Annotated in this window: 53 protein-coding genes, 2 tRNA genes, 2 rRNA genes and 3 pseudogenes (1 of these 60 running past the window's edge); 30 read left to right on the plus strand and 30 right to left on the minus strand. The window is 58.3% G+C overall.

The window, feature by feature from the left end; translation table 11 throughout:
- From TU81_RS28055 to TU81_RS28075, 5 genes are all read left to right on the plus strand, one after another.
- Positions 1-81: ribosomal RNA gene (locus tag TU81_RS28055) — 23S ribosomal RNA — on the plus strand; the annotation flags it as partial.
- A gap of 173 nt (positions 82-254) precedes the next feature.
- Positions 255-370 (plus strand): 5S ribosomal RNA (gene rrf / locus TU81_RS28060).
- Between the two features lie 149 nt (positions 371-519).
- On the plus strand, positions 520-1,179 hold the full coding sequence (locus tag TU81_RS28065; RefSeq protein ID WP_038981549.1) for a paraquat-inducible protein A: 660 nt from the start codon (positions 520-522) through the stop codon (positions 1,177-1,179).
- The gene (locus TU81_RS28070) at positions 1,166-1,789 is read left to right on the plus strand and encodes a paraquat-inducible protein A (RefSeq protein WP_038981550.1); all 624 of its coding nucleotides are present in this window, start codon (positions 1,166-1,168) and stop codon (positions 1,787-1,789) included. The genes TU81_RS28065 and TU81_RS28070 overlap by 14 nt, the downstream gene beginning before the upstream one ends.
- A complete protein-coding gene (locus TU81_RS28075; RefSeq protein WP_048397725.1) occupies positions 1,782-4,085 on the plus strand; it encodes a PqiB family protein in 2,304 nt (767 codons plus the stop codon). The genes TU81_RS28070 and TU81_RS28075 overlap by 8 nt, the downstream gene beginning before the upstream one ends.
- 215 nt (positions 4,086-4,300) lie before the next feature.
- Here the strand turns inward: TU81_RS28075 and mksF are convergent, their stop codons facing one another.
- The 3 genes from mksF to mksB are packed head-to-tail and all read right to left on the minus strand — an operon-like array spanning position 4,301 to position 9,106.
- A complete protein-coding gene (mksF, locus tag TU81_RS28080) occupies positions 4,301-7,141 on the minus strand; it encodes an Mks condensin complex protein MksF (protein WP_048397726.1) in 2,841 nt (946 codons plus the stop codon).
- Complete coding sequence (gene mksE / locus TU81_RS28085; protein WP_048397727.1) at positions 7,138-7,839, minus strand: Mks condensin complex protein MksE; 702 nt, start codon at positions 7,837-7,839, stop codon at positions 7,138-7,140. The genes mksF and mksE overlap by 4 nt, the downstream gene beginning before the upstream one ends.
- Positions 7,829-9,106 carry an Mks condensin complex protein MksB gene (gene mksB, locus TU81_RS28090; protein ID WP_048397728.1) on the minus strand — a complete coding sequence of 426 codons (1,278 nt, stop codon included), beginning with the start codon at positions 9,104-9,106 and terminating at the stop codon, positions 7,829-7,831. Before mksB ends, mksE begins: the two co-directional genes overlap by 11 nt.
- A 238-nt stretch (positions 9,107-9,344) precedes the next feature.
- Between mksB and TU81_RS28095 the strand changes: the two genes are divergently transcribed.
- On the plus strand, positions 9,345-10,085 hold the full coding sequence (locus TU81_RS28095; RefSeq protein WP_048397729.1) for a hypothetical protein: 741 nt from the start codon (positions 9,345-9,347) through the stop codon (positions 10,083-10,085).
- Positions 10,078-10,530, plus strand: coding sequence for a ribosomal protein S18-alanine N-acetyltransferase (gene rimI / locus TU81_RS28100; RefSeq protein ID WP_048397730.1), 453 nt, complete (start codon positions 10,078-10,080; stop codon positions 10,528-10,530). The genes TU81_RS28095 and rimI overlap by 8 nt, the downstream gene beginning before the upstream one ends.
- A gap of 118 nt (positions 10,531-10,648) precedes the next feature.
- On the opposite strand, the gene TU81_RS28105 is transcribed toward rimI, so the two are convergent.
- Complete coding sequence (locus tag TU81_RS28105; RefSeq protein ID WP_048397731.1) at positions 10,649-11,053, minus strand: serine kinase/phosphatase; 405 nt, start codon at positions 11,051-11,053, stop codon at positions 10,649-10,651.
- 174 nt (positions 11,054-11,227) lie between these two features.
- Here TU81_RS28105 and can point away from each other — a divergent pair, with 174 nt between their 5' ends.
- Entirely contained in the window at positions 11,228-11,872 is a 645-nt protein-coding gene (gene can, locus TU81_RS28110; protein ID WP_048397734.1) for a carbonate dehydratase, read from the plus strand.
- 7 nt (positions 11,873-11,879) lie between these two features.
- On the opposite strand, the gene TU81_RS28115 is transcribed toward can, so the two are convergent.
- Positions 11,880-12,404: an SET domain-containing protein gene (locus TU81_RS28115; RefSeq protein ID WP_038981558.1), complete on the minus strand. Its 525-nt coding sequence runs from the start codon at positions 12,402-12,404 to the stop codon at positions 11,880-11,882.
- Positions 12,405-12,584: 180 nt separating this feature from the next.
- Positions 12,585-13,757: a hypothetical protein gene (locus tag TU81_RS28120; protein WP_048397736.1), complete on the minus strand. Its 1,173-nt coding sequence runs from the start codon at positions 13,755-13,757 to the stop codon at positions 12,585-12,587.
- Between the two features lie 614 nt (positions 13,758-14,371).
- On the opposite strand from TU81_RS28120, the gene TU81_RS28125 reads away from it, so the two are divergent.
- From TU81_RS28125 to TU81_RS31250, 3 genes and pseudogenes are all read left to right on the plus strand, one after another.
- A complete protein-coding gene (locus TU81_RS28125) occupies positions 14,372-15,685 on the plus strand; it encodes an MFS transporter (protein WP_038981560.1) in 1,314 nt (437 codons plus the stop codon).
- Between the two features lie 208 nt (positions 15,686-15,893).
- Positions 15,894-16,580 (plus strand): annotated as a pseudogene (locus tag TU81_RS31245) (PAS domain-containing protein); the annotation flags it as partial.
- A 108-nt stretch (positions 16,581-16,688) separates the two neighbouring features.
- Positions 16,689-17,120, plus strand: a pseudogene (locus TU81_RS31250) (methyl-accepting chemotaxis protein); the annotation flags it as partial.
- Between the two features lie 129 nt (positions 17,121-17,249).
- On the opposite strand, the gene ggt reads toward TU81_RS31250, so the two are convergent.
- The 4 genes from ggt to TU81_RS28150 form a co-directional block, all read right to left on the minus strand.
- Positions 17,250-19,094 carry a gamma-glutamyltransferase gene (gene ggt / locus TU81_RS28135; RefSeq protein ID WP_048397738.1) on the minus strand — a complete coding sequence of 615 codons (1,845 nt, stop codon included), beginning with the start codon at positions 19,092-19,094 and terminating at the stop codon, positions 17,250-17,252.
- A 192-nt stretch (positions 19,095-19,286) separates the two neighbouring features.
- The gene (locus tag TU81_RS28140; protein WP_038981563.1) at positions 19,287-20,069 is read right to left on the minus strand and encodes an LPS biosynthesis protein; all 783 of its coding nucleotides are present in this window, start codon (positions 20,067-20,069) and stop codon (positions 19,287-19,289) included.
- 389 nt (positions 20,070-20,458) lie between these two features.
- Positions 20,459-20,535, minus strand: a tRNA-Met gene (locus TU81_RS28145).
- Between the two features lie 116 nt (positions 20,536-20,651).
- Positions 20,652-22,709: a methyl-accepting chemotaxis protein gene (locus TU81_RS28150; RefSeq protein WP_038981564.1), complete on the minus strand. Its 2,058-nt coding sequence runs from the start codon at positions 22,707-22,709 to the stop codon at positions 20,652-20,654.
- Between the two features lie 324 nt (positions 22,710-23,033).
- On the opposite strand from TU81_RS28150, the gene TU81_RS28155 reads away from it, so the two are divergent.
- The 3 genes from TU81_RS28155 to TU81_RS28165 all read left to right on the plus strand — a co-directional run bounded on the left by TU81_RS28155 (position 23,034) and on the right by TU81_RS28165 (position 25,105).
- A complete protein-coding gene (locus TU81_RS28155; protein WP_038981565.1) occupies positions 23,034-24,251 on the plus strand; it encodes an MFS transporter in 1,218 nt (405 codons plus the stop codon).
- A gap of 124 nt (positions 24,252-24,375) precedes the next feature.
- Positions 24,376-24,867 (plus strand): hypothetical protein, encoded by a 492-nt coding sequence (locus TU81_RS28160; RefSeq protein WP_038981566.1) that lies wholly within the window; start codon positions 24,376-24,378, stop codon positions 24,865-24,867.
- 4 nt (positions 24,868-24,871) lie between these two features.
- Positions 24,872-25,105 (plus strand): hypothetical protein, encoded by a 234-nt coding sequence (locus TU81_RS28165; RefSeq protein WP_038981567.1) that lies wholly within the window; start codon positions 24,872-24,874, stop codon positions 25,103-25,105.
- A 121-nt stretch (positions 25,106-25,226) separates the two neighbouring features.
- On the opposite strand, the gene ychF is transcribed toward TU81_RS28165, so the two are convergent.
- The 8 genes from ychF to TU81_RS28205 form a co-directional block, all read right to left on the minus strand.
- Complete coding sequence (gene ychF, locus TU81_RS28170; protein WP_048397740.1) at positions 25,227-26,327, minus strand: redox-regulated ATPase YchF; 1,101 nt, start codon at positions 26,325-26,327, stop codon at positions 25,227-25,229.
- Between the two features lie 23 nt (positions 26,328-26,350).
- On the minus strand, positions 26,351-26,935 hold the full coding sequence (gene pth / locus TU81_RS28175) for an aminoacyl-tRNA hydrolase (protein WP_007905795.1): 585 nt from the start codon (positions 26,933-26,935) through the stop codon (positions 26,351-26,353).
- Positions 26,936-27,104: 169 nt separating this feature from the next.
- Entirely contained in the window at positions 27,105-27,704 is a 600-nt protein-coding gene (locus TU81_RS28180) for a 50S ribosomal protein L25/general stress protein Ctc (RefSeq protein WP_038978385.1), read from the minus strand.
- 142 nt (positions 27,705-27,846) lie between these two features.
- The gene (locus TU81_RS28185) at positions 27,847-28,788 is read right to left on the minus strand and encodes a ribose-phosphate pyrophosphokinase (RefSeq protein WP_003171603.1); all 942 of its coding nucleotides are present in this window, start codon (positions 28,786-28,788) and stop codon (positions 27,847-27,849) included.
- Positions 28,789-28,834: 46 nt separating this feature from the next.
- Positions 28,835-28,909 (minus strand) — tRNA-Gln (locus tag TU81_RS28190).
- 37 nt (positions 28,910-28,946) lie between these two features.
- Positions 28,947-29,798, minus strand: a complete 852-nt coding sequence (ispE, locus tag TU81_RS28195; protein WP_038981569.1) for a 4-(cytidine 5'-diphospho)-2-C-methyl-D-erythritol kinase — start codon at positions 29,796-29,798, stop codon at positions 28,947-28,949.
- 2 nt (positions 29,799-29,800) lie between these two features.
- Positions 29,801-30,418: a lipoprotein insertase outer membrane protein LolB gene (gene lolB, locus TU81_RS28200; RefSeq protein WP_048397742.1), complete on the minus strand. Its 618-nt coding sequence runs from the start codon at positions 30,416-30,418 to the stop codon at positions 29,801-29,803.
- Between the two features lie 3 nt (positions 30,419-30,421).
- The gene (locus TU81_RS28205) at positions 30,422-32,146 is read right to left on the minus strand and encodes a tetratricopeptide repeat protein (protein ID WP_048397744.1); all 1,725 of its coding nucleotides are present in this window, start codon (positions 32,144-32,146) and stop codon (positions 30,422-30,424) included.
- A gap of 235 nt (positions 32,147-32,381) precedes the next feature.
- On the opposite strand from TU81_RS28205, the gene hemA reads away from it, so the two are divergent.
- The 6 genes from hemA (at position 32,382) to TU81_RS28235 (ending at position 37,753) form a co-directional block, all read left to right on the plus strand.
- Positions 32,382-33,671, plus strand: coding sequence for a glutamyl-tRNA reductase (hemA, locus tag TU81_RS28210; protein WP_048397746.1), 1,290 nt, complete (start codon positions 32,382-32,384; stop codon positions 33,669-33,671).
- Positions 33,668-34,750 carry a peptide chain release factor 1 gene (gene prfA, locus TU81_RS28215; protein ID WP_038981576.1) on the plus strand — a complete coding sequence of 361 codons (1,083 nt, stop codon included), beginning with the start codon at positions 33,668-33,670 and terminating at the stop codon, positions 34,748-34,750. The genes hemA and prfA overlap by 4 nt, the downstream gene beginning before the upstream one ends.
- Positions 34,751-35,581: a peptide chain release factor N(5)-glutamine methyltransferase gene (prmC, locus tag TU81_RS28220; RefSeq protein ID WP_038981578.1), complete on the plus strand. Its 831-nt coding sequence runs from the start codon at positions 34,751-34,753 to the stop codon at positions 35,579-35,581.
- Positions 35,575-36,330: a molybdopterin-synthase adenylyltransferase MoeB gene (locus TU81_RS28225; protein ID WP_048397748.1), complete on the plus strand. Its 756-nt coding sequence runs from the start codon at positions 35,575-35,577 to the stop codon at positions 36,328-36,330. Before prmC ends, TU81_RS28225 begins: the two co-directional genes overlap by 7 nt.
- The gene (gene murI / locus TU81_RS28230; RefSeq protein ID WP_048397750.1) at positions 36,323-37,114 is read left to right on the plus strand and encodes a glutamate racemase; all 792 of its coding nucleotides are present in this window, start codon (positions 36,323-36,325) and stop codon (positions 37,112-37,114) included. Before TU81_RS28225 ends, murI begins: the two co-directional genes overlap by 8 nt.
- A 120-nt stretch (positions 37,115-37,234) precedes the next feature.
- Positions 37,235-37,753 carry an acyloxyacyl hydrolase gene (locus TU81_RS28235; protein WP_038981583.1) on the plus strand — a complete coding sequence of 173 codons (519 nt, stop codon included), beginning with the start codon at positions 37,235-37,237 and terminating at the stop codon, positions 37,751-37,753.
- Between the two features lie 104 nt (positions 37,754-37,857).
- Here the strand turns inward: TU81_RS28235 and TU81_RS28240 are convergent, their stop codons facing one another.
- From TU81_RS28240 to TU81_RS28265, 6 genes and pseudogenes are all read right to left on the minus strand, one after another.
- Positions 37,858-38,163 (minus strand): YkgJ family cysteine cluster protein, encoded by a 306-nt coding sequence (locus TU81_RS28240; RefSeq protein WP_007905822.1) that lies wholly within the window; start codon positions 38,161-38,163, stop codon positions 37,858-37,860.
- A gap of 60 nt (positions 38,164-38,223) precedes the next feature.
- Positions 38,224-39,000 carry an SDR family NAD(P)-dependent oxidoreductase gene (locus TU81_RS28245; RefSeq protein WP_048397752.1) on the minus strand — a complete coding sequence of 259 codons (777 nt, stop codon included), beginning with the start codon at positions 38,998-39,000 and terminating at the stop codon, positions 38,224-38,226.
- Between the two features lie 63 nt (positions 39,001-39,063).
- The gene (phrB, locus tag TU81_RS28250) at positions 39,064-40,512 is read right to left on the minus strand and encodes a deoxyribodipyrimidine photo-lyase (protein WP_048397790.1); all 1,449 of its coding nucleotides are present in this window, start codon (positions 40,510-40,512) and stop codon (positions 39,064-39,066) included.
- Between the two features lie 34 nt (positions 40,513-40,546).
- Positions 40,547-41,488 (minus strand): MerR family transcriptional regulator, encoded by a 942-nt coding sequence (locus TU81_RS28255; RefSeq protein ID WP_038981585.1) that lies wholly within the window; start codon positions 41,486-41,488, stop codon positions 40,547-40,549.
- Positions 41,488-42,066 (minus strand): annotated as a pseudogene (locus TU81_RS28260) (YbgA family protein); the annotation flags it as partial. The pseudogene TU81_RS28260 and the gene TU81_RS28255, both read right to left, overlap by 1 nt.
- A 222-nt stretch (positions 42,067-42,288) precedes the next feature.
- A complete protein-coding gene (locus tag TU81_RS28265; RefSeq protein ID WP_048397754.1) occupies positions 42,289-43,275 on the minus strand; it encodes an NAD(P)/FAD-dependent oxidoreductase in 987 nt (328 codons plus the stop codon).
- A 196-nt stretch (positions 43,276-43,471) separates the two neighbouring features.
- Here TU81_RS28265 and TU81_RS28270 point away from each other — a divergent pair, with 196 nt between their 5' ends.
- Positions 43,472-44,380: a TIGR01777 family oxidoreductase gene (locus TU81_RS28270; RefSeq protein ID WP_048397757.1), complete on the plus strand. Its 909-nt coding sequence runs from the start codon at positions 43,472-43,474 to the stop codon at positions 44,378-44,380.
- Between the two features lie 8 nt (positions 44,381-44,388).
- Positions 44,389-45,414, plus strand: coding sequence for a ferrochelatase (hemH, locus tag TU81_RS28275; protein WP_038981589.1), 1,026 nt, complete (start codon positions 44,389-44,391; stop codon positions 45,412-45,414).
- Positions 45,415-45,500: 86 nt separating this feature from the next.
- Here the strand turns inward: hemH and TU81_RS28280 are convergent, their stop codons facing one another.
- Both TU81_RS28280 and upp read right to left on the minus strand, forming a co-directional pair.
- Positions 45,501-46,775: a uracil-xanthine permease family protein gene (locus TU81_RS28280; RefSeq protein WP_038981590.1), complete on the minus strand. Its 1,275-nt coding sequence runs from the start codon at positions 46,773-46,775 to the stop codon at positions 45,501-45,503.
- Positions 46,776-46,777: 2 nt separating this feature from the next.
- A complete protein-coding gene (upp, locus tag TU81_RS28285; protein ID WP_008011992.1) occupies positions 46,778-47,416 on the minus strand; it encodes a uracil phosphoribosyltransferase in 639 nt (212 codons plus the stop codon).
- A gap of 165 nt (positions 47,417-47,581) precedes the next feature.
- Here upp and TU81_RS28290 point away from each other — a divergent pair, with 165 nt between their 5' ends.
- The 3 genes from TU81_RS28290 (at position 47,582) to TU81_RS28300 (ending at position 49,228) form a co-directional block, all read left to right on the plus strand.
- Positions 47,582-48,139: a hypoxanthine-guanine phosphoribosyltransferase gene (locus TU81_RS28290; RefSeq protein ID WP_038981591.1), complete on the plus strand. Its 558-nt coding sequence runs from the start codon at positions 47,582-47,584 to the stop codon at positions 48,137-48,139.
- Between the two features lie 252 nt (positions 48,140-48,391).
- A complete protein-coding gene (locus TU81_RS28295; RefSeq protein WP_048397768.1) occupies positions 48,392-48,877 on the plus strand; it encodes a hypothetical protein in 486 nt (161 codons plus the stop codon).
- Positions 48,878-48,940: 63 nt separating this feature from the next.
- Entirely contained in the window at positions 48,941-49,228 is a 288-nt protein-coding gene (locus tag TU81_RS28300; RefSeq protein WP_038981593.1) for a PA4642 family protein, read from the plus strand.
- Between the two features lie 157 nt (positions 49,229-49,385).
- Here TU81_RS28300 and mqo read toward each other — a convergent pair whose 3' ends face one another.
- Both mqo and TU81_RS28310 read right to left on the minus strand, forming a co-directional pair.
- The gene (gene mqo, locus TU81_RS28305; RefSeq protein WP_048397770.1) at positions 49,386-50,894 is read right to left on the minus strand and encodes a malate dehydrogenase (quinone); all 1,509 of its coding nucleotides are present in this window, start codon (positions 50,892-50,894) and stop codon (positions 49,386-49,388) included.
- Positions 50,895-51,633: 739 nt separating this feature from the next.
- On the minus strand, positions 51,634-51,867 hold the full coding sequence (locus TU81_RS28310; protein WP_038981595.1) for a hypothetical protein: 234 nt from the start codon (positions 51,865-51,867) through the stop codon (positions 51,634-51,636).
- Positions 51,868-52,072: 205 nt separating this feature from the next.
- On the opposite strand from TU81_RS28310, the gene TU81_RS28315 reads away from it, so the two are divergent.
- Positions 52,073-52,657, plus strand: coding sequence for a YajG family lipoprotein (locus TU81_RS28315; protein ID WP_038981596.1), 585 nt, complete (start codon positions 52,073-52,075; stop codon positions 52,655-52,657).
- Positions 52,658-52,926: 269 nt separating this feature from the next.
- Here TU81_RS28315 and TU81_RS28320 read toward each other — a convergent pair whose 3' ends face one another.
- On the minus strand, positions 52,927-53,133 hold the full coding sequence (locus TU81_RS28320) for a hypothetical protein (protein ID WP_038981597.1): 207 nt from the start codon (positions 53,131-53,133) through the stop codon (positions 52,927-52,929).
- 193 nt (positions 53,134-53,326) lie between these two features.
- Here TU81_RS28320 and TU81_RS28325 point away from each other — a divergent pair, with 193 nt between their 5' ends.
- Entirely contained in the window at positions 53,327-53,605 is a 279-nt protein-coding gene (locus TU81_RS28325) for a hypothetical protein (protein WP_038981598.1), read from the plus strand.
- A gap of 165 nt (positions 53,606-53,770) precedes the next feature.
- On the opposite strand, the gene TU81_RS28330 is transcribed toward TU81_RS28325, so the two are convergent.
- Entirely contained in the window at positions 53,771-54,934 is a 1,164-nt protein-coding gene (locus tag TU81_RS28330; RefSeq protein ID WP_173667516.1) for a 1-acyl-sn-glycerol-3-phosphate acyltransferase, read from the minus strand.
- Positions 54,935-55,076: 142 nt separating this feature from the next.
- Between TU81_RS28330 and TU81_RS28335 the strand changes: the two genes are divergently transcribed.
- The 3 genes in view from TU81_RS28335 to TU81_RS28345 are tightly spaced (at most 35 nt apart) and all read left to right on the plus strand, a layout consistent with a single transcriptional unit that may run on beyond the window.
- Entirely contained in the window at positions 55,077-55,259 is a 183-nt protein-coding gene (locus TU81_RS28335) for a CPXCG motif-containing cysteine-rich protein (protein ID WP_007905243.1), read from the plus strand.
- Positions 55,260-55,265: 6 nt separating this feature from the next.
- Complete coding sequence (locus tag TU81_RS28340; RefSeq protein ID WP_038981600.1) at positions 55,266-55,526, plus strand: putative signal transducing protein; 261 nt, start codon at positions 55,266-55,268, stop codon at positions 55,524-55,526.
- 35 nt (positions 55,527-55,561) lie between these two features.
- Positions 55,562-56,027 carry the 5' portion of an SOS response-associated peptidase gene (locus tag TU81_RS28345; protein ID WP_038981601.1) on the plus strand. Its footprint extends 158 nt past the window's final position, so 466 of the gene's 624 nt are visible here — the first part of the coding sequence; the start codon lies at positions 55,562-55,564; its stop codon lies off the right edge, out of view.

Here is a 56,027-nt window from a genome sequence, read left to right on the forward strand (position 1 = left end):
CTACGACGTTGATAGGTTGGGTGTGTAAGCGCTGTGAGGCGTTGAGCTAACCAATACTAATTGCCCGTGAGGCTTGACCATATAACACCCAAGCAATTTGCTGACCCTTCTTTATAAATAAAAAGGGGCACCAGATTGCGGTGTGTGAAGACGAAACGAACCGAAAGTTTGTGACACTCACAAAACACCAGATCTATCACATACCCATTCGCTGGAGCGTAAGCCGCAAGGCAAACGACCTGGCTACCGAATTTCTTGACGACCATAGAGCATTGGAACCACCTGATCCCATCCCGAACTCAGCAGTGAAACGATGCATCGCCGATGGTAGTGTGGGGTTTCCCCATGTGAGAGTAGGTCATCGTCAAGATTAAATTCCGAAACCCCTATCTGCGTATGCAGGTAGGGGTTTTGTTTTGTCCGCAGGAAAAGAGCACTCCAGCGACAACACAAAATTGCACAGTTATTTTTGAGTCAGGACACTAGAATAGGTCCAACTTTTTTGGAGCCAGAGCCTTTATGCCAGATCCAGTTGACGCCCCAGGGCTGTCAGATTTACCGCTGGACGACTTGGTAGCGTGTCATGAGTGCGACTTGCTGATGCGCAAGCCTGAGCTTGCTCATGGTGAGAAAGCCATCTGCGTACGCTGCGGTTATGAACTGTATGCCCATCGACACAATGTCGTGCAGCGCAGTCTCGCCTTGGTCATTGCCGCACTGTTGCTGTATGTCCCTGCGAACTTTTTACCCATCATGCAGCTCCATCTACTCGGACAGTCGTCGCACGATACTGTCTGGAGTGGCGTTGTCGGTCTGTTCGATACCGGTATGCGAGGCGTAGCGGCAGTGGTATTTCTTTGCAGCATGGGGATTCCACTGCTCAAGTTGCTTTGCCAGCTAGTCGTGTTGCTGAGTATTCGCTTCGATATCGGACGCAGCTACGGTTTGCTGCTCTACCGCATTTATCACCATCTACGGGACTGGGGGATGCTCGAGGTTTACCTCATGGGCGTACTGGTTGCGATCGTCAAATTGGCCGATATGGCGGCGGTCACCGTAGGTCTTGGTCTGGCGTGCTTTATCAGTTTGTTGTTGGTTCAGGTCTGGCTGGAAGTAGTGATGTCACCGCACCAGATCTGGCAGGCTTTATCAGGAGAAGATGCCCATGCGGGCGATTGATGCAGGCATTCTGATTTGTGCCGAATGCCACGAGTTGAATAAACAGGAAGCCGATACCGACGAGCAGATTTGCACCCGCTGCGGCGCGCTGGTTCACGCCCGCCGCCCAAATAGCCTGATGCGTACCTGGGCGTTGTTAATCACGGGTGCGATTCTCTACATCCCGGCCAATGTGCTACCGATCATGACCGTCAATTCCCTGGGGCAGGGCGATCCGAGCACCATTATGTCCGGCGTGATCCAACTGGTTCAGCACGGGATGATTCCGATCGCCGCCGTGGTTTTTATCGCGAGCATCCTGGTACCCACGTTCAAGCTGGTGGGCATCGCATTGCTGCTGTTTTCGGTGCAGCGCCGCCAGCCGCTCTCGGCACGCCAGCGCATTCTGATGTACCGCTTTATCGAGTTCATCGGCCGCTGGTCGATGCTGGATATCTTTGTGATCGCTATCCTGGTGGCGGTTGTGAATTTTGGACGGCTTGCCAGCATCGAAGCCAATCTTGGCGCCATCGCCTTCGCCAGTGTGGTGATTCTGACGATGCTTGCCGCAGTAACTTTCGATCCCCGACTGATTTGGGATAACACGGAGTCGGACGACGACCATGACTGATTTGCCTAAAGCGAAAACCCGACCGGCCTCGAACTGGTCAGCCATTTGGGTATTGCCCCTGATCGCCTTGATCATCGGCGGCTGGCTCGGCTGGCGTGCCTACAGCGAGACGGGCATCGAGATTCAGGTGCGCTTCGAAAGCGGTGAAGGCATTCAGGCCAACAAGACCGAAGTCGTCTACAAAGGTATGTCGGTCGGTAAGGTGAAAGCCCTCAAGCTCGATGACGAAGGCAGCTCCAAAGGAGTGATCGCTACCATCGAGATGAACAAGGACGTGGAGCAATACCTCAAGACCAGCACGCGTTTCTGGCTGGTCAAACCAAGCGTGAGCCTGGCCGGTATCACGGGCCTGGAGACGCTGGTCTCGGGTAACTATGTGGCCGTCAGCCCGGGTGAAGGCGAGCCCACCCGCAAGTTCAAGGCCTTGGCCCAAGAGCCTCCGCTATCGGACGCCCAACCCGGTTTGCACCTGACCATCAAGGCAGATCGCCTAGGTTCGCTGAATCGCGGCAGCCCGGTGTTCTACAAACAGATTCAAGTCGGTCAGATCAAAAGCTACGTGCTGTCCGCAGATCAGAGCACTGTCGAACTCAAAGTCTTCATCGAGCCGACCTACGCCAGCCTGGTGCGTAAACATACGCGTTTCTGGAATGCCAGCGGCATCAGTATCGACGCCAACCTCTCTGGTGTGAAAGTGCGCAGCGAGTCCCTCGCCAGCATCGTCGCCGGTGGTATTGCGTTCGCCACTCCGGAGAATCGCAAGGACAGCCCGCCCACCGATCCAAGCCTGCCGTTCCGTCTTTATGAGGATTTCGATGCAGCCGCAGCGGGTATTCGGGTCAAGGTCAAACTCAGCGATTTCGAAGGCCTGCAGGCCGGTCGTACGCCGGTGATGTACAAAGGCATCCAGGTCGGTAATCTGAAAACGCTCAAAATTGACCCGGACCTGTCCAGTGCTAGTGCTGAGTTGACTCTCGACCCACTGGCGGAGGATTACCTGGTCACTGGCACCCAGTTCTGGGTGGTAAAACCATCGATTTCGCTCGCCGGTATTACCGGCCTGGAAGCGCTGGTCAAGGGTAACTACATCGCCGTGCGCCCTGGCGACAAGGGCGGGGCACCGCAGCGCGAGTTCGAAGCCCGGGCCAAGGCGCCGCCGCTGGACCTGCGTTCGCCGGGCCTGCACTTGGTGCTGTTCACCGAAAACCTCGGTTCACTGGAAGTCGGTAGCCCGATTCTCTACAAGCAGGTCAAGGTCGGTTCGGTTCAGAGCTATCAATTCTCCCGCACCAAAAAGCAGCTGGTGATCGGTGTGCATATCGAGAAGGAATACGAAGGGCTGGTCAACGCCTCGACGCGTTTCTGGAATGCCAGCGGCATTACGCTCACCGGTGGGTTGACCGGCGGCATTCAGGTCAAAAGTGAGTCGTTGCAAAGCCTGATGGCCGGTGGCATCGCCTTCGAAACCCCGGAAGCCAAAGCGCCGCTGCAAAAGCGTATTCCGCGTTTCCGCCTGCATGCCAACCATGATGAGGCAACGCAGAAAGGCACTATGGTGACAATCAAGGTCAATCGCGCCGATGGCCTGCGCAGTGGCACGCCGGTTCGATTCAAAGGCCTGGACGTTGGCAAGATTGAGGACGTCGACCTCAGTGATGACCTGCAATCAGTACTGCTGACCGCGCGGATCACAGAAGTGCCGGAGCGTATCGCTCGGGTCGGCAGTCAGTTCTGGGTGGTCAAACCTGAGCTAGGTCTGATTAAAACTTCGAACCTCGAAACTTTGGTCACCGGGCAATACATTGAAGTGCAACCCGCGCCGAAGAACCTCGGCCCGCAGAAAACCTTCGAAGCCTTGACCAATCCTCCGGAAACCGCCAAGGAAGAGGCTGGTTTAAGCCTGGTGTTGAGCGCTGCTCGTCGAGGTTCGCTGAAGACTGGCGTCCCCGTCACCTATCGCGAAATCACGGTAGGCAAGGTGACCGGCTATGAACTGGGCCAGACGGCTGATCGAGTGTTGGTACACATACTGATCGAGCCGAAGTACGCGCCGCTGGTGCGCAGTGGCACGCGGTTCTGGAACACCAGTGGTTTTGGTTTTGACTATGGCTTGTTCAAAGGCGCGACAATACGCACTGAATCGCTGGAGACGCTGGTTCAGGGCGGTATTGCTTTTGCCACGCCGGATGGCGACCGCATGGGTGTCCCGGCGCGGCCTGAACAAACGTTCCCGCTGTTCGATCAGTTCGAAGATGAGTGGCTGACCTGGGCGCCGAAGATTTCGATCGGCAAGTAGTCTGTCGGCGCCTGTGATACCGCCTTCGCGGGCAAGCCCGCTCCCACAAGGATCGGCGTCGTACACAAATATTGTGTACACCACCAAATACTGTGGGAGCGGGCTTGCCCGCGAAGGGGCCGTCAAGTTCACTGAAAGCTTCAGAATGTACCCATAAATAAAAAAGGCCGCGATCCATTGGATCGTGGCCTTTTTTATTACCTTCGATTCAAGCGTCAGACCGCATCCAGCTCCGGTTCGTCCGCCTGCACGTTAACAGTTGCCTTCACTTCATCATGGCGACGGATGTACTTCCAGTCCGCCTCGTCGATGTAAATGCCGTTCGGGCCGCTGCCGCCTTCCAGGTCGATGGCGACACTGGCGCAAACTTGCGGCTTCACACTCGCCAGAATCGGCACGAAGCCCAGTTGCAGGCTGGTTTCCAGCAGTGCTGCCTGGTTCTTCTCGTCGATGTCCGCCGCCTCGTCGAGGTAGTACGGCAGGCGCACGCGACCGGCCTGGTCGCGGTCCATCAAGTGCAGCAACAAGTACATGTTGGTCAGCGCCTTGATGGTCATGGTGGTGCCGTTGGACGCCGCACCGTCGATGTCGGTGTGGATCACCGGTTGGCCGTTGACCTTGGTGATCTCGAACGCCAGCTCGAACAGATCCTTGAGACCGAGTTGGTTGTGGTTCGCCGCCACCAGCCGCGCCAGGTATTCCTTGGCTTCTTCGTTCTTGTTGTCCTGATCGGCGCTTTGACTCAGATCGAAGACGGAAAGGGTTTCGCCTTCTTCGTACTGACCGGCGCTGTGGATGATCTGGTCAATGTGCTTGAGCGCTTCCTTGTTCGGCGCGAGCACGATACGGAAGCTTTGCAGGTTGGAGACCTGACGCTTGTTGATCTCGCGGTTGAACAGGGCCAGTTGATGTTCGAGGCTGTCATAGTCGCTGCGGATGTTACGCAGGGTCCGGGCAATGTCGGTGACCGCGGCACGGCGCGCCTTGCCGAGGGTCAGGGCTTCGTCGGTACGGTGCGCGTAAGCGTTGATCAGCAGTTGCAGGCGACGCTCCATATCGTCTTCGCTGTCGAACTTGGCCACACCCTTGAGGCGCACCTGCGCATACAGCGCTTCGATCTGACCATCGCTGCGCTGCAAACCCTGCCAGCTGTCCTGATAGTCATTGAGCAATGGCAGCAGGTTGTCCATGGAATCGTCGATCGGGTCCATGAACGGCGTGCCGAATGGCAGGTCCGCCGGCAATAGCTGACGGCGGCGCAGGGCGTCATCGAGGGTGCGTTGCTTGGCTTCCATGTCGCCGATCTGCCGGCCGACCAGTTGCAGCTTGGCCGACAGTTGCTGGACGCGCTCGGTGAAGGCATCGCTGGAACGCTTCAATTCGTCCTGAGCGGCTTCCATCTGCGCCAGTTGTTCCAGCTTGTCGCCTTCTTCGGCGCTCAGGGTTTGCGCGCGGCGGAAGTCTTCCAGGGCTTTCTGCGCATCCAGCACTTGCTGGTACAGCGCTTCAGTCTGGGTCTTGCTGGCCGCACGGTCGGCTGCCACGGCAGCTTGAGTTTTCAGCTGCTTGAGTTCTTTTTCCAGGCGGTCTTTCTGATCGCGCAACGCTGCGCGGTCAGCCAAGGCTTGCAGGGCTGGTGGCTCGATGTGCGAGATGTCGATGGACAGGCCCGGCACTTCGAAACGCTCGCCTTTGAAGCCATCAAGGATCAGCTCCATGGATTTGACCCACTGACCATCCTCGTCCAGCGTAATGCCATGCTCGCCCAGCGGGAGGCTGAACAACGCGCTGTTGAACAGGCGCATCAGGCGCTCGACGTCCTGCTGCGAGAATTCTTCGCGCAAACGGGCGTAGCTGTTGTTGTCGGCATGATCGAGTTGTTGCTTGACCGACTTCAGGCGTTTTTCCAGATCCCGCAGGCGCTCTTCCAGGTCTTCGGCGCTGAACTGCCGCGACTGGGCCAGTGCACCGGCCAGTTCGTCGTGCGCGTCCTTGGCGGCCAGCAGTTGCTGCTCGAGGACTTTGACGTCATCGACCAGCGCGAAGCGATGCTTGAGCACCGACAACTCGCCGAGCCATCGCTGGATACCGGTGATTTCCCGCTCCAGACGCATCAGCTCCTGAGTGCCACCACGCTGATCGTTTTGCAGCGCGTCCTGCTCGTTGCGGTAGTGCTCGGCCTGAATCGTCAGTTCTTCCTTGCGCGCACTGGCGTAGTCCGACCAGGTGCCGAGCAAGGAATCGAGCAGCGGCGAGATCCGGTGCAGTTTACCGCGCAGGATATTGCGCTGGGCCACGCCAGCGGCCAGTGCTTCAACCAGCGGGCCAGCGGTGACCAGCGAGTTGTAATCCTGCTCCATGCGACGTACATCGCGGAACGCTTCTTCACACGCTGCGATGTAATCGACGCTACCGGAACGCAGGCTGTGTTCGAAAGCATCGAGGAACAACTGCTTGAGTTTGGCCGCGGTGATTTCGCGCATGTGCAGCAAGTTGATAAACAGGGCCCGGAAGGTCTTCAGGCTCTGCTCGCTGGTGGAGCGCAGCGGGATCAACGTCAGGTCCAGCGGAATCGAAGTGTGGCCGCCAACCAGCAAACGACGCAGTTCATCCGGCTTGAGTTCGTAGGCTTTCAGGCCTTCGCGTTCGAGGTTGTTGAACAGCTCTTTCTGCCGCAGGCAGGTGTCGTCTTTCTGGTAATGGGCCAGATCGAGTTTGCCGGCATAGGCAAAGAACTGGTGACCGAAACCGCCGCCCGGGCCGCGGCCGACCACGCCGATTACGTGCGGGCCGTGGGGCAGGGAGACTTCCACCAGGATGTAACTGGTGTCCGAAGCGAAGTAGAACCGACGGGATTGCTCCAGGCTGTACTTGCCGAAACTCATGTCCGACATGCGCGCCAGAATCGGGAACTGCAAGGCGTTGATCGAAGCGGATTTACCGAGGTTGTTCGCGCCGTAAACCGACAGCGGCTCTTCCAGCGGGAACAGGCCGAGGCTGTAACCGGCGGTGTTCAAAAGGGCAAAGCGGCGAATGCCGTAGCGTTCCTTGCTCATGCGTCGGTCTCCTGTTCTTCGGCAATGGCGCGGGCCATGGCGTCTTCTTCGCTTTCTTCCTCGAAGTCGCTGAGGTCTAGCGGATCATCGGTTTGCAGCAGCTTCTCGTCGCTGTCGTCATCGATCAATACCGGAACTGGCAATGGCAGCACGCTGTGCAGGCTGGCCGCCAGATCGCGGTCCTGCTGAACCGACAGGCAAACATCGAGGAAGCGGTGCATCGGCGGCAGGAAGCGGTAGATGCCAGGCTCTTCGCTGGCGAAACCGAGTTGGGTCATGCGACGCATGATCTTTTCTTCCAGTTCGTCCTGAGTCTGGACCTCGGCCTGGATGAACAGGTCGCGGTACTTTTCCAGCAACGATGGCAGTTCATCTCGGCCGAGACTGCCGCCGTCGAGCACGGAGATCGGGTCGCGGCCCTGGTCGGCCAAGTGCTCGACAAGGATGAAGGTGAACAGCGCCAGACGTTGCGCGGTCTTGTTTACTGCCGCCGCAGCGAGGTCCGGCACAAAGTAGTAGAAACCCCGGGTGTCGCAGACCAGTTCAAAGCCCAGTGCCTTGAACAGCGTGCGGTACTGGTCCTGGAAGTTCGACAGTTGCGCGTACAGCTCCGGATCGCGGCGGCTGACGTGGTAGCCCTTGAACAGCTCGCGAAAGATCGGTGCCAGATGGGACAGTTCGGATAGATCAAGATGCATTTGGAATGCTCGCAGAATTCTCGGCGGCGGTGTCACCGGACGAGAGCAGGGCGAAGGAGCGCAGGCTGACCTGATGCTCGTGAGTGTGGTAATCGCGGCGTTCCAGACGCTCGCGTTTGAAGCGTTTTTCCCGCGACAGACGCGAGAACCAGTAGAGCAATTCGTCGGTGGCGCCGTCCGGCTCCTGCTCCAGCAGCCAGGTCATCAGGTCCGGCATCGGCAGGGCGTCTTCGCAGCGTTCGAGCATTTCCCGAACCGTGCGTGGCGCGCGTGGGGCTTCGCCTTTCTGGGTCTTGTGAGCCTTGGGGAAACGCGCAGGTTTCGGCTCGAAACGGGCCAAGGCGTACACGTAGGCTTCGACCTGACTGGCGCTGCCGAGGAAGGTGCTTTGAGGCCGGGTGAACATCGGCATCGCGGCTTGCGGTACCGCATCGATACCTTTACGACGAATGGCCGACAAGGCCAGCGCCGCGCCACGGGTCACGGCGTTGTGCCGGCGCGCTTCTTCACGCAACGGCAGCAGCAGTTCACGGGCATGACGCAAGGTCAGTTGGGCACTGGTCTGCATTTCGAGAATGCGCGCGTGGGTGCGCAGCAGCATGTCGTCGTCGACCAGATGGCCGAGGCGCTGCTGTTCAGTGAGCATCTTCAGCAGGACGTTTTCGACCTTGCGCACGCCTTGTTCGAAGGCGCCGTCAGCGTTCACCAACTGGATCATCGGCTCGACGTATTCATCCCAGGTCGCCAGTACTTCAGCGTAGCGTTGACGCAATGGGATCTGCCGGTCGCTGGTCTTGGCCCGCTCGGCGACGGCCACCAGGGCCTGTTCGTCGTTGGCAAGCTTCTTCAAAACGTCTCGCACGCGCATGTCGAGCAGACGCAACTGGCGCGCCAGATCGTTGCCGTCGCGAATCTCGAAGGCGTCCTGAATGTAACCGGCCAGGCGCTCGAGATGGCGCAAATAGGCTTCGATTTCCAGACACAGGCCCAGACGGTGCTCACGGCGCAGGTAAGCGAGGAAATCGTGGATCTGCGCATTGAGCTCGAAACGGTTCGGGCTTTTCGCCACGGGAACCAGAATATCGAGGCGGATCCACACGTCCAGAAGGCTGGTGATGTCCTGCGGTGTACTGTCGAGTTGCTGGGCGGCCAGTTGCGTGCGCAGTTCGTTGAGGCTCAGGGTGCCTTGGTCGAAGTGCTCGCACAGTGGCTCCAGAAGTGCCCAGTGTTCAGCGAGGGCGCGCAAGACGCGCTTGGGTTCGATCATCGGAATGGCCGGCTGGTTGGCGATTAAAAGCCGCGATTGTACTGCATCGCAGCCGTGTCGATTCACTCTCGGGATGGGCTGTCGCCATTTTTCATAGGTGGAAAGACTATCGGTGAAGTCTATCGATCAACAGCGCGGGCGATCTTGAGCGAAGGGCGGTAGAATCACTGCACTTTAGTTATCCACAAGTGGCCGACCTTTGCTTATCGAGTCCCGTCGCCGCGCTTATTTGACCGCCATGCAGGTGGTCAACTGGCTGCCGCGCACCGAATTGCCCTTTGCTGCGCCCTCGCGGCCTGAACTGCTGGAGATGCCCGAGCCGTTGGTCATCGCCAAGGTTGTACAGGCTCCTGTGGCTGAGACGCCCGTGGAACCGGTGGTCAAACCTGCTGAACGGGTAAAGATCGAGGTGCCACGGCCATCGTTGGCCAGCACGCGCACGAACGCCAAGGTCGAAGAAGAGGAAGCCCCGGTCGCGGTTAGGGCGCCGGTCGTTCCGCCACCGCGCTTCGCCCTGCAATTACTGCGTGCAGGTCGTTGCCTGTTGCTGGTGGAGTTACCCACAGGCGAAAGCTTCCAGACCCGCGATCCGGCCTATCTGTTGCTCAAAGACATGCTGCGCGCCGCCGGCCTGCCAGACAGCCCGCAAATCATCGGCGAGCCGGTGCGCTGGCCGCTGCTGGCACGCGGCACCATGGATCAAGGGCCGGAAGCGGCTCGGGATTTCGTACAAGGCTTTCTGTCGGCCCGTCTGGAAGACGCTCCATGCGTCTGCCTGTGGCTGATCGGACTGCCGGCGGTGCGTTTTGCCGGTGAGGCCAACGCCGAATCCTTCAACCGTGAACTTCAGGTCGAAGGCCTGGGGTCGGTCTGGGCCCTGCCGGGTCTGGAATTATTAATGGAAGAGCCACAGCGTAAGGCTGATGTCTGGCAAGCCATGCGTCGGCTGATGGCGCGCTGGAAAGAATCGAATGAGTGACGCTGTATCGTTCCGCCCGATGATCGAGGCGGACCTGGACACTGTACTGAAAATTGAATACGCGGCTTACAGCCATCCCTGGACCCGCGGGATTTTTCTCGATGGCCTGGGCAAGTACCAGATCTGGCTGATGTTCGAAGGGCAGCAACAGGTCGGTCATGGCGTGGTGCAGATCATTCTTGATGAGGCGCATCTGCTGAACATCACCGTCAAACCGGAAAATCAGGGCCGAGGCCTGGGTTTGACGCTTCTGGAGCATTTGATGTCGATTGCCTACAAGGCAGAGGCGCGGGAATGTTTTCTGGAAGTGCGCGACAGCAACCGGGCGGCGTTTCGGTTGTATGAGCGGTATGGGTTCAACGAAATCGGACGTCGGCGGGATTACTACCCGGCGGTTGGCGGGCGCGAAGATGCCGTGGTAATGGCCTGCACTTTGGTTGACTGAAACGCCCGTAGGAGCTGCCGAAGGCTGCGATCTTTGATCTTTCTATGTCGCGGCAATAAAAGATCAAAGATCGCAGCCTTCGGCAGCTCCTACGTTGGAATCCGGGCAGACCTGTAGATCAACGCTTGCCATCCATCGGATCGCGTCGCGCCAATTCCTCCTCATCCAGCCCATTGCCCCCGCCGATGTCGTCTTCATCGACAATGCTCAAATCCCAATCCGCCTGGTCGCCTTCACCCTCTTCGCGGCTGTCCCGTGCGCCGTCTTCACGGATCAAGGTTTCCGGGCTCATGTCATCGTCGGTGGACTCATGGTCATCGGTCGAGCCGCCGGTCATGCCAGCCTCACGGATGCGTTCGTCGGGCATCTTCTGCGCACGCTCGTGTTCGGGGATCAAGTCGCCGATTCTGGCGCTTGGTTCTTCCTCGTCGAAATCCAGCTCATGCACTGAGCCCATGCGGTCTTCGTTGTCGTCGATGGGCTCGGGTTGCGCTTCATCGAACGGACGTCGTGAATCAGTCATGGCATTCCCTCATACTGTAGGCCTTACTACAGTGGACCCACTGGGCTTGCGAGAATTCCACCGGCACGGAGCACCGGACAGCCATTTAATGCATCAGGGGAATCTGCATCTCGCGCGTGACCCCGACACAGGGTTGTCTGTCAAAGCAGCAAATCATTCTTGAGGCTTCATTGCATGAACGAATTACAAGATCTGATTGATAACAATGAGCGCTGGGCCGACGCGATCACCCAGGAAGATCCTGATTTCTTCGCCAAGCTGGCCCGTCAACAAACCCCGGAATACCTGTGGATCGGTTGCTCCGATGCCCGCGTGCCGGCCAATGAAATCGTCGGCATGCTGCCGGGTGATCTGTTCGTGCACCGCAACGTGGCCAACGTTGTACTGCACACCGACCTCAACTGCCTGTCGGTGATTCAGTACGCGGTCGACGTACTCAAAGTCAAACACATCCTGGTCACTGGCCACTATGGCTGCGGCGGTGTACGCGCCTCGATGCAGGACCGTCAGTTGGGCCTGATCGACGGCTGGCTGCGCTCGATTCGCGATCTCTATTATGAAAAGCGCGACGAACTGGCCAAGTTACCCACTGAAGAAGAACGGGTCGACCGCCTCTGCGAGCTCAACGTGATCCAGCAAGTGGCCAATGTCGGTCATACCAGCATTGTGCAAAACGCCTGGCACCGTGGGCAGAGTCTGTCGATTCACGGTTGCATCTACGGCATCAAGGATGGTCGCTGGAAAAGCCTGAACGCCACGATCAGCGGTTTTGAACAATTGCCACCGCAGTACCGTTTGCGTCCGGTCGAGGCGTTGTAAAAGCTTTTCAGCTGGGACTTCGTCGACGCCAGTGTTGAAAAAACTGTTCTCCATTGGCATTCGGCGACTCGTCATAGCCGATGACCCAGCCACGGCAGCAGGGACAACCGCAGCGGCAGGCGAACTGCCGCAGCAGCTTGTCTTCTGTCGCGGCGAAATCCATCGTCAGTCGGTCACCCTTTTTGATGTCTTTGAGCGCCCATAGCCACAGCTCGCTCATGTCGAGAAAGACGTTGGGGTCGCAGGAGTGGCTCAGTAAACCGCAGAAGCGCGGATCGTAGACGTGGATTCCTGGCGCCAGCTGCCGGGTGTGTCGACAGCGATAGGGCAACAGATGTCCAGAAACCCTGCAGACTCGACTGATGCGGGGGAATTCGCGCAGCGCCGTGACAGCTATTGCCGATCCCTCAGCGTTGCAGATGATTCCAAAATCGTCTTTGGAGGGGAATCCAAGGCGAAGGGGCAACTCTACAAATGGATAGATGCCATTGGATGAGGGCGGGGTTATTCCTTGCTCGGCATGAGCTCTCATAACAATCCTTGTCAGCTGGGTGCTACGACCTCTGTCTGCTGACATCCTGTCAGCTCTGCAGCACATGGGTATGCCCCAAGCCTCTCGCAAATGAAACAATTGATCTACTGTCAGATATGACAGGCGAAAAAAGCTCTTCCCCGCGTCAGCCATGGCTCACGCGGGAAAGACTTTCATCGTTTACAAGTGTGGGGCAGGAGCAGAAGTCGCAAGAGACGGGCTCTTCAGCTGTTTCAGCTGGGATTTGACCGTCGTTGTTGCGCATTTGGCCACGGCCTGTTCGGGCGTCAGGCTGCGGATCGAGGTGTAGAACAGTTCGCAGGTTTTTTCTTTCTGGGTCACTTGCCAGGTCTGAGTACAGCTTTTCAGCTGAACGGTAGGGTCAGTGCCCGGTTTGCTGCCCATCCCGGCCTGCCAGCACGCGGCGCTCAAATCCTGCCCCATGACTTTCAGCCCCGCGGCGTCAGCCTTGGCCTGGGCATCGCTGCCGCTGTAGGCTTCGGGATCTGCGGCGTACCAGATGTAGCTCGGATGGTTGGAACCCAGTACCGGCACCTTCACACCCTCGCTCGGGGTGATGGTTGCCAGGCCCAACACGTCTACGGTCGGCCCGTATTGTTGCTTGATCCAGTTACGCACTGGCGCGCCGAAGGCAACCATTGGCAACGCAGCGCCACTGGCGTTCTGGCTGACTTCCTTGACCATGGTGGTCTGGTAATCCTTGAAGTAGTTATAGACGCCTTCGAGGTCCTTGCCGGCGCTGGACGGCGCGGCAATCGGTGCGATGTCGATGATGGTCTGATAGCCCGGTGTCTGGTCGTCAGGGATGCCATTGGCGGTCAGCAGCGTGGCCCAGCGATCGGTTGTCTTGGACTCCAGATAGTCCTGAGCCTGGGTCAGCGAGTAATCCGGCGGGAAGTGCAGCAGTTCGACGCTTTTACGGTTTTCCAGTGCCATGCCCAGCGGCAGGAACAGATACCAGTTATAGGTCCATTTACCATCGGCACTCAACTTGCTGGCGCCGTTGTAAGCCAAATCCCCAGCGTTGAGCAATGCGGTCAATGGCTTGTCATAGCCTTTGGGCACACCGCTGATATTGGCGTAGAGCTGCTTATTGTCGGTTTTGACCACCACTTTTGCGGTTTTGTAGCCATCGCGTTGTACGCTTTGGGTCAGGTAGTGCTCGACTGTCTGTTCCAGCGTCCAGTTGCGATAGCAGATGACGTTGCAGTTGTTGGGGTAGGCGAACAGCCGGGTGACACGTTCGGTACTGCCCAGGTTCAGATCGACATCGGCGTGAGCGGCGGCACTCAGGGTGAGGGCTGCGAGGGTGAGTCCTGTGAGTTTTAACATGCTCAGATCCTTTTCAGCGTGGTCCCGATGATGGGATGCATGCCATATTGGATCAGAGGCGTTACATATAAAAGTGGATTCTCATGGTTTTTTTTACAGGACTGCCCCTGCCTATTTACGGGCCTGACGGGGGAGAGTCCGGCCCCCCAAGTAATTTGTCCGGGACCGGGTGAATATAAAGTATTACAACAAGTGCAATGCCAAATGACTGCCAGCGCGCAGGTATTCTATTTGTGCAACAACAGCATCCTTTACGATGGCTTCGCCTGTATCGGTACTAAAGACATCTGACTTGTTCATCCTTGGGTGGTGTTATTTTTACTTTGAAAAAGTAGGTTGTGAGACGCCGAAGTTTAACCCGCTGATTTATATATTTGAGATAGGAAGTGACTGGGTTTAATGTCAGGCGCAATCGAGTCTGTATGTCGGACCAGTCTTGATCGTTGCCGATTAGGCAGATGACGAGCCCCGTCCGGTTGGTGTCAACAGTCAACCAATCGGTCCGTTGCGGTGACGCTGTTTGTGCGTTTGGGACGATGGTCTAACGGGTTGTCCACAAGCGCATTTGCGTAGACCATGGACGCCTTGGTTTTTTGCCTGCCAGAGTTTTTTCCGTGACTACCAATAACGATGCGCGTCCGGCGCCCTTCACCCGCTCGGACTACAAGACACTGGGGCTTGCAGCCCTTGGCGGCGCGCTGGAAATCTACGACTTCATCATTTTCGTATTTTTCGCGCTGACCCTCAGCCAACTGTTCTTTCCGCCAGAAATGCCCGAGTGGCTGCGTCTGCTGCAAAGCTTCGGGATCTTCGTCACCGGCTACCTTGCGCGGCCTCTGGGCGGGATCCTGATGGCGCATTTCGCCGATAAATTGGGACGCAAGAAGGTTTTCAGCCTGAGCATCCTGATGATGGCGTTGCCATGCCTGCTGATCGGGATCATGCCAACCTACGCCCAGATCGGTTATTTCGCTCCAATGCTGTTGTTGGCCCTGAGGGTCCTGCAAGGCGCGGCGGTGGGCGGTGAAGTGCCAAGTGCCTGGGTGTTCGTCGCCGAGCACGCGCCGGTAGGACATCGCGGTTATGCCCTCGGTTTCTTGCAGGCCGGGCTGACCTTCGGTTACCTCATCGGCGCCTTGATCGCGACTTTTCTGGCGCAGGTGTTCACTCCGGCGGAAATCCTTGATTACGCCTGGCGCTACCCGTTTCTCCTGGGCGGTGTGTTTGGCGTCATCGGTGTCTGGCTGCGTCGCTGGCTCAGTGAAACCCCGGTATTCATGGCCATGCAGGCCCAGCGCGAGGCTACTGTCGAACTGCCGCTGTGCACGGTCCTGCGCGAGCACCGCCTGGCGATGCTGCCGGCGATGATTCTCACCTGCGTGCTGACCTCGGCCGTGGTGGTATTCGTGGTCATTACCCCGACCATGATGCAAAAAACCTTCGGCATGACCGCCAGTCATACCTTCGCCCTGAGTGCCTTGGGCATCGTGTTTCTGAACATCGGTTGTGTACTCGCGGGGCTGCTTGTCGATCGCATCGGCGCCTGGCGCACGGTGATGCTGTATAGCCTGCTGCTACCTTTGGGTATCGGCGTGCTCTACACCTGCCTGATCATTGAAGGCCAGTGGATCGGGTTGGCCTATGCAGTGGCAGGCCTCTCTTGCGGGGTAGTCGGCGCGGTGCCGTCGGTGATGGTCAGCCTGTTTCCGGCGCGAATTCGTGTCTCGGGGATTTCCTTTACCTACAACATTGCCTACGCCGCCTGGGCCAGTATCACGCCGCTGTTGTTGATCGGTCTGATGCCGTGGAGTCCATGGATTTGTGTGATTTTCTGCGCAGTGATGGGGGCGGTAGGCGTCAGCAGCGCAGCGTATTTCGGTGCGCGAGTACCGCGAATTGGGCGCCGTTCGGTAGCTGGCGCGGTATAAAGGTGATCGTGTTGCCACTATTTTTGTAGGACAACCCCGAAACACTCTTCAGAAAATATCCCCAAGGCCGATGGTTAGGCGGTATGCAGCTTTTTATCCCTGTCCATCGGTGCTTTCCATGTTCAACAAACGCTTGAAGCAGGAGCTGTCGGCTCTTCGCGAAGAACTCTCCAGCCTTCAGCAAGTCAAGGAGAGCCTGGACAGCGAGATGCTGGCCCTGACTCTTGATTCCGATGGCAAGATTCAATCGGCCAACCAGAACTTCATGAGTGAAATGCTCTACAAGAGCAACGATCTGGTCGGCCGAAACATCGAAGACATCGTCGCGGTTCATGTGAAGTCGGACGAATTTCACCGCCGCTTCAAGACTGCATTGACCCGTGGCGAGCACTTTGCAGGCACGGTTCGTTTACTGCGGGGCAACGGCGCCGAAGCCTGGCTGCGGTCGATCATGCAGCCGGTGCGGTCCTCGGATGGCCGGATCAAAAACTTCTCGATTTACTCCAGCGACCTGACACGCACCATCGAGGCGTCCCGTGAACATGAGAACCTGATCGGCGCACTGGTGCGTTCGACCGCGGTCATCGAGTTCGACCTCAATGGCAATGTGCTGGCGGCTAACGAGCGGTTTCTCAATGGCATGGGTTACAGCCTGGCGCAGATCCAGGGCAAACATCACCGCACCTTCTGTGCGCCAGAGGATTACAACAGCGCCGAGTATCAGAACTTCTGGCGCCGCCTGAACGCTGGCGAGTTCGTGGCTGGTCGCTTCAAGCGCATCGACAGCCACGGTCGCGTGGTCTGGCTGGAGGCTTCCTACAATCCGGTGGTCGATGCCAACAACAAGCTCTACAAAGTGGTGAAATTCGCCACGGTGATTACCGATCAGGTTAATCAGGAGCAGGCCGTCGCCGAAGCGGCCAACATCGCCTACAGCACCTCGTTGCAAACCGACAACAGCGCCCAGCGCGGTACCACGGTTGTGACTCAAGCGGTGGACGTCATGCGAGACTTGGCCAAACACATGCAGACCGCTGGCGAAGGTATCGAAGCGCTGAACGAGCAATCGCTGGTGATCGGTACCATCGTCAAAACCATCAGTGGCATCGCCGAACAAACCAACCTGTTGGCGCTCAACGCGGCCATCGAAGCTGCTCGCGCGGGTGAACAAGGTCGAGGTTTTGCCGTGGTGGCTGATGAAGTCCGGCAACTGGCCTCGCGCACCAGCCAGGCGACCGACGAAATTGTCGGCGTCGTACGCCAGAACCAGGATATGGCGCGTAACGCCGTGGCCCTTATGACCGATGGCAAACTCCAGGCCGAACAAGGTCTGGCGCTGGCGGCGGAGGCGGGTACGGTGATCGTCGAAATCCAGGATGGCGCACAGAAAGTGGTGAACGCGGTTGGGCAGTTTGCCAATCAGTTATCGACTTGATGCTATCTGTGCGGCATGAATAGCGCTAAAAAGGTCAGGCCTGCTTTTGCGGCTTGATCAGACTAGGATTCTTCGCTAACAAAAAAAGGCCTACCTCCCGGTAAGCCTTTTCTTATGCCTGCGTACGACTCAATCCCCCAACGCTTCCCCCTCGCGCCGCGGATCGGCCCCGCCGGCCAACGCCGCTTTACCCTGTGCATCCTTGACCCGAACAATTGCCTGAGTCCCGCTGGTCATGTCGATTTCGTTCACGTTGTGCCCTTTGTCCTTCAGTGCCTGAATCAGCTCTGTACTGAACTGCCCCTGTTCCAGTTCGGTCGGGCCGTTGCGGCTGCCGAAGTTGGGCAGGTTGATGGCCGCTTGCGGGTCGAGGTTCCAGTCGAGCAGGCCGATGGTGGATTTGGCCACGTATTCGATGATCTGCGAGCCGCCGGGGGAGCCGACGGTGGCCAGGAACTCGCCGTTCTGACGGTCGAAGATCAGCGTTGGCGCCATGGACGAACGCGGGCGTTTACCCGGTTCAACGCGGTTGGCGACTTTTTGCCCATTCTCTTCGGGGATGAACGAGAAGTCGGTCATCTGGTTGTTGAGCAGAAAACCCTGGACCATCAGGTGCGAGCCAAACGCTGCTTCCACGGTGGTGGTCATGGACACGGCGCCGCCTTCGTCATCGACCGCCACCACTTGCGAGGTAGAGATGCGCAGTGGCGAGCGGTCTGGCGCATAGGCAACCTGAATCCCCGGCGGGGTGCCGGGTTTGGCCATGCCCATACTGTGGTCGCCAATCAACGCGGCGCGGCTGGCCAGATAAGTCGGGTCGATCAGACCTTTTACCGGCACGGGTACGAAATCGGTGTCGGCGACATACTGTGCTCGGTCGGCGTAAGCCAGTCGCTCGGCTTCGGCGATCAGGTGCACAGCTTTCGGGGTTGGTTCAATGCCCGCCGGTTTGCTGGTTTTGACCGGTTTGAGTGGTGCCAGGGCAAAACGCGGGTCGCGGGATTCCAGCGCCTGCAAGGTGCCGAGAATTTGCGCCACGGCGATCCCGCCCGACGACGGTGGCGGCATGCCGCAGACCTGCCAGCGTTTGTAGTCGGTGCACAGCGGCCCGCGCTCCTTGGCCTTGTAGCCTTGGAGATCGTTCAGCGACAGGCTGCCGGGGTTGGCGTGGCCCTGAACCTTGGCGACGATCTCTTTCGCGATCGGGCCTTTGTACAGCGCGTCGGGACCTTCCTTGGCGATGCGCTTGAACACTGCGGCGAGTGCCGGGTTTTTCAGCTGTGTGCCGATGGCTTTCGGGCTGCCATCGGCGTTCAGGAAGTAGGCGGCCATGTCGGGTGAGCGCGGTATGAACGTGTCTGCCGTGATCAATTGATGCAGTCGTGGCGAGATGGCGAAGCCTTGTTCCGCCAGTTTGATGGCGGGCTCGAACAACTTCGCCCACGGCAGGCGACCATGCTTTTGATGGGCCAGCTCCAGTGCCCGCAACACACCCGGCGTCCCCACTGAGCGTCCGCCGATCTGTGCCTGGGTGAACGGCATCGGTTTGCCGTCGGCTTGCAGGAACAGTTTCTCGGTAGCACCGGCCGGAGCGGTTTCGCGACCATCATAGGTGCGCACAGCCTTGCCATCCCACAGGACAATCAACGCTCCACCGCCGATACCCGACGATTGTGGCTCGACCAGTGTCAACACCGCTTGCATGGCAATGGCCGCATCAATCGCCGAGCCGCCCTCGCGCAGCATCTCCCGTCCGGCTTCGGCTGCCAGCGGGTTGGCGGCTGCAGCCATGTGTTTGGAGGCGTGTCGGGTCTGCAGGTCGGTGCGATAACCAGAGGCGATTTCTGGCGCGACCGGCTGGGTTGAGACGGGTGGCGAAGAGGGCGGGGTATTACACGCGACGAGGGTTAAAGCGGTGGCGATCAGCGAAAAGGCTGACAGGCGATAGCGACTCAAGTGGAAGGCTGAGAACACGCGGAGCACTCCGTCCATGGGATAAAAGGTCCGGGGACTTTATCGAGCGAGGGCATGGTGTGCAAATCAGGGTTCTCTCGCCACATTTCTCATGGCATAAAAAAACGGCCTACCTTTAGGTAAGCCGTTTCAAGCATTGGGTGGTACACCGTCATTTGAGCTCGACCGTTAATCTAAAGACTTGCAAGAGCTTTATTTTTTTGAACAATCCAAGTCATACACGTGGGCATTGAGATCATCCAAATGTATCTGGGGGATAATGTCGGCTGGAATTCTTGAGGAATTGGAAAGGTTGTAGACGTGGAATTGATCACTGATTACTTTTCTCGCCACTATTTTGAATGACGGTAAAATCCTGGTGTGAAAATGTTGATCCAGTCCGCAAGGCGAAACTACGGTGTTTTTCTCCTCATAAAATCGACTGACAGCCTGATTCAGGTCAACCCCCACCATCACCACCTTATTGAAACCAGCGTGATAAGCGATTTGCAGAGCCACATAGGCGACAGTGCGTGCGTCGAAAAAACCGCGTTTCAGATTTTTGCTGAAGCCGATACGCCGATTGCGACGCTTAAGAAAATTACGATTTCTTATCAGGTCTTTATCTACACCAATAAGTTCGCCCCAAGAAAGCTTCGGCGCCTTGCTCAGCAAAAACACTTCCCCTTTTGGCGCAACTGATAGTTGCTGAACCTGGTCCTCCCATAAGGCAACTCGCTCACTAAGAAGCAAGGCTTGGGAGAACAGTTCCGGCTGCTGCTCGGAAAAGTTTTTATCGGTACAGGCATAGAAAAAAGGCTTAACGCCAGTTCCGATAAACTTTGAGATTGCCCCATTCATTGTGATCATGGGGACATCTGCGAATTGTTCAGGATGAAAGTCTTTGGCAGACGCTCCCGAGGCTACAATAAAAACAGCGCCTTTATGAATATTGCGACACTCGTCAAAGTCACGAATATTAATCCTAGCGCTCATTCTTGATTAGTCCTGTTGGATCATTTGATGCGATATCGGCACCAAACAATATTTCTGAAACGTGATTTGTGAAGCGTTAAATTGTATCAAGTTATGTCTTGGATATTTTGCGAATGAGGTTTCATGCTACGGGTGCAAGGTCCAGTGTGCCATTACGGCTTTTCATATGGCAAAAAATCATCCTGATACCGTCGAAACTCCGCGGTGGGAGGATGGTGGTGGATGTCCTGAATTTCGCCTGAAGAAAAAACGACATATCTGCGACGAATATTCATGCGTTCGGGCCATGGGGGAGAAGCAAAACGAATGCCCCAGACACAAGAAAGCCCGCACTAGGCGGGCTTCTTGTGTGGTTTATAGACTTCAGTAGATGTCTGTAAACCGGTACTTGGTGGCTACACAGGGACTTGAACCCCGGACCCCAGCATTATGAATGCTATGCTCTAACCAACTGAGCTATGTAGCCAAGTGGCGCGCATTATTCACCTGGAACGAAGATGCGTCAAGCGTAAATTTAAAATATTTCTCCACACTTTCAACCGCTTATCCCGCTGGCCCGAAAAATCGGGTCAGGAGAGGGCGTCAACCGAGCTGAAATCTCCCGGTATTCTCACTCAAGGCCTTGCTGCCTTGGCTCAAGGTGTCTGCGGCCAGGTTCACCGCCCGTGCGCCTTCAAGTAAGCGTACCGCGGCCTGATCGACTTGCTGGATGTTGCCGCTGACTTCATCAGCGGTGCTCGCTTGCTCTTCGACAGCGGTGGCGATCTGCGCCAGGGTGTCGGTGACACTCTGTACCGCGCTGGCGATTTCCCCCAGGCGCTCGCCAAGACCGGTGACGGCTTGCGCATCCGATTGGGCTTGGCCGCAGGCGGCTTCCATCAGGCTTACCGCTTCATTCACGGTGCTGCGCAAGCTGTCGACGGTGCCGGCGATTTGCGCGGTGGAGGACTGCGTGCGTTGCGACAGACTGCGCACTTCATCGGCCACCACGGCAAAGCCACGACCTTGCTCGCCGGCCCGTGCGGCCTCGATGGCGGCGTTGAGGGCCAGCAGGTTGGTCTGCTCGGCGACGCCGCGAATGGTATCGACCACCAATTGAATCTGCTGCCCCTGCTCGCTGACCCGTCCCAGTGCCGCCGCAGTGTCGTTCAAACGCTGATTGAGCTGCTGAATACTCGCTGTCGTGCGTTGGCTGTCACGGCTGCTGTCGGCGGCGATGCGCTGGGTGTGCTGCGCGCTGCCTGAGGCCTGTTCGCAACTCTGGGCGACCCCTTGAGAGGTCGCGGCTAATTGCGTGGCCGCAGCGGCGATCTGGCTGATTTGCAACTGCTGAGCTTCGACTTCCCCAAGGGCGCCACTCGAGTGATGGTTGAGGGTGCGCACCGCGTTGCTCAGCTGCAAGGTCTCATGATCGACCCCCAGCAGGCTGTTACGCAGTTGCACCACTGCGACATTCAAGGCGGTGCTGATAGCAGCCAGTTCGTCGCGGCCCTGCACCGGTACTTGCAGGCTCAGGTTGCCGTCACGCAACGCTTCGGCCAGTAGCGTGATGCCGCTGGCGCTGCGACGGATCGAGGCCTGCAAGCAGATGAACAGGTACAACGCAGCCAGTAGCAGGCAGCCAAAAACTGTCGCCACCAGGATGAATTGGCGGATGGCCGAGCCGTGGTAATAATCCAGCCGCTGATCCAGCGAAACCAACGATTGCTGGCGCAGCGAGGCGAGGTCGCCGAGGAGGGCGTCGAGACTGCGTTCAAAGTCTTGCGGCTTGAGGTTGATGCTGCCGCCGAAGACACCCTCGTCCAGCACTTTCAAACCGGCGTCCAGGTGCTTGAGACTGTCGTGGTATTGCCCGGCCCAGGTTTTCAGGGCGCTGGGCAGGCGTGCTTCCAGCAGGCCTGCCGTTTTAACAAGCTGCTCCCGGGCATCGCCGATGCGACTGCGCAAGTCCCGCAGTTGCAGGCGGCTTTGCAGGGTGAACTGCCCGGATACTACTGAGGCCTGACCGACGGCGGCGAGACGCCCGACCCGTTCGATCAGATCTGGCGCGTGTTGAGTGGAGATTTGCGTCAGCAGCCAGGTTTCCAGCCACGGGGCGAGGGTCAGGCGACTGTCCATGGCGATTTGTTCGCGCAAGGCTTGCAGAGCACTCAAGGCATTGGTGAAGCGATCGTAACCGTCCGGCCACCAACCGACGCTGCTCAGGCTTTTCGAGTCCAGGCCGGTGAGGGCGCTTTGCAGGGCTTGATAGCGGGTGAGGGTTTGACCCTCGGCGCCTTCGGTTTTCAGGGAATTGCCCAGGTCCGTGGTGGCTTGGGCGACAGCCGGCTGAACTGCGTCGAACGCTGCCATCGCCGCGATGGTTGCGGGTGTCGGCTGGCGATTGGTTTCGGTGGCGCGCCAACGAGCGGCGCGGTCACGTTGGGCGGTGAGCAGATTGTCGAGCGCATCCAGGGCGAGCAATTGACGAACCCCGGCGCGTTCGCCGGAGATCAGGTTCAACTTGTCACGATAATCCTGACCGATCATCCACAGACTGCCCGCCAGTGGCAGGATAAACAGCAGAAACAGCAGCTGAAATTTGCGCGCGAAGCCGAAGCGCCCCAGTAGCCCGATCCCCGGTGATAAAAAAGCCTGCATGCCCCATGACTCCTCTGGACACCACGCACCATTGGCGTGCGTCGAAGTCATTGCGACCGCGACTCGTGCCCTTCTAAAAGGCCTCGAAAGTTCACCCTTGGTCCGCTCTGTAGGCCGACTCTGTAGCGAAACTTCCCATTCTCGGTTCCCTTTGTAAGGGGCCGCGTTGAAGCGGATAAACAAGGCAAGATTCAGACCATGGCTTTGCGCTATCACCTTATTTTTTGAAGTCGTTAGCAGGCTAAGGGGATGGCGCACCTGCACCGAAAAATGGCACATTGACCGACCTGCCAGTGCGCACCCATCCGCAGTACGGAAACTCTCATGGCTATCAGCAATGCTCAGTCCGCCGCCACGTCGGCGCCCGCCACTTCACAAAGCAGTCCGCTGGTTATGCGCATCATCGGCGCGGTGGCGCTGGCGCATTTGATCAACGACCTGATTCAGGCGGTATTGCCATCGATCTATCCGATGCTCAAGGCCAGCTATGGCTTGACCTTCACCCAAATCGGTCTGATCACCCTGACCTTTCAACTGACGGCCTCGCTGTTGCAGCCATGGGTCGGTTATCACACTGATCGTCATCCCAAACCCTGGCTGTTGCCGGCCGGTACCGTCTGTACATTGATCGGCATTCTGATGATGTCTGTGGTCGGAAGTTTTCCGATGATTCTGCTGGCGGCGGGGTTGATCGGTGTCGGCTCATCGACCTTTCACCCGGAAGCTTCTCGTGTGGCGCGACTGGCCTCGGGGGGGCGTTTCGGCTTGGCACAGTCGACGTTTCAGGTCGGCGGTAATGCGGGTTCGGCTTTCGGGCCGTTGCTGGCGGCGGCGATCATCATTCCCTACGGTCAGGGTCATGTGGCCTGGTTCGGATTGTTCGCGCTGTTTGCGCTGTTCGTGCTGTACCGGATCAGTCGTTGGTACGCCAACCACCTGAACCTGTTCAAGCTCAAACAAGGTCAGGCAGCGACTCACGGCTTGTCGAAACGACGGGTGATCAGCGCACTGGTGGTACTCGGGTTGCTGGTGTTCTCCAAGTATTTCTACATGGCCAGCCTCACCAGTTACTTCACGTTCTACCTGATTGAAAAATTCGACCTGTCGGTGGCCAGTTCGCAGTTGCACCTGTTCCTGTTTCTAGGTGCGGTAGCGGCGGGGACCTTCTTCGGCGGGCCGATCGGCGACAAGATCGGGCGCAAGGCGGTGATCTGGTTCTCGATCCTGGGCGTCGCACCGTTCACCCTGATGCTGCCCCACGTCGATCTGTTCTGGACCAGTGTGTTGAGCGTAGTGATCGGTTTCATCCTCGCCTCGGCGTTCTCGGCCATCGTGGTATATGCGCAAGAGCTGGTGCCGGGGAATGTCGGGATGATTGCTGGCGTGTTCTTCGGCCTGATGTTCGGCTTCGGCGGGATTGGCGCGGCGTTGCTCGGGTATCTGGCGGATGTCCACGGCATTGAGTACGTGTACTTCCTTTGTTCGTTCCTGCCGTTGCTTGGTGTGCTGGCGATCTTCCTGCCGCGAACCAAAAAAGTCTGACCCGTACCGAACGGTATAGAGATTTGTAGTATTAAAGCGCGCCTGCAGCCGTGATTGCCGTTTGCGCAAATCACTATCCTGATGGAAACTTCGCGCCTTTCTGGACTCGATAAGGATGCGAGCAGTGGAGTTTGACAGGAATCAATTTATCGCCAATCACGGCATTGTCTTCAGCGTCACCCGTTTCAGCGTCACCCCCAGTGACCGGGGTGGCCTCAGGACGCTCCATTTCGGGGAAGCGAAATCGGCCCATTTTGAGGTCAGCAGTTTGCTGGTCGAGCTGTATGACAAGATGCTCGCCAAAGATCTGCCCTGCGTGATGATGGTAGGTATCTCCAACCCGCTGACCCGCAAGCAGGGTGACCTGCTCAACGACCAGCGCATGAGTATTGCCAACATGACCGCCGGGATCTTTACGGCGGCTGGCTCTAAAGTGCCGGTTATTGGTCTCGCTGCCGGACCGGCGGCAGGCTATTTTGGCCGAGAGTTGGTGAAGAGCAAGTTACCGGCCTATCACGCTGGCGATGTCATCGTCAGTCTGGACGCTCAAGTCAGCGGCGGTATCGGACCGCAGCGCTCGGTGTCTTCCATGATCATCAAGTCCCAAGGGGCATAGGCCCATGAGTCTCTACAGTCAGTATGCGTTGGCCGGTCTGGGGATTGTGCTGCTGTACACTTGCATAAGGAGCTACGTACTCAGGAAATGGCTGGGTGTTGCTCTGGTCGGTTTGGGCTTTGGTGTGATATTTGTGCTGCCGCCCTACATTGGCAGCATCGATGTCGGGATCTTTGCAATCGCGATAGTGGGGGCGGGGGCTTCGATGTTCTTCAATCGGAGTAAGTACCGAGTGTGAACATAACGGTGGCAGCGCCTGAAAAAGGAGCCGCCGTAGCCTTTGTTGTGCTGGTTTTATACGCGAAAAAAGAGGCACAAAAAAGCCGCGTCTAAACGCGGCTTTTTCTTGAGCGGGTGTTTTACACGTTGAAGCGGAAGTGCATCACGTCGCCATCTTTAACGATGTAATCCTTGCCTTCCAGGCGCCACTTACCGGCTTCTTTAGTGCCGGCTTCGCCCTTGTACTGGATGAAGTCGTCATAAGCGATGACTTCGGCGCGGATGAAGCCTTTTTCGAAGTCGGTGTGGATCACGCCAGCAGCTTGCGGTGCGGTAGCACCGACGCGGACGGTCCAGGCGCGGACTTCTTCGACACCGGCGGTGAAGTAGGTCTGCAGGTGCAGCATTTCGTAGCCGGCACGAATCACGCGGTTCAGGCCAGGTTCTTCGAGGCCCAGGGCTTCGAGGAACATGTCTTTCTCTTCACCGTCTTCCAGTTCGGCGATTTCGGCTTCGATCTTGTTGCAGACCGGAACCACCATGGCGCCTTCTTCTTCGGCGATGGCTTTGACGATGTCCAGCAGCGGGTTGTTCTCGAAACCGTCTTCAGCGACGTTGGCGATGTACATGACCGGCTTGGTGGTCAACAGGTGGAAGCCCTTGATCACCGCTTTGTCGTCGGCGCCCATGTTCTTCATCAGCGTGCGCGCTGGCTTGCCGAGGGTGAAGTGGGCGATCAGTTGCTCAAGCAGGGCTTTCTGGACGACGGCGTCCTTGTCACCACCCTTGGCGTTACGGGCGACTTTCTGCAGTTGCTTCTCGCAGCTGTCGAGGTCGGCGAAGATCAGTTCCAGGTCGATGATCTCGATGTCGCGTTTCGGGTCAACGCTGTTGGAGACGTGAATCACGTTCTCGTCTTCGAAGCAGCGGACCACGTGAGCGATGGCATCGGTCTCGCGGATGTTGGCGAGGAATTTGTTGCCCAGGCCTTCACCTTTCGAGGCGCCGGCAACCAGGCCAGCGATGTCGACGAATTCCATGGTGGTCGGCAGGATGCGCTTTGGATTGACGATGGCTGCCAGGGCTTCCAGACGCGGATCCGGCATCGGCACGATACCGGTGTTCGGCTCGATGGTGCAGAAGGGGAAGTTCTCGGCCGCGATCCCGGATTTGGTCAGGGCGTTGAACAGGGTGGACTTGCCGACGTTAGGCAGGCCGACGATGCCGCAATTGAATCCCATGGTGTTTTCCCCGAGGAGTAGAGTCAGGCCTTCTGGCTGTGCAGGTTTTTCATCGCGCGGTTCCATTCACCGGCGAGGATATCCGGCAGCACGCCGAGGGCAAAGTCGATGCTGGCATCGAGTTTTTCCTGTTCGGCGCGTGGCGCACGACCCAGGACGAAATTTGAAACCATACTGGCAACGCCCGGGTGGCCAATGCCAAGCCGCAAGCGGTGAAAGGTATTCTGATTGCCCAGTTGCGCGATGATGTCGCGCAACCCGTTGTGACCGCCATGGCCGCCGCCCTGTTTGAGCTTGGCAACGCCCGGAGGCAGATCGAGTTCGTCATGCGCCACCAGGATTTCTTCAGGCTTGATGCGGAAGAAGCCGGCAAGTGCCGCGACGGCTTGGCCGCTGCGGTTCATGTAGGTGGTGGGAATCAGCAGACGGACATCCTGACCCTGATGCGAATAGCGCCCGGTCAGGCCGAAATACTTGCGATCGGCCACAAGGTTGACACCTTGCGCGTGCGCGATGCGCTCAACAAAAAGGGCCCCTGCGTTATGCCGGGTCTGTTCGTATTCAGCGCCTGGATTTCCCAGGCCAACGATCAGTTTGATGGCGGTCACGATAGGGGCCCTTCCTTGGAGTGGTGGATAACATCGCCGCAATCAGGGTGTGCGGCGAAAGTGGACGACAAGTGCTCATTTACCATTATGTAAACTCCGCGTTCTCGCCCGCTTTCTCGCTACGCTCTAGTCCGCGATGTTTCCGGTCACTCCGGCGAACAGAGTGAAATTACTCTGCTGCGCCTTCAGTAGCTTCTGGAGCAACACGTGGAGCGTGAACGTTGGCAACAGCCAGGTCGTTACCGTGAGCCAGAGCAACAAACTCAACGCCTTTAGGGGCTTTGAGGTCGGACAGGTGAATGATCGAGCCGACTTCGGCGTTAGCCAGGTCAACTTCGATGAATTCAGGCAGGTCTTTCGGCAGGCACGAAACTTCGATTTCAGAAACAACGTGCGAGATTTCGCCGCCTTTCTTGATCGGAGCAGCTTCGCCAACGAAGTGTACAGGCACGATAGCGGTCAGTTTCTGGCCAGCTACTACGCGTACGAAGTCAGCGTGCAGCACGTGGCCTTTGGCCGGGTGACGCTGCAGAGCCTTGATGATTACGTTTTGCTTGGTGCCGCCAACGTTCAGCTCGATGATGTGGCTGTAAGCCGCTTCGTTTTCGAGCAGTTTGGCAACTTCTTTAGCCAGCATGCTGATGGATTCAGGGGCTTTTTCGCCACCGTAAACTACAGCTGGAACCAAGCTTGCGAGACGACGCAGGCGGCGGCTCGCACCTTTCCCCAGGTCGGAACGCACTTCAGCATTCAGAGTAAAATCGTTCATGTTGTATCTCCAAAATAACCACATTCGCCCCAGCGTTTGCGACCAGCGCTAAAGGCGATATGGGCAAAAAAGCCCCGCCCCGACAGGAATGCCGGGGCGGGGCGCTTTTCGTCAACGAGATGTAATGAAAAGGGCAGGGCCCTTAACGGAACATCGCGCTGATCGATTCTTCATTGCTGATGCGGCGAACCGCCTCGGCAACTACCGGTGCGATATCCAGTTGGCGGATACGCGCACAGGCTTGTGCTGCAGCGGACAGCGGGATGGTATTTGTTACCACCAGCTCGTCCAGCACGGAATTTTCAATGTTTTCGATCGCCCGACCCGACAGCACAGGGTGCGTGCAGTAGGCGAAAACCTTGGCAGCGCCATGCTCTTTCAGGGCCTTGGCCGCGTGGCACAGAGTGCCGGCGGTATCGACCATGTCATCGACCAGAATACAGGTACGCCCTTCGACATCACCGATGATATGCATCACTTCAGAGTGATTGGCTTTCTCACGGCGTTTGTCGATGATCCCGAGATCCACGCCCAAGGATTTGGCAACAGCCCGTGCACGCACGACGCCACCAATGTCCGGGGACACGATCATCAGGTTTTCGAAGCGCTGATCTTCAATATCATCCACCAGTACCGGGGAGCCGTAGATGTTATCTACCGGAATATCGAAGAAACCCTGAATCTGGTCAGCATGCAGATCAACCGTGAGAACACGGTCGATGCCGACTACGGTAAGCATGTCAGCAACGACTTTCGCGCTGATAGCCACACGTGCGGAACGCGGACGGCGATCCTGACGGGCATAACCAAAGTAAGGAATAACAGCAGTGATACGAGTAGCCGAGGAGCGGCGGAAGGCATCAGCCATCACTACCAGTTCCATCAGGTTATCGTTGGTCGGAGCGCAAGTCGGCTGAATAATGAAGACGTCTTTACCGCGAACGTTTTCATTGATCTCGGCAGTAATTTCGCCGTCGGAGAACTTACCGACAGAGATGTCACCGAGAGGGATATGCAGCTGACGTACAACACGCCGAGCCAGATCGGGGTTAGCGTTCCCCGTAAAGACCATCATCTTGGACACGCGCAGTACCTGAAGGCTGAGGGTAACCTGGATGAGTATAGGAAAATGGCAGGGGCGGCTGGATTCGAACCAACGCATGGCAGGATCAAAACCTGCTGCCTTACCGCTTGGCGACGCCCCTGTATCTGTTGCAACGAGTACCCAGTACTCGATTCCTTTTAGAGCAGACTTTGCAGCTTGCGATGCAACATCGAAACGTTGCTTCCTTTTGCTACAAACCCTGTAAGGGTCTCTGTCAGAAGGGCCGAGACTTTATCAGCTTCAGCTTTGCTTGGGAAGCCCCCAAACACACAACTTCCAGTTCCGGTGAGTTTTGCTTCGGTAAATTTACCTAACAAATTCAATGCGTTACGTACATCTGGATAACGCCTTGCTACCACCGGCAAGCAGTCATTTCGACTGTTTCCCTTGGGAACGGGGCGCACTTTAATGGGAGGAGTGTTACGTGTCAACAGTGGATCTGAAAAAATTTCTGCTGTACTTACAGATACTTGCGGCACCAGCACGAGATACCACGGTTCTTCGGGCTCTACAGGGGTGAGTTTCTCCCCCACGCCCTCGGCGAAAGCCGCGTGGCCACGCACGAAAACCGGGACGTCGGCGCCAAGCGTGAGGCCCAGCGCGGCCAGTCGATCCTCATCCCAACCCAGTTGCCAAAGATGATTGAGGCCCAGCAATGTGGTCGCCGCATTCGAACTGCCGCCACCGATTCCACCGCCCATGGGCAGGATTTTTTCGATCCAGATGTCGACACCCAGCGAACAACCGGATTGTTCCTGAAGTTTTTTTGCGGCTTTGACGATCAGGTTGCTGTCGTGAGGGACGTCGGCGAATTCGGTGTGTAACCGAATCACGCCATCGTCGCGAACGGCGAAGGTGATTTCGTCGCCGTAATCGAGGAACTGAAAAATCGTCTGCAACTCGTGGTAACCGTCTTCGCGACGACCGAGGATGTGCAGCATCAAATTGAGCTTGGCGGGCGAGGGCAAGGTCAGGCGTGGTGCAGTCATGTTCACTGCCCCAGTTTGCGTGGTTGCCATTCCTTGATCACCAGCGTGACATCAAGGTCGGTGCCGTGCAGTTTGATCCGCTCGGGCAGCCAGTAGCCGTTTTGCTCGGCATAACTGAGGTACTCGACCTGCCAGCCATCCTGTTCGAGATTGGCCAGGCGGCTGTCGACGTCGAGGGTCAGGCGACTTTTGCTGTCCGGGGCCGGGAGCCCGCGAACCCACCACGCCAGATGGGATACCGGCAATTTCCAGCCCAGTTGTTCTTCAACCAGGGCTTCCGGGGTCTGCGCGTCATAGCGGCCCTGATTGGCCACTTCCAGCGAGACTTTGCCCGGGCGACCGGTCAGGCGGGCCGCGCCACGACCCAGTGGGCCGGAGAGACGGATGTCGTAGTAATCCTGGCGTTGCAGCCAGAACAACGTGCCGCTGCCCGAATCTTTTGGCGCGCGGATGCCGATTTTGCCGTTGATCTGCCAGCCGTCGAGGCCGGTCAGTTGCTGTTTGTGCTCGCGCCATTGGGCCTTGTTGCCTTGACCCTGGACCGATTCGCGGGCAACGAAGCCCGCGCAACCGGCGAGCAGGGCGATGAAGCTGAAAATAATGAGGTGGCGCAAAAACATAACTTAAAGAGTCTCTGATCCGGTCAGGCGCTTGATGGTGCCGCGCAGGGTAGGGCTGTCGGGCTGTTCCTTGAGGAACTTGCTCCAGATTTGCTTGGCTTCGCGTTGTTTGCCGTTGGCCCACAGCACTTCGCCCAGGTGAGCGGCGACTTCCTGATCGGGGAAGCGCTCCAGCGCCTGGCGCAAATACCGCTCGGCTTCATCGAGGTTACCCAGGCGGAAATTGACCCATCCGAGGCTGTCGAGGACTGCCGGGTCTTCCGGGTTGATCTGGTGCGCCTGCTCGATCAAGGCTTTGGCTTCGGCGTAGCGTGTGGTGCGGTCGGACAGGGTGTAGCCGAGGGCGTTCAGCGCCATCGCATTGTTCGGGTCGCGCTTGATGATCAGTCGCAGATCTTTTTCCATCTGCGCCAGGTCATTGCGTTTTTCTGCCAGCATGGCCCGGGTATACAGCAGATTCAGATCGTCCGGGTATTGCTGGAGGGCTTGCTGCAAGACATTCCAGGCCTTGTCGCCCTGTTTGTTGGCGGACAAGGTTTCGGCTTCGATCAGATACAGCTGGATCGCGTAATCGGGTTGCTCGCCGCGCTCGGCTGCCAGACGGCTTTGGGCTTCGGCGGTCTTGCCATTGCTCATCAGAATATCGGCCTGACGCAATTGCGCCGGCAGGTAATCGTTGCCCGCCCCGACCTGGGCATACTCGATCAATGCGCCCTGCGGGTCGTTACGCTCTTCAGCGATGCGCCCCAGGTTCAGGTGTGCCGAGTCGACATGGCTTTCCCGAGCGATCAAATCTTCCAGATAACCTTTGGCCTCGTCCCACGCCTTGGCTTCCAGGCAGACCAGGGCCAGGGAATAACGCAGTTCGTCATCTTCGGGGTATTGCTGCACCAGGCTCGAGAACTCGACCTTGGCGTCGTCCATGCGGTCCTGTTCAACCAGCATCCGCGCATAGGTCAGGCGCAGGCGTTTGTCGTCCGGGTATTTCTTGATGCTTTTTTGCAACAGCGGCAGGGCTTCATCGCCACGGTTGAGCCCTTGCAGCAGGCGCGCGCGCAGCAGGATCGGCGCTATTTCGCCCTCGTCCGGCGGGTTGTCTTCGAGCAGGGTCAGGGCACCTTTGGCATCGCCGTCCTGTTGCAGCAACAAGGCCTTGCCGAAAATCAGCTGGTTGTTGTGCGGATGACGCTGCAACAAGCGGTCAAAACCTTTCATCAGACCGTTGCGCGTGTCTTGGTCGGTATCGGCCGCGGACAGGGCGAGGAAGTCGAAATGCGTGTCGCCTTTGCCTTGCAGGACTTTTTCCATATAGACCATGGAGTCGTCATAACGCCCTGCGCGGGCGAGTTGCACGGCAGCCGCCCGTTGCGCCTCGAGATCGTCCGGGGCGTTTTTGGCCCAGACCAGTGCGGTATCGAGGGCAGCCTGATCGGCACCCAGATACTCGGCAATGCGAAATGCCCGCTCGGAGATGCCCGGATCCTGGGTATTGATGGCCTGGGTCACGTAGTTGTCCAGGGCAATGTCGTAACGATTGCGCTGGCCAGCGAGTTCGGCGCTCAACAGACTGAAGACGGTTTCTTCACTGAACGAGCTGTAAACCTTGGGCTTTTCAGGAACCGGAGTGCTGTCTTCGACCGGCGGCGTACCGTCCGACGAAACGGGTGCCAAGGCCTGGCAGCCGCTGAGGAAGACAAAAGCGAGGAGCAACGCGGAAGATCTATTCATATAGGAAAAGGACGACTAACCTGCGGTCGGATCATCATGACACAAGCCTTCAGCCAAACATAACCGCCCGGCCAATTTACCCGCACGGGCAATCCCCGTAGGCCCGGCGCCCTTGTAAACGAGAACGGATCGCAGCCTTTGGCCGTTCTTACAGGAACGATAGAGATCGAGTAGTTGTTCTGGCTCTGTCGAAGTAGGACAATTGTCGGCTTCACGTCACCATCAGCGACCTTGAATGGCCTTCCTTGCACTCGGTATTAACCACAAGACTGCTTCAGTAGACGTCCGCGAGCGCGTGGCCTTTACCCCTGAGCAGCTGGTTGAGGCCTTGCAGCAGCTCTGCCGACTCACCGACAGCCGCGAAGCTGCGATCCTCTCCACCTGCAATCGCAGTGAACTGTATATAGAACAGGATCACCTTTCGGCTGACATCGTGTTGCGCTGGCTGGCCGATTATCATCATTTGAGCCTCGATGAGCTGCGTGCGTGCGCTTATGTGCACGAAGATGATGCGGCAGTTCGTCACATGATGCGGGTTGCCTCCGGGCTCGATTCGCTGGTGTTGGGTGAACCGCAGATTCTTGGTCAGATGAAATCGGCCTACGCTGTCGCTCGCGAGGCCGGCACCATCGGTCCGCTGCTCGGAAGGCTGTTCCAGGCTACATTCAATGCGGCCAAACAGGTACGAACCGACACCGCCATCGGCGAAAATCCGGTATCCGTGGCGTTTGCCGCGGTCAGCCTGGCGAAACAGATTTTCAGTGATTTGCAACGCAGCCAGGCCTTGCTGATCGGCGCTGGCGAGACCATCACTCTGGTCGCCCGCCATCTGCATGAGCTGGGGGTGAAGCGAATCGTGGTCGCCAACCGCACCCTTGAGCGCGCGAGCATTCTGGCCGAGCAGTTCGGCGCCCACGCAGTGCTGCTCTCGGACATCCCGGCAGAACTGGTGCGCAGCGACATCGTCATCAGTTCCACCGCCAGCCAGTTGCCTATTCTCGGTAAAGGGGCGGTGGAAAGTGCCTTGAAATTGCGCAAGCACAAGCCGATTTTCATGGTGGATATCGCCGTTCCTCGGGATATCGAACCGGAAGTCGGCGAGTTGGACGACGTTTACCTGTATAGCGTCGACGATCTCCATGAAGTGGTTGCTGAAAACCTCAAGAGCCGTCAGGGCGCAGCCCAGGCCGCCGAAGAAATGGTGTCGGTCGGTGCCGAAGATTTCATGGTTCGCCTGCGCGAACTGGCGGCGGTGGATGTGCTCAAGGCCTATCGTCAACAAAGCGAGCGCATGCGCGACGAAGAATTGCAGAAAGCCCAGCGCATGCTCGCCAATGGCAGCAGCGCCGAAGACGTGCTGGTGCAACTGGCCCGCGGCCTGACCAACAAACTCTTGCATGCTCCGAGTGTGCAATTGAAAAAGCTCTCTGCCGAAGGCCGCCTCGATGCGCTGGCCATGGCCCAGGAACTCTTTGCCCTCGGTGAGGGCTCATCGGATAGCTTTTCGGATAAAAAACCGCAATGAAAGCGTCACTGCTCAATAAGCTGGACATCCTCCAGGACCGTTTCGAGGAATTGACCGCCCTGCTTGGCGACGGCGAGGTCATTTCCGATCAAAACAAGTTCCGCACCTATTCCAAGGAATATGCGGAAGTCGAGCCGATCGTTGGCACCTATAAACAGCTGCTTAAAGTGCAGGGCGACCTCGAAGGGGCTCAGGCGCTGCTCAAGGACAGCGACCCGGACATGCGCGAAATGGCCGTGGAAGAAGTCCGCGAAGCCAAAGAGCAGCTAATCGAAATCGAAGCCAGCCTGCAGCGCATGCTGCTGCCCAAAGATCCGAATGACGGGCGCAACGTATTCCTCGAAATCCGTGCCGGCACCGGCGGTGACGAAGCAGCGATTTTCTCCGGCGACCTGTTCCGCATGTATTCGCGTTACGCCGAGCGGCGTGGCTGGCGGGTAGAGATTCTCTCGGAGAACGAAGGCGAACACGGCGGCTATAAAGAAGTCATTGCCCGGGTCGAAGGCGAGAACGTTTACGGCAAGCTGAAGTTCGAATCCGGCGCGCACCGCGTGCAGCGGGTTCCGGCCACTGAATCCCAGGGCCGCATCCACACCTCGGCCTGCACCGTGGCGGTGTTGCCCGAGCCGGACGAGCAGGAAGCGATCGAGATCAACCCGGCGGATCTGCGGGTCGACACCTATCGTTCCTCCGGTGCCGGTGGTCAGCACGTCAACAAGACCGACTCGGCGATTCGTATCACGCACTTGCCGTCCGGTATTGTCGTCGAGTGCCAGGAAGAACGTTCCCAGCACAAGAACCGCGCCCGGGCGATGTCCTGGCTGTCGGCCAAACTCAACGACCAGCAGACCAGCGCCGCCGCGAACGCTATCGCTAGCGAGCGTAAATTGCTGGTAGGTTCCGGTGACCGCTCCGAGCGGATCCGCACCTATAATTTTGCCCAGGGCCGGGTCACCGACCACCGGGTCAACCTGACGCTGTATTCGCTTGACGAAATTCTCGCCGGTGGCGTGGATGCGGTGATCGAACCGCTGCTGGCCGAGTTCCAGGCCGACCAATTGGCAGCGATAGGTGAGTAAATGACGATCATTGCCAGCTTGTTGCGCGCCGCCGATTTGCCCGACTCGCCCACTGCGCGTCTGGATGCCGAATTGCTGCTGGCGGCTGCCTTGGGCAAGTCCCGCAGTTTTCTGCACACCTGGCCTGAACGTATCGTGCCGAGCGAAGCGGCCCTGAAGTTTGCCGAGTACCTGCAGCGCCGTCGTAGCGGTGAGCCGGTGGCCTACATTCTGGGGCAGCAAGGCTTCTGGAAACTCGACCTGGAAGTCGCGCCCCACACGCTGATTCCGCGTCCCGACACCGAATTGCTGGTAGAGACCGCGCTGGAACTGTTGCCGGCCACACAGGCCTTGGTGCTCGATTTGGGCACCGGCAGTGGCGCCATCGCCCTGGCCTTGGCCAGCGAACGTCCGGCCTGGAAAGTCACCGCCGTGGATCGCGTGCTGGAAGCCGTCGCCCTGGCCGAACGCAATCGCCAGCGGCTGCACCTGAACAACGCCACAGTGCTGAGTAGCCATTGGTTCAGCGCTTTGGAAGGCCAACGTTTTCAATTGATCATCAGCAATCCGCCCTACATTGCTTCGACCGATCCGCATCTGGCGGAGGGCGACGTGCGCTTCGAACCGGCCAGTGCCCTGGTGGCCGGCGTCGATGGGCTCGACGATTTGCGTCTGATCGTCGATCAGGCACCGGATCATCTTGAGGCGGGTGGCTGGTTGATGCTCGAACATGGTTACGATCAAGCCGAGGCCGTGCGCGATTTGCTGCTGACCCGCGGCTTTGAAGAGGTCCATAGCCGCACCGATCTGGGCGGTCACGAACGCATCAGTCTGGGGCGCTTGCCGTGCTGAATGATCAGGAATTACTACGCTATAGCCGGCAGATTCTGCTGCAACACGTCGACATCGACGGCCAGTTACGGCTCAAAGAAAGCCGCGTGCTGATTGTCGGCCTCGGCGGTCTCGGCTCACCGGTTGCGCTGTACCTGGCGGCGGCCGGTATCGGTGAGTTGCATCTGGCGGACTTCGACACGGTTGACCTGACCAATCTGCAACGCCAGATCGTTCACGACACCGACAGCGTAGGCCTGAGCAAGGTCGATTCGACGATCCGTCGCCTGACCGCAATCAATCCTGAGATTCAGCTGATTGCCCATCGCACCGCCCTGGATGAAGATTCTCTGGCGGCGGCAGTCGCGGCGGTGGATCTGGTGCTGGACTGTTCCGATAATTTTTCCACCCGCGAGGCGGTCAACGCCGCGTGTGTGGCTGCGCGTAAACCGCTGGTCAGCGGTGCGGCGATTCGGCTGGAAGGGCAATTGTCGGTCTTCGACTCCCGTCGTCCGGAAAGCCCGTGCTACCACTGTTTGTACGGGCACGGCAGCGAAGCCGAGCTGACCTGCAGCGAGGCCGGCGTACTCGGTCCGCTGGTGGGCCTGGTCGGCAGTCTGCAAGCCCTCGAAGCGCTGAAATTGCTGGTGGGGTTCGGCGAACCGCTGGTGGGGCGCCTGTTATTGATCGATGCCTTGGGCACGCGCTTCCGTGAGTTGCGGGTCAAGCGTGATCCGGGTTGTAGCGTCTGCGGGTCAAGCCATGCGTGAAGCGCCGATTGCTGTATTCGATTCCGGCGTCGGTGGACTCTCCGTTCTGGCCGAGATCCAGCAGTTGCTGCCCAACGAGTCTCTTTTGTACCTCGGCGATTGCGGGAATATTCCCTACGGTGAGAAATCACCGGCATTCATCAGTCAGCGTTGCAGTGTCATGGCGCAGTTCTTTCAGCAGCAGGGCGCCAAGGCGCTGGTGCTCGCTTGCAACACCGCGACCGTTGCAGGTGTTGCGGATTTGCGGCGCGATTTCCCCGAGTGGCCCATCGTCGGCATGGAGCCGGCGGTCAAACCGGCTGCAGCGGCGACGCGCAGCGGTGTGGTTGGCGTACTCGCCACCACCGGCACTTTACAGAGTGCCAAGTTCGCCGCCTTGCTCGACCGTTTCGCCGCCGATGTGCGAGTCATCACTCAGCCATGCCCCGGGTTGGTGGAGCTGATTGAAAATGGCGATTTGCACAGCGAGACATTGCGTCAGTTGCTGCAAGGGTATGTCGATCCGCTGCTGGCTGAAGGTGCAGACACGATCATTCTTGGCTGCACGCATTATCCCTTTCTAAAGTCGCTGCTTAAACAGATGATCCCCCAGAACATCAGCCTGATCGATACCGGTGCCGCTGTGGCACGGCAGCTTCAACGATTGTTGGCCGAGCGTGAGTTGCTGGCCGAGGGACCTGCTGGTGCTACCCGGTTTTGGACAAGTGCGGACCCTGAGCATTTCAGAAATATCTTGCCGGTTTTGTGGCATTCGACCGGTGTTGTGCAAAGCTTCGACTTGTAGATAAAAAATGTGAAGAAACGAATAATTGGGCTGAACTTCTGATCAAGCGTCTACTTCTATAGCTTTGTCTGTTGGGCAGTATAAAAACCATACGAAATTGTTCGGAAAAGGATGTTTCTAATGAAGCGACTATTCTGCTTGGCCGCGATTGCGACCGCATTGATGGGGCACAGTTTTACCGCACAGGCGGCAGGTGTGGAGTTCGGGGTCGGCCAGACCAGCGATTCGACCATGACCTACCGATTGGGGATGCAATTCGACTGGGACAAGAGCTGGTTGCAGAGTGACATCGGTCGCTTGACCGGCTACTGGAGCGGTGCTTACACCTATTGGGATGGCGATGAAACGTCGAGCAATCACAGTTTGTCGTTCTCGCCGGTGCTGGTGTACGAGTTTGCCGGTCAGACCATCAAACCCTACATTGAAGCGGGTATCGGTATCGCGGTGTTTGCCAACACCGAAGTCGAAGACAACAAACTGGGCAGTGCCTTTCAGTTCGAAGACCGTTTCGGGTTTGGTCTGCGCTTTACCGGCGGACATGAAGTAGGGATTCGCGCCACGCACTATTCCAATGCCGGGATCAGCAGCCCGAACGATGGCGTAGAGAGTTATTCGCTGCATTACACGATGCCGTTGTAACGTCAAAAGCATCGCGGGCAAGCCACGCTCCCACAGGTTTAGTGACCTCCTGTGGGAGCGTGGCTTGCCCGCGATGGCGTCAGTTCTGATGACACATCTCTAAACTACCGATACGCCGTCGCAATCCCCTGGCGTTCGGTGATGCATTCCGGTGCGCCCATTTCGAACTCCCGGCAGATCAGCGGACGTTTTTCGTAGATGGTGCACATCATGCTGTTGCGATCCAGCGCGGCGCACCAGCCGTCATCCAGTCGCAGCATGACTTCCCCACCCCAATCATCGGTATCGATAAAACGCTCGGGCACACCGGTGTCGGTGATCAACATGACTTCTAGCTGACAGCAGCAGGCCGCGCAGGTCGAGCAGGTGACCGCAGGTTCGGCGATTTGCGTGTGGGGAATGGTTTTCATGGCGCGCAGTGTAAGGCAGTAGGCCCATGCTGTGTGAAAGGCCTGACGGACGCTCAGGCTTCACGGCAGATCCTCGACCGGCGGATTGTTTCGCTCCATGCGCTTGTCGATTTCCAGTCCCGTCTGGCCGGGCTTTTGCGGCAGAGGCCAAAGGACAGGCATGAGCAGTTCCGGTAAGGAGAGCTCCAGTGGGCGATGCTTGAGCATGTCGAGAAGGTATCGCGCAGCGTTGTCCGCCGACCAGTCGAGGTGTTGGGGAACGTCATTGCTCAGGGGGATATCGATAAGTCCTGGGCTGACTATGGTCATTTCGATGTTTTCCGGCTCCACGTCGGTGCGCAAGGACTCGAAAAGATGACGCAATCCGGGCTTTGAATCGCCAAAGGCTTCGGCCCGTGGCAGGGGCAGCCAGGTCACCGAGCTGGCCATGCCCACCAGATGCGGCGCAGTGCCCGCCTGCAGCAGGGGCCGGGCTGCTTCGATGCAATAGCTGCTGGCCAGCAGGTTGGTACGCACGATGTGCTCGATGATTGACGAGTCGAACTGGCTGACATCGACATATTCGCAGGTACCTGCGTTGAGGATCATGGTGTCCAGAGAACCCCATTCATTGGCAATCTGCTCGCCGATTTCACGCACCCGTTGGCCATTGGTCAAATCACCCTCGACCACCAGCACTTGTCCGGGATAACGCTGAGACAGGGCTTCCAATGGCGCCAATGAGCGGGAGCTGACAGCCAGGTGGGCACCGGTTTTCAGTATTTCTTCGGCCAAAGCGGCACCAATACCGTTGCTGGCGCCGGTCAACCAGTATCGTCTTGGAGGTGTGCGACTCATCCCAATTCCTTTTTTTTAAACCAGATAATTTCCCGGCTGTGTTCATCACGCAATGCTGCGGCTTCAAATTAATTCAGGTGGTGATAACCCCTGTCGCGACGGCAGGTTCTTGAACGCGGCCAGGGCCCGTTCGCGGGAAGTGCTCAGGTTAACGATCGGCGATGGGTAATCTGTCACACCGAATAATCCGTCGAGTCTCGCGCGATTATGCAGGTCTTTTTTGTTCATTTCATTGATCTGCGGCAACCAATGCTTGATGAAAACCCCTTCGGCATCGAACTTTTCCGACTGGCTCAGGGGGTTGAAAATTCGGAAGTAGGGTGCCGAATCGGTGCCGGTGGACGAACTCCACTGCCAGCCACCGTTGTTCGCCGCCAGATCGCCGTCAATCAGATGCCGCATGAAGAAACGCTCGCCTTCACGCCAGTCGATCAGCAGGTTTTTGGTCAGGAACATTGCCACGACCATGCGCAAACGGTTGTGCATCCAGCCGGTCTCCAGCAATTGGCGCATGGCAGCATCAATGATCGGCAGGCCGGTACGGCCTTGTTGCCAGGCCTTGAGATCTTCCGGGGCGTCACGCCAGGCCAGGGCTTCGGTTTCCGGGCGAAAGGCGCGGTGCCGAGAGACCCGTGGGTAGCCCACCAGAATGTGTTTGTAGAATTCGCGCCACAACAACTCGTTGATCCAGGTGACCGCGCCGACCTTGCCGCTTTCAAACTCCCCCTGATTGCTTCGCAACGCAGCGTGCAGACACTGACGAGGGGAGATGACCCCAGCGGTGAGATAGGCCGAGAGCCGGCTGGTGCCGGGTTTTGCCGGGAAATCGCGCTCGCTGTGGTAATAGTCGATCTGCGCGTCGGTAAAGGTCTCGAGGCGGCGTCGGGCCTCGGCTTCACCGGCCGGCCAGAGAGCACGCAAACTGTCGCTGGGCGTGTCGAAACCCTCGACACGAGAGGGCGGTTCGTCGCTGGCGATACCCAGCGGCGCCTGAATGGCGGGGGCGCTAACCAATCTCGGCAATGATGCATGCAAGCGTTCGTAGCAGACTTTGCGGAACTGGCTGAAGACCTGGAAATAGGTGCCGGTTCTGGTCAGCACGGTGCCAGGCTTGAACAACAGTTGATCGAGGTAGCGGTAAAAGTCGATGCCTTGGGCTTTCAGGGCTTGGGCCACCGCGGCATCACGACGGGTTTCATGAATGCCGTATTCCTCGTTGACGTGCACTGCGTCGATCCTCAATTGCTGGCACAACTCGAGCAGGACCTTCGGTGCCTCATCCCATCGGGACGCCGTGCGAATCAGCAGCGGGATGTTCAGGGCGTCCAGTGCGTGGCGTAATTCGTTCAGGTTGCGCAGCCAGAAATCCACTTTGCACGGCGCATCGTCATGCGCCAGCCATTGCTGCGGACTCAGCAAATACACCGCCACACTCGGACCGCGGGCTGCGGCGGCCGAGAGGGCGGTGTTGTCATGTAGACGCAAGTCGCTGCGCAGCCAGATCAATTGCATGGTGGTATCCGCACGATCCATTAAAAAAGCGTCATTAAATGAGCCCACGCTGAATCAGGCCCTGATGGGCCGACAACGGGTCTTCGGCCAGGGACAAATCAGCAATGGCGGTGGTTTTTGCGGATAACTCGGTGTGGTGAATGCGCACCGTTGATCCGGCAATCATTTTTGGGCAGCTGACGCCACTCAATAGTTTCATCAAATGCGAAAGATTCATGGCTTTGCTGGAATACAGCAGTACGCCGCGGGCTTGCAGGTGATCGACCGCCAGCGCAAGTTCGCCAGCGGGGAGCGGCCAGTCGAAGACTTCCACCGGGCAATCGACGCTGCTGATCAGCCAGGCCGTGAGCCACAGATAAGGCTCCAGTGGCAGGTCCGAATGATTGATCAGCAGCAGCGGCGCGGTGCGTAACTGACGGTTGTTATGGTAGATCCTTGCGCCGAATTTGCTGCGCAACCAGGAATAAACAAATACCCGCTCCATCTGCGCGCCGAACTGGCCTTGCCAGCGTTGTTCCAGTTCCGCCAGCAACGGCATCAACAATCTTTCACACAAGGTGCGTGGCGGATACAGCGCCATCGCCTGATTCACCGTGTCATCGAGGGTACGTTCGGCTAGCTGAGTGACCGCTTGCAGCAATGTCTGGCGCAGCACCAGCCAATCGTTCCCGATGGGGTCGGTAAGCCCTTGAGGCGTGTCGAGCAGTTGTTTGACCTGGCTGACAGCCACGCCGCGATTGAGCCAGGTGAGGATCGTCAGGATCCGTTGAACGTGTTCGGCACAGAACAGCCGATGCCCCTTGGGCGTACGCTGGGGCACGATCAGCCCATAGCGCCGTTCCCAGGCGCGTAAGGTGACGGCATTGACCCCGGTTTGCCGGGCCACTTCACGAATGGGCAGCCAACCAGCGTCCAGGGCCTTCTTGAAGTCACTGCCAAGGTCTTCGCTGGCGCGGGTGTCCGGTGGATTTTTCATTAAATCGCGTTTCGCAGGCTGAGGTTTTCCGGGTGCGGTTGCAGGTAAACCTGTTGCGCAATGTATGGATTCGGGTGTTGGCGAAAGTAGTGTTTGAGCAGCGTCAATGGCACCACCAACGGCACGATTCCCTGGCGATACTGGCTGATGACGTGCCGCACTTTCTGTTTGTCTTCAGGGCTGATGGCTTGTTTGAGATAGCCGCTGAGATGCTGCAGCACGTTGGTGTGGGTGCGGCGTGTGGCGCATTTTTTCAGGGCCGCCATCAGCTCGCTGAAATAGCGCGGGCCGAGTACTTCGAGATCAGTCTGGCCCATGTTGCCCAACAAGTTGCCCAGGGTTTTGTATTGCACCGGGTTGTGGGCCATCAGCAGGTATTTGTAGCGCGAGTGGAAGTCAGTGAGGCCGCGTCGGGTCAGGCCTGTTTGCAGTAACTGCTGCCAGGCGTTGTAGGCGAACACGCGGGTGAGGAAGTTGTCCCGCAGCACCGGGTCGTTGAGGCGGCCTTCTTCTTCCACCGGTAAATCAGGATGCAATGCACAGAAGGCTTGGGTGTAGATACCACGGCTACCGCCGTTGTAGCGCACCTCGGGCCCCATCAGGCAGGCGCTGATGGCGATTTTCGGTTTCATGGCTGTAGGGGGCATCGGAGCGCCTCGAATCCAGACCTGTACAGATTATTAGGTCTGTACAACATGACTTCATCATAGATTCAAAGGTGTACAAGTCAAATTTTTTGTATAGGTTTTGCGGGGCTGCTGCCCATGTCGACAGCAGCGATGGGCTGGGCTTGATTCAATTCACTGCAGGTGTTCGTGCAGCCTGCGGGCTGCTTCCTGACCACTGAGCCAGGCACCTTCGACACGGCCAGACAGGCACCAGTCGCCGCACACATACAGGCCCAGATCGGCATCGGCCAGGACACCCCATTCATGGCTGCTGGCCGGCCGGGCATACAGCCAGCGATGAGCGAGGCTGAAAGTCGGAGCAGGCATGGCGTCGTGCAGCAGTTCGGCAAAGGCACCGTGCAATTGCTCGATCACCGCTTCCTTGGGCAGGTCGATATGCTGCCGGCTCCAGGCACTGGTAGCGTGCAGCACCCAAGTGTCGAGGGTGGTGTCGCGTCCCGGTTTGCTGCGGTTGCGCGCTAGCCAGTCGAGAGGACTGTCCTGCACGAAGCAGCCTTCGATGGCGGTTTCCAGTGGCGTGTCAAAAGCCAGGGCGACGGCCCAGGTCGGCTCCATTTTTACCCCGGCGGCGGCTCCGGCGAGCTTCGGCGCGGCCGCCAGCAGCGCGGTCGCCTGAGGGGCTGGCGTGGCAATAACCACATGGCTGAACGGGCCGTGAGTGAAGCCGTCGGCGTCTTGCAGATGCCAGTGCTCTTCACCTCGATAGACTTCGGTGATGCGGCAGGCGAAATGCACTTCCAGATCCCCGAGCAGGCCGCGTGTGATCGCGCTCATGCGTGGCGTACCGACCCAGCGAGTCTGTTCGTCCGGCGAGGGGCTGAGCTGGCCGCCATGGAAGGTATAGAGCTGTGGCGTCCACACGGCGACCCAGCCGTTGGCTTGCCAGCGCTGGACTTCGGTGACAAAGCGACGGTCGCGGGCAGTGAAATATTGCGCGCCCATGTCCAGAGCACCCGCATCGCTGCGCTTGCTCGACATGCGTCCGCCACTGCCGCGGCTTTTATCGAAAAGTTGAACGACATGCCCGGCCTCCGTAAGGGCCTGGGCGGCTGAGAGTCCGGCGATGCCGGTGCCGATGATTGCGATAGGTACAGTCATAGGGGCCTCGTTTACCTTTCTGTACAGACTACGCCGTGGTTCAAACCTGTACAATATTGTTTTTTGGTATAACTTTTAGCGTCCTCGTTCTGACAGCTTGGCCTATTGTTAAGCTCAGAGCCTGCCCAATACCAAAGATCCCTGCTTATAAAAATAGACTAGTGATCAGGGTTAAACGCCACGCGAGGAAGATGTCATGCACATATTGCTGACCGGCGGTACTGGTTTGATAGGACGTCAGCTCTGCCAGCACTGGTTGAGCCAAGGACATCGCCTGACGGTCTGGAGTCGCACGCCTGCAAAAGTCGCCAAAGTCTGTGGCACTCAGGTTCGTGGAATCGCACGCCTTGAGGACCTGGGTCAAGAACCGGTGGATGCCATTATCAACCTCGCGGGCGCACCGATTGCCGACCGGCTCTGGACTCATAAACGCAAAGCTTTGTTGTGGAGCAGCCGGATCACCCTGACCGAAACCCTGCTGGCCTGGCTCGAAAGCCGCGAGCAGAAACCGCAGGTGCTGATCTCCGGCTCGGCAATCGGTTGGTACGGCGACGGTGGCGAACGGGAGTTGACTGAAGAATCGCCACCGGTCATCGATGATTTCGCCAGCCAGTTGTGCGTCGCCTGGGAGGAAACCGCGCAGCGCGCCGAAGCCTTGGGCATTCGCGTGATCCTCATTCGCACCGGGTTGGTGCTGTCCGCCGAGGGCGGCTTTTTGTCGCGGCTGTTGTTGCCGTTCAAACTGGGGCTGGGCGGGCCGATCGGCAGTGGTCGGCAGTGGATGCCGTGGATTCATATCAAGGATCAAATCGCCCTGATTGATTTTCTTCTGAACCGCAATGAGGCCAGCGGTCCATATAATGCCTGCGCGCCCAAGCCGGTACGCAATCGTGAATTCGCCCAAACGTTGGGTAGCGTGTTGCATCGTCCGGCGTTCATGCCGATGCCAACTCTCGTGTTGAAGGTGGGCCTGGGCGAGTTGTCATTGTTGTTGCTGGGTGGCCAGAAGGCCATGCCGGCTCGCTTGCTGGAAGCGGGCTTCACTTTCCAGTTCACCGATTTGCGCGCGGCGTTGGACGATCTGTCCAGCCGCCTTAAGAAATAGGACGTTGCATGACCGATCACGCGTTGCTTCTGGTCAACCTGGGTTCACCTGCTTCCACCTCGGTGGCAGATGTGCGCAGCTACCTCAATCAATTTCTGATGGACCCGTATGTGATCGACCTGCCGTGGCCGGTGCGGCGTTTGCTGGTGTCGTTGATTCTGATCAAGCGCCCAGAGCAATCGGCCCACGCTTACGCGTCGATCTGGTGGGCGGACGGCTCGCCACTGGTGGTGCTCAGCCGTCGTCTGCAACGGGCCATGACCGCGCAGTGGACCCACGGGCCGGTGGAACTGGCGATGCGCTACGGCGAGCCATCCATTGAGTCGACGCTGGTTCGCCTGGCGGCTCAGGGGCACAAAAAAATCACCCTGGCGCCGCTCTATCCGCAGTTCGCCGACAGCACCGTGACCACGGTGATCGAAGAAGCCAAGCGAGTGGTGCGGGAGAAGAAACTCGACGTGCAGTTCTCGATTCTCCAGCCGTTCTACGATCAGCCGGAATACCTCGATGCCCTGGTGGCCAGCGCTACGCCATATTTGCAGCAGGATTACGATCACCTGCTACTGAGCTTTCATGGTTTGCCGGAGCGGCATCTGACCAAGATCGACCCCACCGGTCACCATTGCTTTAAAAGCGAAAATTGCTGTCAGAACGCTTCACCGGAAGTATTAGCCACTTGCTACCGCGCTCAGTGCCTGCGCACTGCGTCAGAGTTTGCCAAGCGCATGGGCCTGCCGGACGGCAAGTGGTCGGTGTCGTTCCAGTCGCGTCTGGGCCGGGCCAAGTGGATCGAACCCTACACCGAAGCGCGCCTCGATGAGTTGGCCAAAAGCGGCGTGAAGAAAGTCCTGGTGATGTGCCCGGCGTTCGTCGCCGATTGCATCGAAACCCTGGAAGAGATTGGTGATCGCGGGAAGGAGCAGTTCCTCGAAGCGGGAGGGGAGGAGTTGGTGCTGGTGCCATGCCTCAACGATGATCCGCAGTGGGCCAAGGCGTTGAACGCATTGTGTGAACGGGCGCCGTTGGCGCTTTAAAAGCATCGCGGGCAAGCCCGCTCCCACAAGGTCAGCGCAATACCTGTGGGAGCGGGCTTGCCCGCGATGGCGTTCTTGAGACCTGCTTAGATCAGCGGCTCTTCCGCCTGCTTGTGCTTCCAGCTGTCATGGCCCGGCAGCAACAGGTTCAACGCAATCGCCACCACCGCGCACAGCGCGATGCCTTTGAGGCCGAAATCGTCCGGGCCGGTGCCGGTGCCGACCAGCACACCGCCAATCCCGAACACCAGCGTCACCGAGACAATCACCAGATTGCGTGCTTCACCCAGGTCGATCTTGTGGCGAATCATTGTGTTCATCCCCACCGCAGCGATCGAACCGAACAACAGGCAGAGAATCCCGCCCATCACTGGCACAGGGATGCTTTGCAGCAGGGCACCGAACTTGCCGATGAACGCCAGGCTGATCGCAAAGATCGCCGCCCAGGTCATGATTTTCGGGTTGTAGTTTTTGGTCAGCATCACCGCGCCAGTCACTTCAGCGTAGGTGGTGTTGGGTGGGCCGCCGAACAGACCGGCCGCGGTGGTGGCAATGCCATCGCCGAGCAAGGTGCGATGCAGGCCGGGCTTCTTCAAATAATCGCGACCAGTCACGCTACCCACTGCAATCACGCCGCCGATGTGCTCAATGGCCGGGGCCAGGGCTACCGGAACGATGAACAGAATCGCCTGCCAGTTGAATTCCGGCGCCGTGAACTGTGGAATCGCGAACCACGGTGCAGCAGCAATCTTCGCGGTGTCGACCACCCCGAAATAGAACGCCATGGCGAAACCCACCAACACGCCGGAGATGATCGGCACCAGGCGGAAAATACCTTTGCCGAACACCGCGACAATCAAAGTGGTCAGCAGCGCCGGCATCGAGATCAACATCGCCGTCTGGTAAGGAATCAGTTCGGTACCGTCGCCGGCCTTGCCCATCGCCATGTTGGCGGCGATCGGCGCCATGGCCAGGCCGATGGAGATGATCACCGGACCAATCACCACCGGTGGCAACAGGCGATCGATGAACCCGGTGCCTTTGATCTTCACGGCAAGGCCGAGGAAGGTGTAGACGAAACCCGCCGCCATCACACCGCCCATGGTCGCCGCGAGGCCAAACTGGCCCTTGGCGAGAATGATCGGCGTGATGAAGGCAAAGCTCGAGGCGAGGAACACCGGCACCTGACGCCCGGTGACGATCTGGAACAGAATCGTCCCCAAACCCGCGGTGAACAGCGCCACGTTCGGGTCGAGGCCGGTAATCAACGGCATCAACACCAGGGCACCAAAGGCCACGAACAGCATCTGTGCACCCGACAGCACTGTGCGCCAGAGCGGATCGTTGAACTCTTGCTGCATGCTCAAGCGTCCTTCTGCTTGGTGCCGAAGATCTTGTCACCGGCATCGCCCAAGCCTGGGATGATGTAACCGTGTTCGTTGAGTTTTTCGTCAATGGAAGCGGTGTAGATCATCACGTCCGGGTGAGCTTTTCCTACAGCGGCGATGCCTTCAGGAGCAGCCACCAGGACCATCGCACGGATGTCCTTGCAGCCGGCCTTTTTCAGCAAATCAATGGTGGCGACCATGGAGCTGCCGGTGGCGAGCATCGGGTCGATGATCATCGCCAGGCGTTCGTCGATTTCCGGTACCAGTTTTTCCAGGTAGGTGTGGGCCTGCAGGGTTTGTTCGTTGCGGGCCACGCCCACGGCGCTGACTTTGGCGCCTGGGATCAGGCTCAGCACGCCTTCGAGCATGCCGATACCGGCACGCAGGATCGGCACCACGGTAATTTTCTTGCCGGCGATTTTCTCCACCGATACCGTGCCGCACCAGCCTTCGATGTCGTAGCTTTCCAGCGGCAGGTCTTTGGTGGCTTCATAGGTCAGCAAGGCACCGACTTCCTGAGCGAGCTCACGGAAATTCTTCGTGCTAATGTCGGCGCGGCGCATAAGGCCAAGTTTATGGCGGATCAGCGGATGGCGGATCTCGAGGATGGGCATGGGAAAGGCTCCGGGGGCGGGCAAAAAAAACCGGCCCAGATTAATCTATCCGAGGGTGTTGTCCTATAGACATATAGAACGTTAGTCCACAAACGCTTGATCTGGCCGTGCGGGATGCGTACCTTTGCCCGCTTTTCCTTTGTCCGTCCCCCCTTGGAGAGCGCCATGTCCGCTGATCTCGAGCATATCCGTCAAATCATGCGAGAGGCTGACTGCCTGTACACCGAAGCTGAAGTCGAGGCGGCCATCGCCCGCGTCGGTGCACAAATCAACGATCAGCTGGCTGAAAGCAATCCGGTAGTGTTTTGCGTGATGAACGGTGGGCTGATTTTCTCCGGCAAGCTGCTGACCCATCTGAGCTTTCCGCTGGAAGCGTCCTACCTGCACGCCACCCGCTATCGCAACGAAACCAGCGGCGGCGACCTGTTCTGGAAAGCCAAGCCGGAAGTCTCGTTCATCGACCGTGACGTGCTGATCATCGACGACATCCTCGATGAAGGTCACACCCTGGGCGCGATCATCGACTTCTGCAAACACGCTGGCGCCCGCGCCGTGCACACCGCCGTGCTGATCGACAAGGACCACGACCGCAAGGCTCGCCCGGACCTGAAAGCCGATTTCGTCGGTCTGCCGTGCATCGACCGTTACATCTTCGGTTATGGCATGGACTACAAAGGCTACTGGCGTAACGCTAACGGGATTTTTGCTGTTAAAGGCATGTAGCCCGGCTATCCCCTTTCCTGTGGGAGCGGGCTTGTGTGGCGAGGGGGCTTGCCCCCGTTCGGCTGCGAAGCAGTCGTAAACCCGATCAATGCGGTGTGTCTGTCGACATGCGATTGCAGGTTTTGGGGCTGCTTCGCCGCCCAACGGGGGCAAGCCCCCTCGCCACAGCCACGCTCCCACAGGGATCGGTGTCCACAGAAGAGTTTTCGTACACCCATGCTAGAGTGCTCGGCCCCGCCCCCGGAGCCTGTCATGAGCCTTTTGATCCGCAGCTGCGCCACCCTGTTGCTGACCCTCAGCCTGCCCCTGGCCGCCGCCCCGTCGCCGATGCATGCGCAGTTTTTACCCCCGGACGACCTGACCCTGCGTGACGCTGAACCCGAGCAGCAGCAACTGTTGCAGATCACCGAGTATTCGGTGGTGATCGGCAGCCAGCGCCAGTCCAACCAACAGCCGATCCCGGTTACATCGCCATTGCTGATCCGCCTCAAGGGCAAATCCTTGAACAAGGGCGCGACCATCAGCCAGGTGCTAGTCAACTTCGATGGCGAAAGCAAAAGCCTGAAAAAGCCGATCTACGACGAGAAGCGCAAGACTCTGACGCTGTTCTACCCAATGGCCCAATACCGGGTGGTGATCGATTTGTTGCGCAATGACACGGTGTATTGCCAGTTCCTCAGCTACGCCAACGGCCATGTCTGGGCCGATTTGCATACAGGCAGCGTTCGTCCGCGTTGAGCCCGGCGCTAAGGCAGGGGTAAACTGCCCGCCCCGTGAAATGTCTGCGAGCTGGAGTCGGCAATGCGTAAAGATAAGAAGCAAGTGATTGGTGACGAGATCGGCGATGAGCAGATCAAGCTGTTCCTCGATTTTGAGCCGGTCGATGCCACTTCACCGTCGCTGCACAAACTGATCAAGGCGTACCGTGGCCTGCGCATCGATGACTTCGAGCGTTTTCTGACGTTCTTTGTTGAAGCCGGCCTGGACCTGGATGGCAAGGATGAGCACGGCAATGACTTCGTCGCTCTGATCAAGGATCAGCGCAACGCGGCCGAGTACATCGAGCTGATCAGCAAGGCTCGCGGTTAAGATCAAAAGATCGCAGCCTCGCTACGCTCGACAGCTCCTACAAATGGTTCGCTCATACCTGTAGGAGCTGTCGAGCGTAGCGAGGCTGCGATCTTTTCAGCGGCACAAAAAAACGCCCCGCACTCAATGAGGACGGGGCGTTTTTTATGCGGCCGAATCAAGCGTAGCTTTCGGTCTCGTTACTGGCTTCAACCAGTTCCAGCGCGACATTGTTGTGCGCATTGATCTTGCGATACAGCGCAGCGTCGGTTTCCAGAACCTTTTCCCGAGCCGGGAAGATTTCCGCCAGTTTGGCAGCCCATTCGCCTTTGGCTTTGTTCGGGAAGCATTTCTCGATCAGTTCCAGCATGATCGAAACAGTCACCGAAGCGCCTGGCGAAGCGCCAAGCAGGGCGGCAAGGGAACCGTCCTTGGCCGCGACCAGTTCGGTACCGAACTGCAGAACGCCGCCTTTCTTCGGGTCTTTCTTGATGATCTGTACCCGTTGGCCGGCCACTTCCAGGCGCCAGTCTTCGGCTTTCGCTTCAGGGTAGAAACGACGCAGGGATTCCAGGCGCTGTTCCATCGACTGCATCACTTCACTGACCAGGTACTTGGTCAGGTCCATGTTGTTTTTGGCCACCGCCAGCATCGGGCCGATGTTGCCGGCGCGAACCGACATCGGCAGGTCCATGAACGAACCGTGCTTGAGGAACTTGGTGGTGAAACCGGCGTAAGGTCCGAACAGCAGGGACTTCTTGCCATCGACCACGCGGGTGTCCAGGTGCGGCACGGACATCGGTGGCGAACCTACCGCAGCCTGGCTGTAGACCTTGGCCTGGTGGTGCTTGACCACTTCCGGGTTGTCGCAACGCAGCCATTGGCCGCTGATCGGGAAACCGCCGAAGCCTTTGCTTTCTTCGATGCCCGAAGCTTGCAACAGTGGCAGTGCCGCACCGCCGGCGCCAAGGAACACGAACTTCGCATCGACCTCACGGGTATTGCCGCTGTTGACGTCCTTGATGCTGACAGTCCAGCCACCGTTGTTACGCTTCAGGCCAGTCACACGCTTGCAGTACTTGACCTGGGCATCGGGTGCGCTGGTCAGGTGCTGGAGCAGTTGGTTGGTCAGGGCGCCGAAGTTGACGTCGGTGCCGTTCATCACGCGGGTGGCGGCGACAACTTCGTCAGCCGGGCGGCCCGGCATCATCAACGGCATCCACTCGGCCATGGTGGCCTTGTCTTCGGTGTATTCCATGTCCGAGAAGGCGTGGTGTTTGCTCAGTGTCTTGAAACGTTCCTTGAGGAAGGAGACGCCGTCGTCGCCCTGCACGAAGCTCAGGTGCGGCACCGGGCTGATGAACGACTTGCACGAGCCGAACGTGCCTTTCTTGGTCAGGTAGGACCAGAACTGCTTCGACACCTCGAACTGGGTGTTGATGTGCACGGCTTTCTTGATGTCGACGGTGCCGTCGGCGGCCTGTGGCGTGTAGTTCAGCTCACACAGCCCGGCGTGACCGGTACCGGCGTTGTTCCACGGATTGGAACTCTCCGCGGCACCGGAATCCATCAGCTCGACGACTTCCAGCTTGATCGCGGGGTCGAGCTCTTTGAGCAGTACAGCAAGGGTGGCACTCATGATGCCGGCCCCAACCAGTACTACGTCGACTGCTTCGTTATGCGCCATTTAACGCGTCTCCAAAATCTGCAGCACCAAATTGTCGGCATAGCTGCCAGGAGTGACGGGGCGTGTCAGTGATGCCCCAGGTACCCATGGCCAGGATCGCCATGTCCGAATCTTCGCAATTTTTCGCAACTTCGACGGATGCATGCGGCCTGGCCTCAAGAGTCACATGAACTCATTTCGGCACGCGGCTGGCAATTCGACTTATGGTCGAGACATCCGTTTGTGCAACCAAATCCGTAGCGGACAGGCTTCAGGCTCCGGTGTTCGAGGAATACTCGGTCCTGTGTCGTTGGGCTGTTGTAGACGCTAATGGTGCATGTTCAGACGCAAAACTATTCATTGCTCGCCACACTCTTGTGAAGTTGTGAAAACCCGTTTTTTTCACGCTCTTTTGAAGACGTGAACCTCAAAAAAGGGCTGTCCCAGCCTGGCACCGTGCCCGGATGGATTGCCGCCATGGGATACATGACAAGCAAAACGGGCAAACAGCTCAGTGACCGAGCGTAATGACAGCTCTGCAGATTCGCGAAAAGTGGTGTTTTTGCTTAGGGAACAGCAAGCGCGCCAGCTTCACTCGATCTGTGTGGGCGGCTCTCTGTGGGCGGTGCGGGGGTGTCAATACCGAGGCATTAACGATGCTGCGAGGCCCGATCAGGAGACGTCCTTATAATCGGGGGGAGATTGTAACGAAGAAACGCAGGGAAATGGTCGTGTTTAATGACTTTTATTAGGCGTCCGGTCAGGTGGTCAACAGTTGTTGCGCACGCACACGTGGCTGGCGCTGGCTGACACGGGCGCTGGCGGGCAGGGGATGGTGCAGCCAGTTGAGGCGGATTTCTTCGATTTCGACCCAGCCATCGCCCATGGGCTGCAGGCTGCACTGTTTGAACGCCTGGCAGCGACCATTGCGGTCGAGCAGGGCAAAGCAGCGATGCAGTGGGCGTGGCGCGAACATTGAGATGAGAAAACGCATGGCAAAGTACCTTGTGGGGTGACTGCTGTGAAGGTTGCCAGTGAGCCATGACGTGCATGTGTATGGGCGGTGACAGATGTGTGACAGGAACCGCACTGTGCCGGGTTTGTCAGAGATTTCAGTAATCGTTGCTGGACGCTAGTTCGCCGCAGTGGCGCACCGCTATACTGCGGGCCTGTTTGTGCCTGATTCTGGAGAGAAGAGCATGTTGCAACGCCTGTTGTTCGGTTTGATCACTGTGACCAGTTTGACCCTCGTCGGCTGCGCCCACAGCCCGCAACAACTGAACCCGGAACCCAAGCTGACAGCTCAGTTGGCACCGGTCGGCCGTGGTCAGCCGGTGGTGGTGCGTGTGGTGGACGGTCGTCCGTCGCCAACGCTGGGAACTCGTGGTGGTCTGTATCCGGAGACCAGTGCGATCACCGTGCAGGGCGCGCAGATTCTGCCGAAGTTGCAAGCTCAGGCTGAAGCGGCCGTGCGCTTGCTGGGCTTTACCCCGACGGCCAATGCGCTGAATGCACCGCAATTGACAGTGACCCTGGCCGAGCTGAAGTATCAGTCGCCCAAAGAGGGCATGTACGTGACTGAGGCAACGATTGGCGCGACATTCCGTTCGGATGTGCAGAATGCCAACCGTCGTTACAGCGGTCGTTACGGTGCGTCGCTGGATCAGCGTTTTGGGATGGCGCCGAATCAGGAAACCAATACCAAGCTGGTCAGTGATGTGTTGAGTGATGCGTTGACCCGCTTGTTCAAGGACCCGACGATTGGTCAGGTGCTTGCCGAGTAACGGTTTGCGGCTTGTTTAAAGAACCCGGTGTCAGTGATGGCACCGGGTTTTTTTGTGCTCGCAGATCCATTGTGGGAGCAAACCTGCTCACGATGCACCTGTAGGAGCGAGGCTTGCCCGCGAAGACGGCCTGACAACCGGCCAATCCCTCGCAGATGCACACGATTCAATTATGTGATTCTGCTCGCAATGGTGGTGTGTCAGGCAACATCCACGTTGAATGTGAGAAAGCCTTCGCGGGCAAGCCTCGCTCCTACAGGGCAGGACGCTCAAGCCGCCTCCGAATAAAAATCCAGAACACTGACCCCCGTCAGCAAATCCGTCTCCGGCAAGTCCGCATGTTGATGCCCACCCAGCGCGCAATACACCAGCCAATGCCGGTCTTGTACGTTGAAGGCGAGGCTGCCGACTAAGGTTTGTTGTTCGTCGCTTGGGGCAATGAGGTAGAGGCGGTCCTGGTTTTCGGCGTGGAGCATGACGGGGTCCGTGTCGGTTTCGAGGGGCGACAGACTGGCGGATTCAGATGACGGCGCCGTGACACAGGACAGTAATCGGCTAAATGGTTTCGTTATTTGTCGGAAAGCCGGGGCAGGTCGGAGCGCTTTCGGTAGAATCCGCGCCGTGGTCGTCGGTCCGGCGTCTGCTACACCGGTTAGCCTGAGGTTTGTGATGTCGCTGCAATTGATTTCGCTTCTTACTTCTCATCCCGCCAAATTGATCAACTTGCTGGCCTTGCTGTTCGCCTTCCCGGGCGGCTGGTTGCTGCACGCCACCCGTCGTCGCGAACAGCGCGCCATGGCCAGTATCGAGGCGCAGCGCCAAAGTCGTCCCAGTGAAGAGCCAACGCTGGATTGGGCGACCCTGCGCATGAACCGGTTTTTCTACCGCTTCGGTTTCGCCTGCCTCGGGATGGCGTTGCTGGTGTCGTGGATCAGCACTCGCGTCTGAAAATCAAAAGATCGCAGCCTGCGGCAGCTCCTACGGGGGATTGCGCATACAGGTGGGATATCGGGTGTACTCGGTCAATGTAGGAGCTGCCGAAGGCTGCGATCTTTTGATCTTGCATAAAAGAAACGGCGCCCGAAGGCGCCGTTGTCATTTCCAGCCATTGCCTTACAGCGGCAACCCGGCCTTCACCCGATACTGATTGCGCACCGGCGTCGCATATTGCAGCACCAGGAACGGACGATGCTCCTCAGGGCAGGCATCCAGCCGGCGCTGCCATTCTTCCTGAGCCTTGGCCAGTTCGTCGGCCGCAAACACCTCGGCCGCTTTCGGCACCTGCAGTTGCGGGTCGGCGTCTTTCCACTGCGCATAGGCCAGGTAGTGCACCGGGAACAACCGGTAACCACCAAGAATCTGCTTGTCCATCTCGATCGCCAACTGCTTGGTGTCTTCGAACAGCTCGGTGATCGGCGCGGCGAAGTTCACGTGGACCCGGCCTTTGTAACCGGTGATGCCTTTGGCGATGCTCACGTCATCCTCGCCCGGCACCTTGGTGTAGCTGCCGGTGGTGGCGCGGATGTACAGCTCGCGGGCCTTGGCCTGGTCGCACGGGTCGTATTCGTAGCTGATCGACACCGGAGTGAGGTTCAGCGAGCGGATGACTTCGCCGAACGGCTCGTCCTTGCGGCTCATGTGGAACATCTTGAGGATCGCCGACTCGGTACGGTCGTCGCCATCCTTGGCCCGGCCTTCGGCCTGGGCGATCCAGATCGAGGCGCAGTCGTTGCGGATCGAGTGGTTGATGTACGCCGACAACAGCTGATACGCCGCCATTTTTTCCCGGCGGCCGGTGATCGAACGGTGCACGATGAAACTCTTGTTCAGACGCATCAAATCGCTGACAAAAGGCTTTTGCAGCAAGTTGTCACCAATGGCAATGCGCGGGGTCGGCAGGCCGGCGTGGTACACGGCGTAGTTGACGAAGGCCGGGTCCATCACGATGTCGCGGTGGTTGGCGATGAACAGGTAGGCGCTGCCGGACTTGAACTGCTCGACGCCGGTGTAGGTGACACCGTCGGTGGCGCGCTCGATGGTGTGGTCGACGTAAACCTCGACCTTGTCTTGCAATGTGGCCACCGAATTGACGCTGGCGAACTCACGGCGCAGCCGATGAGCTATAAGAGGTTTGAGCATCCAGCCGAAGGCACCGGCATAACGCGGGAAGCGGAAGTGGATGAGGATATCTAGAAGCGCCTTGTCGCCGAGCAGCCGTGCCAGCACCGCTGGGACTTCGCTGTCGTCGTAAGGTCGGATGGCATCGAATTCGCCCATCATGCTCTCTTGTTAGAAACGGCTAGGGTAAGTAAAGGTTTTGATCGAAAACCAACGGGGCACGGTCTGAAAAGTTAGCCAGACGAAAATAGCCCTGCAAATAGACCGGCGATTATACGCACAAGTCACCTGGGAGACCGCGATGCTGGAAACCGAGCGCTATGAATGCCCGTATTGCGGTGAAGAGTCTGAGGCTGTTCTGGACTTGTCCGGCGGCGATCAGACCTATATCGAAGATTGTCCTGTGTGTTGCCGTCCCATTACTTTTGTTTTGCAGACTGACGGTCATGAATGGTTGCTCGAAGTTCACAGCGAAAACGAGTGAGGGTCTATGCAGCGCATCTACGAACCGGAAAACCTGATGGAAGGCGAGTTGCTGCAAGGCATGCTCGCCAGCGAGGGCATCGAGGCGCATCTGGTTGGGCGTGATTTGGTCGGCGGCACCGGGGAGTTGCCGATGTTCGGCTTGCTGGGCCTGTCGGTCGATAACGATCAGGCTGAATACGCCCGAGAGCTGATCACCGCGTACAATGCCGCGCTGCCGCTGTCCGGCGATGAACCGGACAGTTTTCCGGGCACGCTGGTCTGTTAGGCTGACGTTCGTTTGATCAAGAGTCGTATTGCCCCATGTGTGGACGTTATGCCCTGTTTCGCTGGAACCCCGCCTTCGCGGCCCTGCCCGGATTCCCCGCCGATCAGCAGGCCCAGTGGAATATCTCCCCCAACGATTCGGTGTTGATGCTGCGTGCCGGCGCAGACGGGCAACGTGAGTTGGCCCGCGCCCGCTGGGGCCTGACGCCGCCGTGGCTGACCGACCTGTCCCGCACCCCGGCCCATGCCCGCGCCGAAACCGTGGCCGAACAACCGATGTTTCGCGAAGCCTTGCGCCTGCGTCGTTGCCTGCTGCCGGCCAATGGTTTCTACGAATGGCGCGGCACCACGCGCAAACGTCCGTACTGGCTGACTCCGGGGGAGGGTTCGGCGCTGTTCTTTGCGGCGATCTGGGAGGCGTATCCGGTGCAGGAGCAGGTGTGGTTGAGCACGGCGGTGATCACCCAGCCGGCCTCGAGTCAGCGTCGACCGTTGATTCTCG

The sequence above is a fragment of the Pseudomonas lini genome (assembly GCF_001042905.1).
Taxonomy (GTDB): Bacteria; Pseudomonadota; Gammaproteobacteria; order Pseudomonadales; family Pseudomonadaceae; genus Aquipseudomonas; species Aquipseudomonas lini.

Bases quoted from the DNA above. Each gene is read 5' to 3' on its own strand.
- TU81_RS28065 (WP_038981549.1), top strand. From the start codon at position 520: ATGCCAGATCCAGTTGACGCCCCAGGGCTGTCAGATTTACCGCTGGAC.
- TU81_RS28070 (WP_038981550.1), top strand. From the start codon at position 1,166: ATGCGGGCGATTGATGCAGGCATTCTGATTTGTGCCGAATGCCACGAG.
- TU81_RS28075 (WP_048397725.1), top strand. From the start codon at position 1,782: ATGACTGATTTGCCTAAAGCGAAAACCCGACCGGCCTCGAACTGGTCA.
- mksF (WP_048397726.1), bottom strand. From the start codon at position 7,141: ATGAGCAAGGAACGCTACGGCATTCGCCGCTTTGCCCTTTTGAACACC.
- mksE (WP_048397727.1), bottom strand. From the start codon at position 7,839: ATGCATCTTGATCTATCCGAACTGTCCCATCTGGCACCGATCTTTCGC.
- mksB (WP_048397728.1), bottom strand. From the start codon at position 9,106: ATGATCGAACCCAAGCGCGTCTTGCGCGCCCTCGCTGAACACTGGGCA.
- TU81_RS28095 (WP_048397729.1), top strand. From the start codon at position 9,345: ATGCAGGTGGTCAACTGGCTGCCGCGCACCGAATTGCCCTTTGCTGCG.
- rimI (WP_048397730.1), top strand. From the start codon at position 10,078: ATGAGTGACGCTGTATCGTTCCGCCCGATGATCGAGGCGGACCTGGAC.
- TU81_RS28105 (WP_048397731.1), bottom strand. From the start codon at position 11,053: ATGACTGATTCACGACGTCCGTTCGATGAAGCGCAACCCGAGCCCATC.
- can (WP_048397734.1), top strand. From the start codon at position 11,228: ATGAACGAATTACAAGATCTGATTGATAACAATGAGCGCTGGGCCGAC.
- TU81_RS28115 (WP_038981558.1), bottom strand. From the start codon at position 12,404: ATGAGAGCTCATGCCGAGCAAGGAATAACCCCGCCCTCATCCAATGGC.
- TU81_RS28120 (WP_048397736.1), bottom strand. From the start codon at position 13,757: ATGTTAAAACTCACAGGACTCACCCTCGCAGCCCTCACCCTGAGTGCC.
- TU81_RS28140 (WP_038981563.1), bottom strand. From the start codon at position 20,069: ATGAGCGCTAGGATTAATATTCGTGACTTTGACGAGTGTCGCAATATT.
- TU81_RS28150 (WP_038981564.1), bottom strand. From the start codon at position 22,709: ATGCAGGCTTTTTTATCACCGGGGATCGGGCTACTGGGGCGCTTCGGC.
- TU81_RS28155 (WP_038981565.1), top strand. From the start codon at position 23,034: ATGGCTATCAGCAATGCTCAGTCCGCCGCCACGTCGGCGCCCGCCACT.
- TU81_RS28165 (WP_038981567.1), top strand. From the start codon at position 24,872: ATGAGTCTCTACAGTCAGTATGCGTTGGCCGGTCTGGGGATTGTGCTG.
- ychF (WP_048397740.1), bottom strand. From the start codon at position 26,327: ATGGGATTCAATTGCGGCATCGTCGGCCTGCCTAACGTCGGCAAGTCC.
- TU81_RS28180 (WP_038978385.1), bottom strand. From the start codon at position 27,704: ATGAACGATTTTACTCTGAATGCTGAAGTGCGTTCCGACCTGGGGAAA.
- ispE (WP_038981569.1), bottom strand. From the start codon at position 29,798: ATGACTGCACCACGCCTGACCTTGCCCTCGCCCGCCAAGCTCAATTTG.
- lolB (WP_048397742.1), bottom strand. From the start codon at position 30,418: ATGTTTTTGCGCCACCTCATTATTTTCAGCTTCATCGCCCTGCTCGCC.
- TU81_RS28205 (WP_048397744.1), bottom strand. From the start codon at position 32,146: ATGAATAGATCTTCCGCGTTGCTCCTCGCTTTTGTCTTCCTCAGCGGC.
- hemA (WP_048397746.1), top strand. From the start codon at position 32,382: ATGGCCTTCCTTGCACTCGGTATTAACCACAAGACTGCTTCAGTAGAC.
- prfA (WP_038981576.1), top strand. From the start codon at position 33,668: ATGAAAGCGTCACTGCTCAATAAGCTGGACATCCTCCAGGACCGTTTC.
- prmC (WP_038981578.1), top strand. From the start codon at position 34,751: ATGACGATCATTGCCAGCTTGTTGCGCGCCGCCGATTTGCCCGACTCG.
- murI (WP_048397750.1), top strand. From the start codon at position 36,323: ATGCGTGAAGCGCCGATTGCTGTATTCGATTCCGGCGTCGGTGGACTC.
- TU81_RS28235 (WP_038981583.1), top strand. From the start codon at position 37,235: ATGAAGCGACTATTCTGCTTGGCCGCGATTGCGACCGCATTGATGGGG.
- TU81_RS28240 (WP_007905822.1), bottom strand. From the start codon at position 38,163: ATGAAAACCATTCCCCACACGCAAATCGCCGAACCTGCGGTCACCTGC.
- TU81_RS28245 (WP_048397752.1), bottom strand. From the start codon at position 39,000: ATGAGTCGCACACCTCCAAGACGATACTGGTTGACCGGCGCCAGCAAC.
- phrB (WP_048397790.1), bottom strand. From the start codon at position 40,512: ATGCAATTGATCTGGCTGCGCAGCGACTTGCGTCTACATGACAACACC.
- TU81_RS28255 (WP_038981585.1), bottom strand. From the start codon at position 41,488: ATGAAAAATCCACCGGACACCCGCGCCAGCGAAGACCTTGGCAGTGAC.
- TU81_RS28265 (WP_048397754.1), bottom strand. From the start codon at position 43,275: ATGACTGTACCTATCGCAATCATCGGCACCGGCATCGCCGGACTCTCA.
- TU81_RS28270 (WP_048397757.1), top strand. From the start codon at position 43,472: ATGCACATATTGCTGACCGGCGGTACTGGTTTGATAGGACGTCAGCTC.
- hemH (WP_038981589.1), top strand. From the start codon at position 44,389: ATGACCGATCACGCGTTGCTTCTGGTCAACCTGGGTTCACCTGCTTCC.
- TU81_RS28280 (WP_038981590.1), bottom strand. From the start codon at position 46,775: ATGCAGCAAGAGTTCAACGATCCGCTCTGGCGCACAGTGCTGTCGGGT.
- upp (WP_008011992.1), bottom strand. From the start codon at position 47,416: ATGCCCATCCTCGAGATCCGCCATCCGCTGATCCGCCATAAACTTGGC.
- TU81_RS28290 (WP_038981591.1), top strand. From the start codon at position 47,582: ATGTCCGCTGATCTCGAGCATATCCGTCAAATCATGCGAGAGGCTGAC.
- TU81_RS28295 (WP_048397768.1), top strand. From the start codon at position 48,392: ATGAGCCTTTTGATCCGCAGCTGCGCCACCCTGTTGCTGACCCTCAGC.
- TU81_RS28300 (WP_038981593.1), top strand. From the start codon at position 48,941: ATGCGTAAAGATAAGAAGCAAGTGATTGGTGACGAGATCGGCGATGAG.
- mqo (WP_048397770.1), bottom strand. From the start codon at position 50,894: ATGGCGCATAACGAAGCAGTCGACGTAGTACTGGTTGGGGCCGGCATC.
- TU81_RS28310 (WP_038981595.1), bottom strand. From the start codon at position 51,867: ATGCGTTTTCTCATCTCAATGTTCGCGCCACGCCCACTGCATCGCTGC.
- TU81_RS28315 (WP_038981596.1), top strand. From the start codon at position 52,073: ATGTTGCAACGCCTGTTGTTCGGTTTGATCACTGTGACCAGTTTGACC.
- TU81_RS28320 (WP_038981597.1), bottom strand. From the start codon at position 53,133: ATGCTCCACGCCGAAAACCAGGACCGCCTCTACCTCATTGCCCCAAGC.
- TU81_RS28325 (WP_038981598.1), top strand. From the start codon at position 53,327: ATGTCGCTGCAATTGATTTCGCTTCTTACTTCTCATCCCGCCAAATTG.
- TU81_RS28330 (WP_173667516.1), bottom strand. From the start codon at position 54,934: ATGGGCGAATTCGATGCCATCCGACCTTACGACGACAGCGAAGTCCCA.
- TU81_RS28335 (WP_007905243.1), top strand. From the start codon at position 55,077: ATGCTGGAAACCGAGCGCTATGAATGCCCGTATTGCGGTGAAGAGTCT.
- TU81_RS28340 (WP_038981600.1), top strand. From the start codon at position 55,266: ATGCAGCGCATCTACGAACCGGAAAACCTGATGGAAGGCGAGTTGCTG.